At 74.7% G+C, this 55,740-nt stretch carries 60 protein-coding genes (1 of these 60 cut by a window edge); 31 read left to right on the forward strand and 29 right to left on the reverse strand.

The features are described 5' to 3' along the window. A protein-coding gene (hrpA, locus tag O2W15_RS08120) for an ATP-dependent RNA helicase HrpA (RefSeq protein ID WP_269179040.1) crosses the window boundary here: on the forward strand, positions 1-2,750 show its 3' portion. Its footprint begins 1,240 nt before the window's first position; the window shows 2,750 of its 3,990 coding nt (coding positions 1,241-3,990); its start codon lies beyond the left edge, outside the window; the stop codon is at positions 2,748-2,750. Between the two features lie 23 nt (positions 2,751-2,773). Here the strand turns inward: hrpA and O2W15_RS08125 are convergent, their stop codons facing one another. Then, positions 2,774-3,136, reverse strand: coding sequence for a hypothetical protein (locus O2W15_RS08125; protein WP_269179041.1), 363 nt, complete (start codon positions 3,134-3,136; stop codon positions 2,774-2,776). A gap of 183 nt (positions 3,137-3,319) precedes the next feature. Here O2W15_RS08125 and O2W15_RS08130 point away from each other — a divergent pair, with 183 nt between their 5' ends. Together O2W15_RS08130 and O2W15_RS08135 are read left to right on the forward strand one after the other, a co-directional pair. Further along, entirely contained in the window at positions 3,320-3,733 is a 414-nt protein-coding gene (locus O2W15_RS08130; RefSeq protein WP_269179042.1) for an ATP-binding protein, read from the forward strand. A 75-nt stretch (positions 3,734-3,808) separates the two neighbouring features. Beyond that, entirely contained in the window at positions 3,809-3,991 is a 183-nt protein-coding gene (locus O2W15_RS08135; protein WP_269162806.1) for a hypothetical protein, read from the forward strand. Here O2W15_RS08135 and O2W15_RS08140 read toward each other — a convergent pair. Both O2W15_RS08140 and O2W15_RS08145 read right to left on the reverse strand, forming a co-directional pair. Then, positions 3,988-5,208, reverse strand: a complete 1,221-nt coding sequence (locus O2W15_RS08140; RefSeq protein ID WP_269179043.1) for a CynX/NimT family MFS transporter — start codon at positions 5,206-5,208, stop codon at positions 3,988-3,990. The genes O2W15_RS08135 and O2W15_RS08140 overlap by 4 nt on opposite strands. 43 nt (positions 5,209-5,251) lie before the next feature. After that, entirely contained in the window at positions 5,252-6,568 is a 1,317-nt protein-coding gene (locus O2W15_RS08145; protein WP_269162808.1) for a sulfate adenylyltransferase subunit 1, read from the reverse strand. Positions 6,569-6,654: 86 nt separating this feature from the next. On the opposite strand from O2W15_RS08145, the gene O2W15_RS08150 reads away from it, so the two are divergent. Further along, a complete protein-coding gene (locus O2W15_RS08150; RefSeq protein WP_269162809.1) occupies positions 6,655-6,984 on the forward strand; it encodes a hypothetical protein in 330 nt (109 codons plus the stop codon). Here the strand turns inward: O2W15_RS08150 and cysD are convergent. The 5 genes from cysD to O2W15_RS08175 form a co-directional block, all read right to left on the reverse strand. Continuing rightward, the gene (gene cysD / locus O2W15_RS08155; RefSeq protein ID WP_269179044.1) at positions 6,975-7,883 is read right to left on the reverse strand and encodes a sulfate adenylyltransferase subunit CysD; all 909 of its coding nucleotides are present in this window, start codon (positions 7,881-7,883) and stop codon (positions 6,975-6,977) included. The genes O2W15_RS08150 and cysD overlap by 10 nt on opposite strands. A gap of 134 nt (positions 7,884-8,017) precedes the next feature. Then, entirely contained in the window at positions 8,018-8,737 is a 720-nt protein-coding gene (locus O2W15_RS08160) for a PaaI family thioesterase (protein ID WP_269162810.1), read from the reverse strand. 33 nt (positions 8,738-8,770) lie between these two features. Next, positions 8,771-10,321 (reverse strand): sensor histidine kinase, encoded by a 1,551-nt coding sequence (locus O2W15_RS08165; protein WP_269179045.1) that lies wholly within the window; start codon positions 10,319-10,321, stop codon positions 8,771-8,773. A gap of 23 nt (positions 10,322-10,344) precedes the next feature. After that, positions 10,345-11,085 (reverse strand): response regulator transcription factor, encoded by a 741-nt coding sequence (locus tag O2W15_RS08170; protein WP_269179046.1) that lies wholly within the window; start codon positions 11,083-11,085, stop codon positions 10,345-10,347. A 115-nt stretch (positions 11,086-11,200) separates the two neighbouring features. After that, positions 11,201-12,055, reverse strand: coding sequence for a siderophore-interacting protein (locus O2W15_RS08175; RefSeq protein WP_269179047.1), 855 nt, complete (start codon positions 12,053-12,055; stop codon positions 11,201-11,203). Positions 12,056-12,372: 317 nt separating this feature from the next. Here O2W15_RS08175 and O2W15_RS08180 point away from each other — a divergent pair, with 317 nt between their 5' ends. Together O2W15_RS08180 and O2W15_RS08185 are read left to right on the forward strand one after the other, a co-directional pair. Then, positions 12,373-12,582 carry a DUF2945 domain-containing protein gene (locus O2W15_RS08180; protein WP_269162814.1) on the forward strand — a complete coding sequence of 70 codons (210 nt, stop codon included), beginning with the start codon at positions 12,373-12,375 and terminating at the stop codon, positions 12,580-12,582. Positions 12,583-12,616: 34 nt separating this feature from the next. Continuing rightward, positions 12,617-13,042: a DUF2795 domain-containing protein gene (locus O2W15_RS08185; RefSeq protein WP_269162815.1), complete on the forward strand. Its 426-nt coding sequence runs from the start codon at positions 12,617-12,619 to the stop codon at positions 13,040-13,042. Between the two features lie 62 nt (positions 13,043-13,104). Here O2W15_RS08185 and O2W15_RS08190 read toward each other — a convergent pair whose 3' ends face one another. Further along, positions 13,105-14,247, reverse strand: coding sequence for a hypothetical protein (locus O2W15_RS08190; RefSeq protein ID WP_269179048.1), 1,143 nt, complete (start codon positions 14,245-14,247; stop codon positions 13,105-13,107). 883 nt (positions 14,248-15,130) lie between these two features. Here O2W15_RS08190 and O2W15_RS08195 point away from each other — a divergent pair. Further along, positions 15,131-16,792 (forward strand): LCP family protein, encoded by a 1,662-nt coding sequence (locus tag O2W15_RS08195; protein WP_269179049.1) that lies wholly within the window; start codon positions 15,131-15,133, stop codon positions 16,790-16,792. A 27-nt stretch (positions 16,793-16,819) separates the two neighbouring features. On the opposite strand, the gene pstB is transcribed toward O2W15_RS08195, so the two are convergent. From pstB to O2W15_RS08225, 6 genes are all read right to left on the reverse strand, one after another. Next, positions 16,820-17,599, reverse strand: coding sequence for a phosphate ABC transporter ATP-binding protein PstB (gene pstB, locus O2W15_RS08200; RefSeq protein WP_269162818.1), 780 nt, complete (start codon positions 17,597-17,599; stop codon positions 16,820-16,822). A gap of 23 nt (positions 17,600-17,622) precedes the next feature. Beyond that, a complete protein-coding gene (pstA, locus tag O2W15_RS08205; protein WP_269179050.1) occupies positions 17,623-18,711 on the reverse strand; it encodes a phosphate ABC transporter permease PstA in 1,089 nt (362 codons plus the stop codon). Continuing rightward, the gene (gene pstC / locus O2W15_RS08210; RefSeq protein ID WP_269162820.1) at positions 18,711-19,658 is read right to left on the reverse strand and encodes a phosphate ABC transporter permease subunit PstC; all 948 of its coding nucleotides are present in this window, start codon (positions 19,656-19,658) and stop codon (positions 18,711-18,713) included. Before pstC ends, pstA begins: the two co-directional genes overlap by 1 nt. 124 nt (positions 19,659-19,782) lie before the next feature. Further along, positions 19,783-20,895: a phosphate ABC transporter substrate-binding protein PstS gene (pstS, locus tag O2W15_RS08215; protein WP_269162821.1), complete on the reverse strand. Its 1,113-nt coding sequence runs from the start codon at positions 20,893-20,895 to the stop codon at positions 19,783-19,785. Positions 20,896-21,160: 265 nt separating this feature from the next. Next, on the reverse strand, positions 21,161-22,129 hold the full coding sequence (gene mshD / locus O2W15_RS08220) for a mycothiol synthase (protein ID WP_269179051.1): 969 nt from the start codon (positions 22,127-22,129) through the stop codon (positions 21,161-21,163). After that, complete coding sequence (locus tag O2W15_RS08225) at positions 22,113-22,850, reverse strand: winged helix-turn-helix transcriptional regulator (RefSeq protein ID WP_269162823.1); 738 nt, start codon at positions 22,848-22,850, stop codon at positions 22,113-22,115. Before O2W15_RS08225 ends, mshD begins: the two co-directional genes overlap by 17 nt. A gap of 182 nt (positions 22,851-23,032) precedes the next feature. Here O2W15_RS08225 and O2W15_RS08230 point away from each other — a divergent pair, with 182 nt between their 5' ends. From O2W15_RS08230 to O2W15_RS08250, 6 genes are all read left to right on the forward strand, one after another. Beyond that, on the forward strand, positions 23,033-23,854 hold the full coding sequence (locus O2W15_RS08230) for a hypothetical protein (protein WP_269162824.1): 822 nt from the start codon (positions 23,033-23,035) through the stop codon (positions 23,852-23,854). A gap of 21 nt (positions 23,855-23,875) precedes the next feature. Next, entirely contained in the window at positions 23,876-24,565 is a 690-nt protein-coding gene (locus O2W15_RS08235) for an LmeA family phospholipid-binding protein (protein WP_269179052.1), read from the forward strand. 59 nt (positions 24,566-24,624) lie between these two features. Continuing rightward, entirely contained in the window at positions 24,625-24,972 is a 348-nt protein-coding gene (locus tag O2W15_RS08240; protein ID WP_269179053.1) for a TlpA family protein disulfide reductase, read from the forward strand. Beyond that, on the forward strand, positions 24,969-25,064 hold the full coding sequence (locus O2W15_RS23970; RefSeq protein WP_442928848.1) for a putative leader peptide: 96 nt from the start codon (positions 24,969-24,971) through the stop codon (positions 25,062-25,064). Before O2W15_RS08240 ends, O2W15_RS23970 begins: the two co-directional genes overlap by 4 nt. A gap of 183 nt (positions 25,065-25,247) precedes the next feature. Continuing rightward, positions 25,248-26,075 (forward strand): sulfurtransferase, encoded by an 828-nt coding sequence (locus tag O2W15_RS08245; RefSeq protein WP_269179054.1) that lies wholly within the window; start codon positions 25,248-25,250, stop codon positions 26,073-26,075. A 6-nt stretch (positions 26,076-26,081) separates the two neighbouring features. Next, on the forward strand, positions 26,082-26,375 hold the full coding sequence (locus O2W15_RS08250) for a DUF1416 domain-containing protein (RefSeq protein WP_269179055.1): 294 nt from the start codon (positions 26,082-26,084) through the stop codon (positions 26,373-26,375). A gap of 58 nt (positions 26,376-26,433) precedes the next feature. Here O2W15_RS08250 and O2W15_RS08255 read toward each other — a convergent pair whose 3' ends face one another. Both O2W15_RS08255 and O2W15_RS08260 read right to left on the reverse strand, forming a co-directional pair. Continuing rightward, a complete protein-coding gene (locus O2W15_RS08255; protein ID WP_269179056.1) occupies positions 26,434-27,198 on the reverse strand; it encodes a DUF4184 family protein in 765 nt (254 codons plus the stop codon). A gap of 2 nt (positions 27,199-27,200) precedes the next feature. Continuing rightward, complete coding sequence (locus O2W15_RS08260; RefSeq protein WP_269179057.1) at positions 27,201-27,884, reverse strand: TetR/AcrR family transcriptional regulator; 684 nt, start codon at positions 27,882-27,884, stop codon at positions 27,201-27,203. 128 nt (positions 27,885-28,012) lie between these two features. On the opposite strand from O2W15_RS08260, the gene O2W15_RS08265 reads away from it, so the two are divergent. Next, on the forward strand, positions 28,013-28,984 hold the full coding sequence (locus O2W15_RS08265) for an NAD-dependent epimerase/dehydratase family protein (RefSeq protein ID WP_269179058.1): 972 nt from the start codon (positions 28,013-28,015) through the stop codon (positions 28,982-28,984). Here the strand turns inward: O2W15_RS08265 and O2W15_RS08270 are convergent. Together O2W15_RS08270 and O2W15_RS08275 are read right to left on the reverse strand one after the other, a co-directional pair. Continuing rightward, complete coding sequence (locus O2W15_RS08270) at positions 28,918-30,666, reverse strand: putative bifunctional diguanylate cyclase/phosphodiesterase (protein ID WP_269179059.1); 1,749 nt, start codon at positions 30,664-30,666, stop codon at positions 28,918-28,920. The genes O2W15_RS08265 and O2W15_RS08270 overlap by 67 nt on opposite strands. Positions 30,667-30,676: 10 nt before the next feature. Continuing rightward, on the reverse strand, positions 30,677-31,528 hold the full coding sequence (locus O2W15_RS08275; RefSeq protein ID WP_269179060.1) for an alpha/beta fold hydrolase: 852 nt from the start codon (positions 31,526-31,528) through the stop codon (positions 30,677-30,679). Between the two features lie 286 nt (positions 31,529-31,814). Between O2W15_RS08275 and O2W15_RS08280 the strand changes: the two genes are divergently transcribed. Further along, positions 31,815-32,387 (forward strand): FABP family protein, encoded by a 573-nt coding sequence (locus O2W15_RS08280; protein WP_269179061.1) that lies wholly within the window; start codon positions 31,815-31,817, stop codon positions 32,385-32,387. Between the two features lie 5 nt (positions 32,388-32,392). Then, positions 32,393-34,093, forward strand: a complete 1,701-nt coding sequence (locus tag O2W15_RS08285; protein WP_269179062.1) for a DUF885 domain-containing protein — start codon at positions 32,393-32,395, stop codon at positions 34,091-34,093. A gap of 34 nt (positions 34,094-34,127) precedes the next feature. On the opposite strand, the gene O2W15_RS08290 is transcribed toward O2W15_RS08285, so the two are convergent. The 3 genes from O2W15_RS08290 to O2W15_RS08300 form a co-directional block, all read right to left on the reverse strand. Continuing rightward, entirely contained in the window at positions 34,128-34,856 is a 729-nt protein-coding gene (locus tag O2W15_RS08290) for a hypothetical protein (RefSeq protein WP_269179063.1), read from the reverse strand. Between the two features lie 337 nt (positions 34,857-35,193). Beyond that, complete coding sequence (gene nhaA / locus O2W15_RS08295; RefSeq protein WP_269179064.1) at positions 35,194-36,591, reverse strand: Na+/H+ antiporter NhaA; 1,398 nt, start codon at positions 36,589-36,591, stop codon at positions 35,194-35,196. Between the two features lie 70 nt (positions 36,592-36,661). Then, positions 36,662-37,507 (reverse strand): aminotransferase class IV, encoded by an 846-nt coding sequence (locus O2W15_RS08300; RefSeq protein WP_269179065.1) that lies wholly within the window; start codon positions 37,505-37,507, stop codon positions 36,662-36,664. Between the two features lie 40 nt (positions 37,508-37,547). On the opposite strand from O2W15_RS08300, the gene O2W15_RS08305 reads away from it, so the two are divergent. From O2W15_RS08305 to O2W15_RS08340, 8 genes are all read left to right on the forward strand, one after another. Next, entirely contained in the window at positions 37,548-37,997 is a 450-nt protein-coding gene (locus O2W15_RS08305) for a Fur family transcriptional regulator (RefSeq protein WP_036336768.1), read from the forward strand. After that, the gene (gene ygfZ / locus O2W15_RS08310) at positions 37,994-39,106 is read left to right on the forward strand and encodes a CAF17-like 4Fe-4S cluster assembly/insertion protein YgfZ (protein ID WP_269179066.1); all 1,113 of its coding nucleotides are present in this window, start codon (positions 37,994-37,996) and stop codon (positions 39,104-39,106) included. The genes O2W15_RS08305 and ygfZ overlap by 4 nt, the downstream gene beginning before the upstream one ends. Then, the gene (locus tag O2W15_RS08315; protein ID WP_269179067.1) at positions 39,103-39,969 is read left to right on the forward strand and encodes a 3-keto-5-aminohexanoate cleavage protein; all 867 of its coding nucleotides are present in this window, start codon (positions 39,103-39,105) and stop codon (positions 39,967-39,969) included. The genes ygfZ and O2W15_RS08315 overlap by 4 nt, the downstream gene beginning before the upstream one ends. Then, entirely contained in the window at positions 39,966-40,529 is a 564-nt protein-coding gene (locus tag O2W15_RS08320; RefSeq protein ID WP_269162840.1) for an RsiG family protein, read from the forward strand. Before O2W15_RS08315 ends, O2W15_RS08320 begins: the two co-directional genes overlap by 4 nt. Further along, positions 40,529-41,530, forward strand: a complete 1,002-nt coding sequence (locus tag O2W15_RS08325; protein ID WP_269179068.1) for an asparaginase — start codon at positions 40,529-40,531, stop codon at positions 41,528-41,530. Before O2W15_RS08320 ends, O2W15_RS08325 begins: the two co-directional genes overlap by 1 nt. A gap of 43 nt (positions 41,531-41,573) precedes the next feature. Beyond that, the gene (locus O2W15_RS08330) at positions 41,574-42,074 is read left to right on the forward strand and encodes a helix-turn-helix domain-containing protein (RefSeq protein WP_269179069.1); all 501 of its coding nucleotides are present in this window, start codon (positions 41,574-41,576) and stop codon (positions 42,072-42,074) included. Continuing rightward, positions 42,071-42,994 (forward strand): hypothetical protein, encoded by a 924-nt coding sequence (locus tag O2W15_RS08335; protein ID WP_269179070.1) that lies wholly within the window; start codon positions 42,071-42,073, stop codon positions 42,992-42,994. The genes O2W15_RS08330 and O2W15_RS08335 overlap by 4 nt, the downstream gene beginning before the upstream one ends. A 139-nt stretch (positions 42,995-43,133) precedes the next feature. Further along, positions 43,134-43,421, forward strand: a complete 288-nt coding sequence (locus tag O2W15_RS08340; RefSeq protein WP_269162844.1) for a DUF2516 family protein — start codon at positions 43,134-43,136, stop codon at positions 43,419-43,421. A gap of 28 nt (positions 43,422-43,449) precedes the next feature. Here the strand turns inward: O2W15_RS08340 and O2W15_RS08345 are convergent, their stop codons facing one another. The 4 genes from O2W15_RS08345 to O2W15_RS08360 are packed head-to-tail and all read right to left on the reverse strand — an operon-like array spanning position 43,450 to position 46,215. Further along, positions 43,450-43,653, reverse strand: a complete 204-nt coding sequence (locus O2W15_RS08345) for a PspC domain-containing protein (RefSeq protein WP_269162845.1) — start codon at positions 43,651-43,653, stop codon at positions 43,450-43,452. A 47-nt stretch (positions 43,654-43,700) separates the two neighbouring features. After that, entirely contained in the window at positions 43,701-44,561 is an 861-nt protein-coding gene (locus tag O2W15_RS08350) for a spermidine synthase (protein WP_269179071.1), read from the reverse strand. 2 nt (positions 44,562-44,563) lie between these two features. Then, the gene (locus O2W15_RS08355; protein ID WP_269179072.1) at positions 44,564-45,343 is read right to left on the reverse strand and encodes a maleylpyruvate isomerase N-terminal domain-containing protein; all 780 of its coding nucleotides are present in this window, start codon (positions 45,341-45,343) and stop codon (positions 44,564-44,566) included. Between the two features lie 26 nt (positions 45,344-45,369). Next, positions 45,370-46,215, reverse strand: a complete 846-nt coding sequence (locus O2W15_RS08360) for a class I SAM-dependent methyltransferase (RefSeq protein WP_269162848.1) — start codon at positions 46,213-46,215, stop codon at positions 45,370-45,372. A gap of 40 nt (positions 46,216-46,255) precedes the next feature. Between O2W15_RS08360 and O2W15_RS08365 the strand changes: the two genes are divergently transcribed. After that, complete coding sequence (locus O2W15_RS08365) at positions 46,256-47,290, forward strand: UDP-N-acetylmuramate dehydrogenase (RefSeq protein ID WP_269179073.1); 1,035 nt, start codon at positions 46,256-46,258, stop codon at positions 47,288-47,290. After that, positions 47,287-47,562 (forward strand): hypothetical protein, encoded by a 276-nt coding sequence (locus O2W15_RS08370; RefSeq protein WP_269179074.1) that lies wholly within the window; start codon positions 47,287-47,289, stop codon positions 47,560-47,562. The genes O2W15_RS08365 and O2W15_RS08370 overlap by 4 nt, the downstream gene beginning before the upstream one ends. On the opposite strand, the gene O2W15_RS08375 is transcribed toward O2W15_RS08370, so the two are convergent. After that, the gene (locus O2W15_RS08375; protein ID WP_269179075.1) at positions 47,559-48,032 is read right to left on the reverse strand and encodes a GNAT family N-acetyltransferase; all 474 of its coding nucleotides are present in this window, start codon (positions 48,030-48,032) and stop codon (positions 47,559-47,561) included. The genes O2W15_RS08370 and O2W15_RS08375 overlap by 4 nt on opposite strands. Positions 48,033-48,163: 131 nt before the next feature. Further along, on the reverse strand, positions 48,164-48,949 hold the full coding sequence (locus tag O2W15_RS08380; protein WP_269162852.1) for an SDR family oxidoreductase: 786 nt from the start codon (positions 48,947-48,949) through the stop codon (positions 48,164-48,166). 111 nt (positions 48,950-49,060) lie between these two features. Here O2W15_RS08380 and mshA point away from each other — a divergent pair, with 111 nt between their 5' ends. The 5 genes from mshA to O2W15_RS08405 all read left to right on the forward strand — a co-directional run bounded on the left by mshA (position 49,061) and on the right by O2W15_RS08405 (position 54,820). Continuing rightward, positions 49,061-50,455, forward strand: coding sequence for a D-inositol-3-phosphate glycosyltransferase (mshA, locus tag O2W15_RS08385; protein WP_269179076.1), 1,395 nt, complete (start codon positions 49,061-49,063; stop codon positions 50,453-50,455). Beyond that, positions 50,452-50,976 carry a YbjN domain-containing protein gene (locus tag O2W15_RS08390; protein ID WP_269179077.1) on the forward strand — a complete coding sequence of 175 codons (525 nt, stop codon included), beginning with the start codon at positions 50,452-50,454 and terminating at the stop codon, positions 50,974-50,976. Before mshA ends, O2W15_RS08390 begins: the two co-directional genes overlap by 4 nt. Further along, positions 50,973-52,532: an MFS transporter gene (locus tag O2W15_RS08395; protein WP_269162855.1), complete on the forward strand. Its 1,560-nt coding sequence runs from the start codon at positions 50,973-50,975 to the stop codon at positions 52,530-52,532. The genes O2W15_RS08390 and O2W15_RS08395 overlap by 4 nt, the downstream gene beginning before the upstream one ends. Positions 52,533-52,743: 211 nt before the next feature. Next, entirely contained in the window at positions 52,744-54,003 is a 1,260-nt protein-coding gene (locus O2W15_RS08400) for an aminotransferase class I/II-fold pyridoxal phosphate-dependent enzyme (protein ID WP_269162856.1), read from the forward strand. 52 nt (positions 54,004-54,055) lie between these two features. After that, a complete protein-coding gene (locus tag O2W15_RS08405; RefSeq protein WP_269162857.1) occupies positions 54,056-54,820 on the forward strand; it encodes a phosphoglyceromutase in 765 nt (254 codons plus the stop codon). 60 nt (positions 54,821-54,880) lie between these two features. Here O2W15_RS08405 and phoU read toward each other — a convergent pair whose 3' ends face one another. After that, positions 54,881-55,549, reverse strand: a complete 669-nt coding sequence (gene phoU, locus O2W15_RS08410; RefSeq protein WP_269162858.1) for a phosphate signaling complex protein PhoU — start codon at positions 55,547-55,549, stop codon at positions 54,881-54,883. Positions 55,550-55,740: the final 191 nt, after the last annotated feature.

The raw sequence follows: 55,740 nt of genomic DNA on the forward strand, positions 1-55,740 counted from the left end.
CCGGCCGGTGCGGGCGCACCAGCGAGGGCATCGCGATCCGGCTGTACACGCAAGACGACTACGACGCCCGGCCGGAGTACACCGACCCGGAGATCCTGCGCACCAACCTCGCCTCGGTGCTGCTGCAGATGGCCTCGCTCGACCTGGGCGACGTCGCCGACTTCCCGTTCATCGACCCGCCGGACCGCCGGGCGGTCGCCGACGGTCTCGCCCTGCTGCAGGAGCTCGCCGCCCTGGACGGCGACGGGAAGCTCACCGAGACCGGGCGGGCGCTGGCCGCGCTGCCGCTGGACCCCCGGATCGCCCGGATGGTCGTGGAGGCGGACCGGCGCGGGGTGCTGGAGGAGGTGCTGGTCATCGCCGCCGGCCTCACCGTGCAGGACGTGCGGGAGCGCCCGGCCGAGCACCAGCAGGCCGCCGACGAGCTGCACAAGCGGTTCGCCGACGAGAACTCCGACTTCCTCGCCCTGCTGAACCTGTGGAGCTACCTGGCGGAGCGGGCCGAGGAGCTGTCGGGCAACCAGTTCCGGCGCACCGTGAAGAAGGAGTTCCTGCACTACCTGCGGATCCGGGAGTGGCAGGACCTGCACGGTCAGCTGCGCAGCACCGCTCGCCGGCTGGGCATGACCACCGGCTCGCTGGCCCCGGCCCCCGACGAGCGGGGCGTCACCGCCTCGTTGCTGGCCGGGCTGCTCTCCCAGGTCGGCATGCAGGCCGAGCCGGTCAAGGACCGCAGCGGCAAGCCCGGCCGGCCCGGCCGGGAGTACCTCGGCACCCGCAACACCCGGTTCGTGATCGCCCCGGGCACCCCGCTGGCCAAGAAGCCGCCGCGCTGGGTGGTCGCCGCGGAGCTGGTCGAGACCAGCCGGCTCTTCGCCCGCACCGTGGCCCGGGTGGAGCCGGAGGTGGTCGAGCGGCTGGCCGACCACCTGGTGAACCGGCAGTACAGCGAGCCGCGGTGGGACGCCAAGCGCGGCTCGGTCGTCGCCACCGAGCGGGTCACCCTCTACGGCCTGCCGCTGGTGGTGGGCCGGCGGGTGCAGTACGGCTCGATCGACCCGGTGGTCTCCCGCGAGCTGTTCATCCGGCACGCCCTGGTGCAGGGCGAGTGGACGACGCACCACCGGTTCTGGGCGGAGAACCAGGCCGCGATCGAGCGGGTCGCCGAGCTGGAGGAGCGGGCCCGCCGCCGGGACATCCGGGTGGACGACGAGACGGTGTTCGAGCTCTACGACGCCCGGGTGCCGGCCGACGTCGTCTCCACCCGGCACTTCGACCGCTGGTGGAAGGAGGCCCGGCGGACCCAGCCGGACCTGCTGACCTTCACCCCGGAGATGCTCACCAACGCCGCGGCCGCCGGGCAGGTGCAGGCCGAGGACTACCCGGACGAGGTGCGGCTGACCCAGGGGCTGACCCTGCCGCTGTCCTACGCGTTCGCCCCGGGAGCGGCCGAGGACGGCGTCACCGTCGACGTCCCGCTGGGCGTGCTGGACACCCTGGCCGCGACCTCCGGGGAGTCCCTGGCGTTCACCGTGCCCGGGCAGCGGGCGGCGCTGGTCACCGAGCTGCTGCGCTCCCTGCCCAAGCAGCTGCGCCGCGGGCTGGTGCCGATCCCCGACCGGGTGCGCGAGGTGCTGCCGCACATCGACCCCACCGAGCCGCTGTTGCCGGCGCTTGAGCGCGAGCTGCGCCGGGCCACCTCGGTCGTCATCCCGCCCGACGCCTGGCAGCCGGCCGAGGTGCCCGCCCACCTGCGGGCGACCTTTCGGGTGCTCGACGACCAGCAGCGTCCGCTGGCCCAAGGCAAGGACCTGACCGCGCTGCGCGCCGAGGTGGCACCGCACGCCCGGGCCAGCCTGGCGCGGGCGGCCTCCACCTACGAGCGCACCGGCCAGACCAGCTGGACCTTCGGGGACCTGCCGGCGACCGTGGAGGTGCAGCGCGGCGGTCACGTGGTCACCGCGTACCCCGCGCTGGTCGACGAGGGCGCGACGGTCGGCGTCCGGGTGGTGGCCACCCAGGCGGAGGCGACCCGGCTGGGCTGGCGCGGCGCGCGGCGGCTGCTGGTGCTGGTCGCCGGGGCACCGGTCAAGCAGGTGGTCAAGGGGCTGGGCCCACGCAGCCGGCTGGCACTGCAGTTCAACCCGGACGGCGAGATCCCCGACCTGGTGGCCGACTGCGTGGACGCGGCGGCCGACGAGCTCATCGCCGCGGGCGGCGGTCCACCGCGCACCGAGGCGGCGTTCACCGCGCTGGTCGCCTCGGCGCGGGAGCAGCTGCTGCCGCTGACCTCCGACGCCGTCCGCCGGGTGGAGGCGGTGCTGACCCAGGCCCGCGAGGTGGCCATCGCCATCGGTGCCGCGCCCGGACGCCGGGTGCCGGAGGCGGCGATCGCCGACCTGCGCGCCCAGATGGGCGGGCTGCTGCACCGCGGGTTCGTCGCCACCGCCGGCCGGCGCCGGCTGCCGGACCTCGTGCGGTACCTGACGGCGATGGCCCACCGGCTGGAGAAGCTGCCGGCCAACGCCGCCCGCGACGAACTGTGGACCGCGCAGGTCGCCGCGGTGACGGCCGAGTACGCGCAGCTGCGTGCGGCCGCACCGCCGACCGGGGCGCCGGACGACCCGGTCACCCGGGTGCGCTGGATGATCGAGGAGCTCCGGGTGGGGCTGTTCGCGCAGACCGTCGGCACCCCCCGGCCGATCTCCGAACAGCGGGTCTACAAGGCGATCGACGCGATCAGCGCCTGACGGCCCAGCCAGGGCCGCGCCGGTCAGGCGGGGTCGTTCGCCTCGCGGAGCAGGGCGGAGATCCGTTGGCGGGTCACGCCGAACATCGCGGCGATCCGGTTGATGCTCACGTCCTCGGCCTGCAGGGCGGCGGCCTGCTCGCGCCGCCAGGCATGCCCGGCGGTGGAGAGGGCGCCGAGCACGGTGCTGATCCGCTCCACGATCAGCGGGCGCGCCTCCGAGCCGACGACGTCCTGCCAGGGCAGGCCGGACGCCCGGGCCGCGAGCAGCGCCTCTGCCCGCGCCTTCGCCTGCTCCAGCTGGGCGGTGCAGGCGTCCAGCTCGGTGAGCAGGGTGCGCAGGGCGCGGGTGGCGTCGTCCTCGAACGGTCCATCGGTCTCGGTCACACCCTCACCCCCCCTCGGGCATCGGTACGAGCCGTTCGGCTCGAAAGTCCAGTTGCGCACTACTGAACTGAACAGATCTTGCATGCAATGACCATGACATGCAACGCGCATTGCGCATCGGCGCACTCGATGGGATGGTGGTGCCCATGCCGGTTGCGGACAACCGGAACTCAGGCTGCCGAGATGAGACCCGTGTCCTCCTTCACCGCGAGCGTCGACCTGCCGCTCCGGGCGAGCAGCGTCCCGCTGGCCCGGCGTCTCGTCCGTGACGTGATGCGCAGCTGGCGCGCACCGCAGGACCCGGAGGACGCGGAGCTGCTGGTCACCGAGCTGGTGGCCAACGTCGTGGACCACGCCGGCGGTCACGTGCTGACCCTGGAGCTGAGCCTGGCCGGTGCCTGGCTGCGGGTCGGGGTGCTGGACGGCTCCGCGGTGCTGCCGGTGGTCCGGGAGCTGTCGCTCACCGAGGAGCGGGGCCGGGGGATGCAGTTGGTCGATGCCATTGCGGACCGCTGGGGGTGCGAGGAGCACCGCGGCGGCAAGCGGGTGTGGTTCGAGCTGTCGCCCGCCGCCGTGGGCGAGCCCACCGGGCCCTGACCGGCGCTGGTTTGCCGTTCCGGCGGGACGGGGACGGTCCGGGGGACCGCGACCGTCAGACGAAGGAGTCGTCGCATGAGTGAGCCGACCAGCCACACCGAGCCCGCCGGACAGGGCCTGTCCGACGAGGAGATGGTGGAGACCGTCGCCGGGCAGACCGACAGCGCCTCCGAGAACGCCGACGAGGCCGGCAGGGACTGGAACGGCGAGGCCGCGAACGCCCCGCAGCCGGACGCCGCGACCGACCCGACGGCCTAGTCCGGCCGCGACGCCGTCCTCGGCTCTCCGGGGTCCAGGACGGCGTCGCGCGCGGCACCCCAGCCGGCCCAGACCATCGGGGTCAGCAGCGCGATCAGCAGCACCAGGGGCCAGGTCCACCCGGCCGTGGCGTCGTGCAGCGCCCCCAGCGCCACCGGCCCGGTCGAGGCGACCAGGTACCCCAGGCACTGGGCCACGCCACCCAGTTGGGCGGCCACCAGCGGGCTCGGGCTGCGCAGCACGATGAGCGTCAGCGCCAGGGCGAACCCGCCGCCCTGGGCCACGCCGAACACGGCCACCCAGACCAACGTGCCGCTGGCCGGGGCGAGCAGCAGCCCGCCCAGCCCGACGGCGTACGCGGCCAGCACGCCGGCCACCAGCGGCCGCTGGGTCGGCATCCGACCGGCCGCGGCCGGCACCAGCAGTGCCCCGAGGGCGCCGGTGACGTTGGTCGCCGCCAGCAGCAGCCCGGCTTCCCGCACCGGCACCCCGGCGTCGGCCAGCAGGGTGGGCAGCCAGGCGGCGAAGGAGTAGAACTGCACGCTCTGCAGGCCCAGGTAGGCGGTCACCTGCCGGGCCAGCGGCTGCCGCAGCAGCGACCACGAGCCGGCCTCCGGCGGCGCCGTCCGGGTGCCGCGCACCCCCGCCACCGGCAGCCAGAGCGCCAGGGCCGCGAGGGCCAGCACCAGCCAGGAGGCGAGCGCCACCCGCCACTCCACCCCGAGCGCCGCACCGATCGGCACGGTGAGCCCCGCGGCGGCGGCCGCGCCGACGTTCAGCGACGCGGAGTAGGCGCCCATCACCGCGCCGGGCCGGGTGAACTCCCGTTTGACGTAGGCCGGCATCAGCACGTTCGCGATGGCGATCGCCGCGCCGGCCACCAGGGTGCCGGCGTACAGGAGCGCGACCGGGGGCAGCACCCGCAGGGCGATGCCACCGGCCAGCAGCACCAGCGAGGCTGCCACCGCCGTCTCCAGCCCGATCCGGCGGGCCAGCCGTGGGGCGAGCGGGGCGAAGGCGCCGAAGCAGAGCACCGGGAGCGCGGTCAGCAGGCCGGCCAGCGCGCTGCTGAGGCCGGTGTCCGCACGCAGGGCGCCCAGCAGTGGCGCCACCGCGACGACGGCCGGCCGCTGGTTCAGCGCCACGGCGACGATCGCCGCGACCAGCAGCAGCACCGCGCCCCGCGAGCGGACCCGCGGTGCGGCGACGTCGGTCACCGCCGCACGACCCCGCCCCGGGGAGGACGGGGTCCTGCGGCCATCAGCCTGCGGGGGTGAGCATCCCGGCGCCGACGGTGGCGTTGGTCGCCTCGTCGATCAGGATGAAGCGGCCGGTCACCCGGTTGCGGTGGTAGTCGTCGACGAACAGCGGCTGGGTGGTGCGCAGCCGCACCCGGCCGATGTCGTTGAGGCCCAGCCCGGTCGCGTCGGTCTCCCGGTGCAGCGTGTTGACGTCCAGCCGGTACTGCAGCTCCTTGACCATCGCGCGCACCGTGCGGGTGGTGTGCTTGACGGCCAGCCGCATCCGCGGGGTCAACGGGGCATCGGCCATCCAGCAGACCAGCGCGTCGAGGTCCTGGGTGACCTGCGGGGCGTTGTGCGGGCGGCAGATCATGTCGCCGCGGGAGACGTCGAGGTCGTCGGCCAGCCGCACGGTCACCGACATGGGCGGGAAGGCCGCCTCCACCGGGCCGTTCGGCCCGTCGATCGCGGTGATCGTGGTGGTCAGCCCGCTGGGCAGCACCTGAACCTCGTCGCCGGGGCGCAGCACGCCGGCCCCGACCCGGCCGGCGTAGCCGCGGTAGTCGTGGAAGGCGTCGGACTGCGGCCGGACCACGTACTGGACCGGGAACCGGGTGTCGACGAGGTTCCGGTCGCTGGCCACGTGCACGTGCTCCAGGTGGTGCAGCAGCGAGGTGCCCTCGTACCAGGGCATGTGCGTGGACCGGGTCACCACGTTGTCGCCCTGCAGCGCGGAGATCGGGACGACCGTCAGGTCGGGGACCTCGAGCTTGGTGGCGAAGGCGGTGAACTCGTCGCGGATGCCCTCGAAGACGTCCTCCGACCAGTCGACCAGGTCCATCTTGTTCACCGCGACCACCAGGTGCGGCACTCGCAGCAGGGAGGCCAGGAAGGCGTGCCGGCGGCTCTGCTCGACCATGCCCTTGCGGGCGTCGACCAGCACGATCGCCAGGTCCGCGGTCGAGGCGCCGGTGACCATGTTGCGGGTGTACTGCACGTGCCCGGGGGTGTCGGCGAGGATGAACGTGCGCCGCGGGGTGCTGAAGTAGCGGTAGGCGACGTCGATCGTGATGCCCTGCTCGCGCTCGGCGCGCAGCCCGTCGGTGAGCAGCGCCAGGTCGACGTAGTCGCCCCGGCTGGCCCGCTCGATCGCGGCGTACTGGTCTTCGAACACGGCCTTGCTGTCGTACAGCAACCGGCCGATCAGCGTGCTCTTGCCGTCGTCGACGGAGCCGGCGGTGGCGATGCGCAGGATGTCCTTGCGGGCGTGCGCGATCTCCGCGGCCGCCTCGGCGGCGGCGGAGTGGACGTCGATGGGTGCCTCGGCGGAGGTCATCGGGCGGCCTCTTCCCTGTCTCGTCGGAGGTCTCGCTGGCGGGCGGCTCCGCGGAGGCGGACGCTGGGCCCCACGTCCACGGAGAGGTGACGGTGTTCGTCTTCGCTGCCGCAGTGCCCGCGCTGATGGTCGTGCTGCTGGGTTACGTCGTCGGCTACGTCGTCACCGAGTGGGCCAGCGGTCTGATCGGCGCGGCGTTCGGGGCGCCACTGGGCCCGGGCGTGCCCGAGGTGGTGGGCTGGCTGACCGGGCTGGTGCTGCTGGGCGTCGTCGTCCGGGTGCTGGTCGACCGCCGCCGGCGCATGCGGCGCTCGCTGCGCCGGGCCCGCGTCCAGGGGCAGCAGGCCGAGGTCGAGCGGCTGGAGGCCGCGCTGGCCGCGCGTGCTCGCCGCCATCAGGACCGCCATCAGAAGTAGCCCTCCTTCTTGCGGTCCTCCATGGCGGCGTCGCTGACCTTGTCGTCACCGCGGGTGGCGCCGCGCTCGGTCAGCCGGGTCACCGCGATCTCGGCGATGACCTCCTCGATGCTGGTGGCCGTCGAGCGGACGGCCGCGGTCAGGTTCGCATCGCCGACGGTGCGGTACCGGACGCTCTCGCGCAGCACCTGCTCGCCGTCCCGGGGCGTGATGAACTCGTTGACCGCGTAGAGCATCCCCTGGCGGTCGACGACGTCCCGTTCCCGCGCCAGGTACAGCGGCGGGATCCCGATCTCCTCCTGGAGGACGTAACCCCAGATGTCCAGCTCGGTCCAGTTCGACAGCGGGAACACCCGGATCGACTCACCGAGGTGGGTGCGGCCGTTGTAGAGGTCCCAGAGCTCGGGGCGCTGGTTCTTCGGGTCCCACTGGCCGAACTCGTCGCGGAAGGAGAACATCCGCTCCTTGGCCCGGGCCTTGTCCTCGTCGCGCCGTGCGCCGCCGAAGAGGGCGGTGAAGCCGTGCTGCTCCACGGCGTCCAGCAGCACCGGGGTCTGGATCCGGTTGCGCGACCCGTTGGGCTCCTGGCGCACCGTGCCGGCGGCGATGGCGTCGGGCACCGAGGCGACCACCAGCTCCACGCCCAGCTCGGCGACCCGCTTGTCCCGGAACTCCAGGACCTCGGGGAAGTTCAGCCCGGTGTCGATGTGCATCACCGGGAAGGGGATGCGGGCCGGAGCGAACGCCTTGCGGGCGAGCTCGAGCATGACGATCGAGTCCTTGCCGCCGGAGAACAGCAGGACCGGCCGCTCGGACTCGGCTGCCACCTCGCGGATCACGTGGACGGACTCGGCCTCCAGCGTCTGCAGCTGGGTGAGCCGGTGGTCGGCGATGGACACGCTGTCGAGCTCCCGGGGACGACGGCAGACGTCGCCGGCCGGCGACGCGATCAGTGGGGCAACCCCATCGACGTGGTGGGGATTCCCGGCACCAGTGTCCGGCATGGCGCACCCGGGCCCGGCGGCCGGTCGGCTCAGCCGGTGGTGCCGGGCTGCTCGACGACCGCGGTCGCGTCCCCGGGGCGGCCGGGTGGGGTCGACCGGCCGGAGGCATCGGTGATGGCGGAGAAGTAGGCAGCGGCCTGCTCCGGCCGGGGCGTCACGAACACACCGCGCGCCTCCACCAGCGGCTGGTCCGGGGCCGCGGCCAGCGCGATCGTCCCGGAGACCGTGGTCCGGCGGCCGGCGCTCTCCCGGACCGCCGCCCGCAGCACCAGCGCCGTCTCCAGGGGCACCGGACGGCGGTAGTCCAGCTCCAGCCGCGCCGTCATGCCCCAGAGCCCGGCCGCGATCGCCGCGGAGCCGAGCAGCTGGTCCATCATCAGCGCGCTGATCCCGCCGTGCACGTAGCTCGGCGGGCCCTCGTAGGCCAGCCCCAGCGCCACCTCGGTGACGACGCCGTCGTCCTCGCGCCGGATGACCAGGGGCGGGGCCAGCGGGTTCCCGACGCCGCTGACCGGGTTGAAGACCCGGCGCGCCTGCCCCGGGTCGTCGAGCGCCGGCAGCTGGTCCCGGCTGCGTCGGGCGGCCGACAGCCGGGCGGTGACCTGCCGGACGGCGACGGCCGCCGACCGCAGCTCGGCAGCCGGCACCGTCGTCGTCACCGCGGTGCCGACCAGCTCGCGCAGGGCGCTGCCCAGGTCGGTGACGGCCGCCAGCAGCTCGGCCTCGGTCGCAGTCCCCTCGATCGTCACCCGTGGATCAGACCAGGCGGCCCGACGGCCGGGTCAGGAGGGGCCGGGCGCCTGGTCCGCAGGCGGGGCGGGCGGACCGGACCGGGGCAGGTGGACGGCGAAGGTGGCGCCCTCGCCGGGGGCGGTGCGCAGCTCGACCCGGCCGCCGTGCGCCTCGACCAGCGCGGCGACGATGGACAGCCCGAGGCCGGTGCCCCCTGCGGCCCGGGTCCGCGAGGCGTCGGCGCGGTAGAACCGCTCGAACACCCGGTCGGCGTCGGCCCGGGCCAGGCCGGGGCCCTCGTCGGTGACCGCGAGGACGAGCCAGCCGGGCTCCGCCTGGTCCTCGGCCACCCGGATGGTCACCCGGGTGTCGGCGGGGGTGTGGGTCAGCGCGTTGGTGACCAGGTTCCCGATCACCTGGCGCAACCGCGCCTCGTCGCCGCGCACGACGGGGACGTCGGTGAGCGAGGGGTCCAGCTGCAGGCTGAGCGAGCGGTCGGGGGCGACGGCGCGGGCGTCGTGCACGGCGTCGCCGGCCAGCTCGGCCAGGTCGACGGGGCCCAGTGCCAGCGGCCGCTGCTGGTCCAGCCGGGCCAGCTGCAGCAGGTCCTCGACGAGCAGCCCCATCCGGGTCGCCTCGGACTCGATCCGCTGCATGAGCCGGCCGGTGTCCTCCGGGCCGTGGACCGCGCCCTGCCGGTGCAGCTCGGCGAAGCCGCGGATGGAGGTGAGCGGGGTGCGCAGCTCGTGGCTGGCGTCCGCGACGAACCGGCGCATCCGGGCCTCGGAGGCGACGGCGTGCTCCTCGGAGGCCTGCTGGGCGCGGAAGGAGCTCTCGATCCGGCCGAGCATGCCGTTCAGCGCCTGCGACAGCCGGCCGACCTCGGTCCGGTCGTCGCCGTCGGGCACGCGGCGGGACAGGTCGCCGGCGGCGATCGCCTGGGCCGTGTGCTCGACCTCGACGAGGGGCCGCAGGCTGTTGCGCACCACCAGGTAGCCGGCGACACCCAGTACCGCGAGGACCAGCAGGCCGACCACCAGCTCGATCCGCACCAGCCAGCCGAGGGTCTCCTCGTCCTCGGCGAGGTCGAGCCCCACCAGGAGGACGACCTCGTCGCTGAACGGGGTGCCGGGCACCCGGATCGCGCCCACCCGCCAACTGGTCTGCCCGTCCGCCGAGCGGGCGGTGAAGACCTGGGGCCCGTCGACGGACGCCGGGTCCAGGCCGCTGACGTCGGGCAGGTCGCCGTCGTCCCGGGGGCCCGTAGCCACCGCCAGGGTGCTGTCCTCGGCGCCGACGTCGACGCAGGCGAGGTACTGGTTGTTCGGGAAACGCATCTCCCCGGAGGAGCAGACCCGGGGGACCACGTACGGCTGCGCCGCCAGCGCGTCCAGCGACCGGGTCAGCTGGGCGTCCTGCTGTTCGACCAGGTAGTCGCGCAGCAGGGAGGTCGCGGCGAAGCCGGTGGCGGCCAGTGCCGCCGCGACCAGGGCCACCATCAGCGCCACGAGGGTGACCCGCAGCGGGATCCGGGGCGCGGAACCCCGGACCGGGTGCTCCGCCGGCGCACCTGCGGACGGAGGGGTCGTGGTCGGGTCCACCGGCGTCCTGGGGGCGGTGGCGGTCACGAGCCGCGGGGCAGGCGCAGCGAGTAGCCCACGCCGCGCAACGTGTGCAGCAGCCGCGGTTCGGTGGTGTCGATCTTGCGACGCAGGTAGGAGATGTAGGACTCGACCACGTTGGCCTCGCCGTTGAAGTCGTAGTTCCACACGTGGTCGAGGATCTGCGCCTTCGACAGCACCCGGCCGGCGTTGGTCATCAGGTAGCGGAGCAGCTTGAACTCCGTCGGCGACAGGCTGACCAGCTTGCCGGCCTTGAGGACCTCGTGCGACTCCTCGTCGAGCTCGATGTCGGCGAAGGTCAGCCGCGGTGCCTCGGTGGCCTGCTGCACGCTCTGGGTGCGGCGCAGCACCGCCCGGATGCGGGCCAGCACCTCGTCGAGGCTGAACGGCTTGGTGACGTAGTCGTCCCCGCCCAGGGTCAGTCCGGTGACCTTGTCGTCGGCGGCGTCCCGGGCGGTCAGGAACAGCACGGGGGTGTGCGACCCGTTCTGGCGCAGCCGGCGGACGACGCCGAAGCCGTCCAGCCCGGGCATCATCACGTCGAGCACGAGCAGGTCGGGGCGGAACTGCTCCGCGACGGACAGGGCCTGCTGCCCGTCTGGCGCGGTCGCCACCTCGAAGCCGGCGTACCGGAGGCTGGCCGACAGCAGTTCACGGATGTTCGGCTCGTCGTCGACGACCAGGAGCCGGGCCTCGGGCCGCTGGGCGCCGGGAGCCGGTGAGCGGGAGCTGGTGGTGGACACGTCTCCCCCCGATGGACCCTGCGGCAGCGTCGTCATCGCTCCAGCATGCCGCTGGCGACTGCGGCTGTCCTGGACGCCACCTGTGAGGAGCCTGGGTGTCCGGGCTGCGAGGGGGTCACCCGGCCGGGGACATCGCCCGGCCGGCGCGCCAGTAGCCGATGGCGTGGTGCTGGCTCCGGCGCAGCCCCCAGCGGCCCCGCAGGTCGGCGCGCACCGCACGGACGACGGCCGACTCGGCGCCCACCCAGGCGAAGAGGTCCTCACCCGGCGGGCGGTGCAGCGCGGCCACCGCGTCGACCAGCAGGGTGCTCGCCTCCGGCGCCGTCCCGGTCCGGTGCAGCCAGCGCAGCTCGACCCCGGCCGGGGCGGCCAGCGGCTGCTCCTCCTGCGGGCCGGCCACCTCGAGCAGGGCGACGCCGCGGGTGTCCGGGGCGGCCGCCGCCAGGATCCGGCTGATCGCCGGGAGCGCGGTCTCGTCGCCGGCCAGCAACAACCAGCCGGCGGGGGAGGCGCCCAGGGGTGCGGCGCTGGCCAGGCCCAGCACGGCGCCGGGCGTGGCGGCCGCCGCCCAGGAGGCGGCCGGGCCGTCGCCGTGCAGCACGAAGTCGACGTCGACCTCCCCGGCGCCCGGGTCCTGCCGGCGCGCGGTGTAGCTGCGCAGGGCGACGCCGTGGCTGCCCTGCGGCCAGACGATGCGGCCGTCGCGGGCCACCTGCGGCCAGCGGGGGGAGCGGTCGTCGGCGCGGGGGACCAGCAGGGACATCGTGGGTCCGCAGGCGGCGACCACGGCGGCGGGCGCGGTGAGGGTGACCCGGCGGACCGCGGGCGTCACGTCCCGCACGGCGGTCACGCTGAGCACGTCGACCGGGCGGACGGCGGGGTCGGCCGCCCCGGCGCCGGGCGCGGCTGCCGTGCGGGCCGGTTCCTGGATCGGGGCCTCGTCGATCGGTGCCTCGTCCTCGGTCGCCACGAGGACCGACCCTAACGGGGCCGGCCCGGCCGGCCCCGGGGGAATGGGGCCAGCCGGGCCGGCGATCGTGGACGAGGACCTCACCCAGCGTGACCAGTTGATCGCACTGATCAGGGAAGACGCTGTGTGCGTCCCGTCGAGTGAGCACGCTACGTGACGATCCTGCCGCCGGCACCACCGACCGCGCAGAGACCCCCCGAACGGGTGACCGCCGTCGGGTGGCGGAGAGCCGGTCGACGCGCACCGGCGCCCGATGTGTGCGCCCGTGCCGCCACGGGCAGGCACACCGGACCGACGGTGCGAGAGGGGGGCCTGACATGGCGGAGGAGTTCTCGAAGGGCGACCACGTGAGCTGGAAGAGCCACGGCGGCACGGCCGAGGGCACGGTGAAGCGCAAGATCACCGAGGACACCGAGGCTGCCGGGCGAACGGTGCGCGCCAGCCCCGACGACCCGCAGTACGAGGTCGAGAGCGAGAAGAGCGGGGGCACCGCCGTGCACAAGCCCAGCGCACTGGAGAAGGACTGAGCGGCGCGGCGACGCCCGCACGGAGGAGGAGAACGTGAGCGAGTCAGACGGCGGCTTCACCGGGAGCCGGAGCACCAAGCACAACCCGCGCATCGACGAGGAGCTCGAGCACGAGGTGCAGGGGATGATGAAGGGGGAGCGGGCCACCCGTTCCGAGGAGTGGCGCGAGGTGGAGCCGGTCGGGGAGGACCAGCCCGACATCGACGCCGACCCGGCCGGCACGTTGGTCGGCGGGGTCCCGCAGGGCATGGACGCGAACGCGGTCGTGGCCCGGGCGGAGCTGTCCCGCTGGCTGGACCGCGCGGACTTCCCGAGCACCGGCTCGGAGCTGGTCGAGGCCGCCCGTGACCACCGGGCCCCGGACGTGGTCGCCGAGGAGCTGTCCCGGCTGCCCGAGGGCCAGGTCTTCGAGCGCATCGGGGACGTCGTCCGGGCGCTGGGCTACCCGACCGAGACCTGAGCCCTCGATCTGACCGACCAGCGACCGGCGTCGTCCCCGGGGGGCGGCGCCGGTCGGTGCGTTCAGGAGGAGCTGTCGGCCTCGGCGTCGGCCGCCTCCTCCTCGGCGATCTCCTCCGCGCCACGGCGACGGAACAGCCGCGACCCCGGGAACCCCTTCACCACCTGGCGCATGTCCTGCACGGTCTCCACCAGGGTGTGCACGTCCGGTGCGACGTCGCTCAGCGTCAGCAGCACGGGGAGCAGGTCCTCGTCGAGGTGCACCACCAGGTCGGGGAGCCGGTCGACCAGCGTGATGATCGCGGTGACCTCGTCGGTGTGCAGCTCCTCGGCGAACCGGGTCAGCACCGGGGCCAGCGTCCGCAACGCGGGGCGGTAGTCCTCCAGCAGCGGGGAGATCGTCGCGAGCAGCGCCTCCGCGCGGGCCAGCGTGCCGTCGGCGGCGCCGGCCGTGCCCGCGACCGCGGTGAGGAGCTCATCGGCGGCATCGGTGGACCGGCCGATCCGGGCGACGGACTCGTCGGCGGCGTCGTTGGTGACCCCGATCCGGGCGACGGACCGGTCGGCGGCGTCGTTGGTCACGCCGATCCGGGCGACGGACTCGTCCGCGGCGTCGTTCGTGACCCCGATCCGGGCGACGGCGGCGTCCGCGGCGTCGTTGGTCACCCCGATCCGTGCGACGGACTCGTCCGCGGCGTCGTTGGTGACCCCGATCCGTGCGACGGACCGGTCGGCGGCGTCGTTGGTCACGCCGATCCTGGCCACCGCGGCGTCGGCGGCGTCGTTGGTGACGCCGATCCGGGCGACGGCGGCGTCGGCGGCGTCGTTGGTGACGCCGATCCGGGCGACGGCGGCGTCGGCGGCGTCGTTCGTGACGCCGATCCGGGCGACGGCGGCGTCGGCGGCGTCGTTGGTCACCCCGATCCGGGCGACGGCGGCGTCGGCGGCGTCGTTCGTGACGCCGATCCGTGCGACGGCCTCGTCGGCGTGGGCGCGGGTGACGTCGATGCCGGCGACCGCCACCTCGGCCCGGTCGGCGATGCGTTCCATCCGGTCGACGAGCACCCCGACGCGCTTCAGCAGCTGTTCACCCTCGTTGAGGGCCCCCACCACCCGAGGCAGCAGGGCGAGGGCCTCGGCGACGCCGTCACGGAGGCCCCCGGCGGCGTTCAGCACGTCCGACGGGCCGGGAAAGGGCAACTTCACGGGCCAGACGCTACGGTCCGGCGGGTCGATCTGCCGGTCGAGAGCCCCGTCCTGCGCGACGGGATCCGTCCGCCGCCCGCGCGTCCGGCCGGCCTGGTGGCCTACCGCCCGTATCGTGGAACGGTCGCGCTGGCGGCGGTCTCCGGCCGTCCCAGGGCGCAGGACGACCGCGCAGCGAGCGACTGCGGACAACGACGATGGGATGTCGACGCCGGTGGCGGATCAGCCGACGCGGGACGGGGCCGACGACGGTCCCCGGCGCGGCGACCGACCGACCGGCGCCGTCCCTCCTGTCCCGGGGGGCGAGCCAGGTGGTCCCGGCGCGAACGGCCCGGCCGCGCCGCTGACCGTCGCCGAGCTGCTCGCCCGCTCGGGCACCGGGGTCCGCCGGCGACGGGCGGAGCGACGCGAGGCCGGTGAGGCCACCGGCCGTCAGCAGCCGGTCGAGGACGCCGGCACCCCGCTGTGGCAGCCGGGTTCTGCCAGGAGTGACGGTCCCGGCCGGCCGGCGATCTCCGACGAGCTCGCTCCCCGGGGTGCGTGGCGGGACCGTCCGCAGCCGTCCGCCGTGCCCTCCCCGCCGGTGCTCCCGACCGGTTGGCAGCCGGCGATGCCCGGACCGGCCTCGGATCCGGAGCCCGCCACGCCGGCCGAGGAGCCGGCTGTCCGGCCCGCCCGCCCGCCGGTCGCCCCACCCGGATCCCGCGCGCCCGCGCCTCCCGCCGTGCCGCGGGCCACGCCGACGGCAGACCGTCGTCCCCCGTTCCCCGCCTCGACGCCGGTCGGGTCGTCGTCACGTCCCCCCGGCGTCCCGCCGGACCCGGCGCCACCGGCCGGCCGCAGCCAGGCCGCGACGCCCCCGGCAGCGCCACCGTTCGCGCCGGTGCCCCTGCGGCCGGTCCCCCGGGCGGCGCACGGAGCCGCTCCGGCCCCGCCCCCGGCAGCGGCCCCGCCGACTCCGCAGCCCCCGGCGGCGGTCCCGCCGCCCCCGCGGCCGGTGCACCCGCCGTCGGTCACCCCCTCCGCGCCACCGCAGTACTCGGTGCCGGTGCCCGGCGTGCGCCGGAGCCTGCCGGTGCCGCCGATCCCCGGTCGGGACGTGCCCGTCGTCCCCGGGGGCGCCACGGTCGCCGATCTGCCGGCGCCGCGTCCACCGGCCGGTCCGGTCCGTCGTCGGTTGACCCGGGTCGCCTTCGCGCTGGTGGCCCTGCTCGGCCTGGTGGCCGTCTTCTACGTCGGCCTCTACTTCTACGTCGACCGTGGGATCGACCGGGTCGACGCACTGGTCACCGACGGCCCCGAGGTGCTCGCCCCGCAGCTGCAGGAGACCTCGTCGACCTACCTGCTGGTCGGCACCGGTGTGCCCGGGCGCAGTGGGCTGCCTGGGGTCAGCCCCGTGGTCGTGCACGTCTCCGGCGACGGTGAGCAGGCCGTCCTGGTCAGCCTGCCTCCCACGGCGCTGACCGACACCCCCGTCTGCCGGACGGCGGACGGCGAGCTGCGCCAGCCCGTGACCGAGCCGTTCGCCGCCGCACTGCTCGACGGCGGGCCCTCGTGCCTGGTCCGGTCGGTGCAGCAGCTGACCGGCCTGCGGGTCGACCACTACGTGTCCGTCGACCTCGCCCGGCTGCCCGGCATGGTGGAGGCGCTCGGCGGGGTCCCGGTCTGCCCGGGGACGGGTGGCCTCCAGCTGGCCGGCGCGGAGGTGACCGGCTACCTGCAGCCCGCCGCCACCGGGACCGACGTCACCGGTGCCGCGGTGGCCGAGCGCGAGCAGCGGGTGCTGGTCTCGGCACTCGACTCCGCCCTGGCGGACAGCACACTGGTCGACCCGCTGACCCTGACCCGCTTCCTCTCCCGGGCCGGCGATGCGTTCACCGTGGACGCCGGGACGACGCTCGGGGACCTGCGGTCCTTCGGGGCCACCCTGGGCGAGCTGTCCGGGAGCGCGATCGAGCGCACCGGGCTCCCGGTCGCCGAGGTGGGCCACGTGCCCAACGGCAGCGACCAGGCGGTGGTGGTCGTCGACGCGACCGCGACCCGGCAGCTGTTCGACTCGGTCATCGACGCGGGCCGGCTGCCCGCCCCGGCCGCGGAGGACGTCGCCGACGCGGCGCCGACCGACCCCGCCCTCACCGAGCCGGCGGCCGGCGACCCGGTCCCCGAGGGGACGACGGTCTCCGTGGCGCCGGCCGGGGTGACGGTGGACGTGCTGGACGGCTCCGGAGCCGGGCGCACCGGCGAGGTGGCCGACGGCCTGGCCGCCGCGGGGTTCCGGGTCGGTGCCCGGGGCATCGAACCGGCCACCGTGGACCGCACCGTGGTCCGGTACGGCCCGGCGGCGCTGGAGCCCGCGCGCACCGTGGCGGCGGCCGTGCCCGGTGCCGTGCTGGTGGAGACGGACCTGGTCGGCTCGGCGGTGCAGCTGGTCGTCGGGCCGGCGTACACCGGTCTGGCTCCCGTCGACATCGGCACCCCGGTGCCCACGACAGCGGCCCCGGACCCCGCTGTCGCGGAGGCCGAGGCCGCATCGTCCTGCAGCTGAGCGGCGGGAGAGCCGCTCAGCGGAGCATCACCCGAACCGGCCGGAGATGTAGTCCTCCGTCGCCTTCTCGTCGGGGTTGCTGAAGATCTTCTCGGTGGGGTTGTACTCGATCAGCCGGCCGGGCTGGCCGACCCCGTTGAGGTTGAAGAACCCGGTGGTCTCGCTGACCCGCGCGGCCTGCTGCATGTTGTGGGTGACGATGACGATGGTGAACTGCTCCTTGAGCTCCATCATCAGGTCCTCCACGGCCAGCGTGGAGATCGGGTCGAGCGCGGAGCACGGCTCGTCCATCAGCAGCACCTCGGGCTGGACGGCGATGGCCCGGGCGATGCACAGCCGCTGCTGCTGACCGCCGGAGAGCCCCGAGCCCGGGCGGTTCAGCCGGTCCTTGACCTCGTTCCAGAGGTTCGCGCCCTTGAGAGAGCGCTCGACCAGGCCGTCCATGTCGCTCTTGCTGGTCTTCTTGGCGTTCAGCCGCAGGCCCGCCGCGACGTTGTCGTAGATCGACATCGTCGGGAACGGGTTCGGCCGCTGGAAGACCATGCCGATCTGCCGGCGGACGTCGACCGGGTCGACGTCGGAGCCGTAGAGGTCCTGCCCCTCGATGACGACCTTGCCCTCGACGCGGGCGCCGGGGATCACCTCGTGCATCCGGTTGAGGGCCCGCAGGAAGGTGGACTTCCCGCAACCCGAGGGACCGATCAGCGCCGTGATGCTCCGCGGCTCGATGGAGAGGTTGACCCCTTCCACGGCCTTGAAGTTGCCGTAGTAGATGTCCAGGTCCGAGACGTCGATGCGCTTGGCCACGTGGTGTTCCTCCGGGTTCCGGGTCAGCGACTGGTCTTGGGGGCGAAGAGACGGCTGATCAGGCGGGCGACCACGTTGAGGCCCATGACCAGCATGATGAGGACCAGGGCCGCTGTCCAGGCCCGGTCGATCGCGTCCTGTGGTGGCACTCCCGGCTGGGTGAGCTGGTAGTACGCGTACACCGGCAGGGTCGCCATCCGCCCGTCGAACGCGTTGAAGTTCAGGGCGTTGGTGATGCCGACGGTGATCAGCAGCGGTGCGGTCTCACCGACCACGCGGGCGATGGCCAGCGTGACACCGGTGGCCAGGCCGGCGATCGCGGTCGGGATGACCACCTTGAGGATCGTGCGCCACTTGGGCACGCCCAGGGCGTAGGCGGCCTCGCGGAGCTCGTTCGGGACGAGCTTGAGCACCTCCTCCGCCGAGCGCACGACCACCGGGATCATCAGCACCGACAGCGCCACCGCGCCCATGATCCCCAGCCGCACGCCCGGGCCGAAGATCAGCACGAACAGTGCGTAGGCGAACAGGCCGGCGACGATCGAGGGGATGCCGGTCATCACGTCGATGAAGAAGGTGATCGACCGCTTGAGCCGGCCGGTGCCGTACTCGACCAGGTAGATCGCGGTCATCAGGCCGATCGGCACGGAGATGATCGTGGTCAGCAAGGTGATGATCAGCGTGCCCATGAGCGCGTGGTACGCGCCCCCACCCGAGCCGATGACGCCCTGCAGCGAAGCGGTGAAGAACTCGGCGTCGAAGCGCTCCGCACCGCGACGGACCACCTCGTAGACCAGCGAGACCAGCGGCACCATGGCGATGCCGAAGGCGCTGACCACCAGGCAGGTGATCAGCCGGTCGACCGCCTTGCGCGGCCCCTCGGTCACCCGGGACAGCAGGTAGGTGCCCAGCGTGCCCAGCACCACCGTGTAGATGACGAACAGCACGATGTTCCAGCTGGTCAGCAGGCCGATCGCCAGCGCGAGGACGGCGGCGGCACCGAACACCGCCCACGGCACCCACGGCGCCTGCTTCTCGTGGCCGCCCAGGGCGCCCTGGGGCGGCGCAGAGGTCTCCGGCGCGGCGCTGGATTGCTGGGTGGAGGTGCTCATCAGTTGGCTCCGGAGAAGTCGGACCGGCGGTTGACGACCCAGCGGGCGAGCATGTTGACCAGGAGGGTGATCACGAACAGCGCGAGCCCGCTGGCGATCAGGGTGTTGACGGCGAGTCCGGTCGACTCCGGGAACTCCAGCGCGATGTTCGCTGCGATCGTCTGCGGGTTGGCGCTGGTGATCAGCGCCCAGGTGATCCCGGCGGCCGAGCCGGACAGGATGATCGCCACGGCCATGGTCTCGCCGAGGGCGCGCCCCAGGCCGAGCATCGAGCCGCCGATGACACCGGACTTGCCGTAGGGGATGACGGCCATCTTGATCATCTCCCAGCGGGTGGCGCCCAGGGCGAGGGCGGCCTCGGTGTGCAGCGTCGGCACCTGGCTGAACACCTCGCGGGAGATGGCGCTGACGATCGGCAGGATCATCACGCCGAGCACCAGCCCGATGGTCAGCATGGTCCGGCCGCTCGAGGAGACCGGCCCGGCGAAGAACGGGATGAACCCGAGGTTCTCCTCCAGCCAGCGGTAGAAGGGCACCAGCTTCGGGGCGAGCCAGAAGATGCCCCAGAAGCCGTAGACGATGCTCGGGATCGCGGCCAGCAGGTCGACCACGTAGCCCAGCCCGGCGGCCAGCTTGCGCGGCGCGTAGAAGGTGATGAACAGCGCGATCGCCACCGCCAGCGGGGTGGCGACCAGCAGGGCGATCACCGCGGAGAGCAGGGTGCCGAAGATCAGGGGCCCGATGTAGGAGGCGAGGCCACCGTCACCGGCGATCTCGTCCGGGGAGGCCGTCAGCGCCGGGACCGACTCGCTGATCAGGAAGAGGGCCACCCCGGCGAGGATGACCAGGATGAGGATTCCCGCGCCCTTGGCGGTGCCGGCGAAGATGCGGTCACCGGGCCGGCTCTTGGGCTGCTGGGCGGGTGGTGCGCTGGTGGTGGAGGTCACCGATCGCTCCGGGGGGCTCGTACCGCTGGATGCTGGGAGGCGTGCAGTGGGTCATGCACCACGGCGGCCCGGGGTGTCCGGGTGGACACTCCGGGCCGCCGCAGCGCGCTGCTGACCGGCTCGATCAGCCGGCAGCCGTGATGGCGTCGATCGCACCCTGCGCCTGCTCGCGCAGGTTGTCCGAGATGGGCGCGCTGCCCGCGGCCTCGGCCGCGGCCTGCTGGCCCTCCTCGCTGACCACGTAGCTCATGAAGTCCGCGACCAGGTCGGCGGTCTCCTGGTCCTCGTACTCGACGCAGCCGACGTGGTAGCTGATCAGCACGATCGGGTAGTTGCCCGACTCGGTGGTGTCGCGGGCGAGCTCGATGGCGAAGTCGTACTCGCCGCGTCCCTCCAGCGTCTCCGAGTTCTCCACGACGGCGGCGGCGGCCTCGGCGGTGGGCTCGACGAACTCCTCGCCGACGCCGATGTTGGCGACACCCAGGTCGCCGGCCTGGCTCAGGTCGGCGTAGCCGATGCTGCCGTTGCCGGCCCCGACCGCGCTGACCACGCCGGAGGTGCCCTGGGCGGCCTCGCCACCGGAGACCGGCCAGTCGCCACTGGCCTCGTGCGGCCAGGCGTCGCCGGCTGCGGCGACCAGGTACTCGGTGAAGTTCTCCGTGGTGCCGGACTCGTCACTCCGGTTGACCGGGGTGATGGGGAGGTCCGGCAGGGTGGCGTCCGGGTTGTCCGCCGCGATCGCCGGGTCGTTCCAGTTGGTGATCTGCTGGTTGAAGATGCCGGCGAGGACCTCGGGGGAGAGGTTCAGCTCGTCGACGCCCTCGACGTTGTAGACCACGGCGATCGGCGCGATGTAGTTGGCCAGCTCGAAGATGCCGGACTCGCCGCAGCGCTCCTCGGCCTGCGCGAGCTCCTCCTCGTCGAGCGCGGCGTCCGAGCCGGCGAAGTCGGTGCCGCCGGCGAGGAACTGCTCACGGCCACCGCCGGAGCCGATCGGGTCGTAGTTGACCGTCACATCGGGCTGGACGCTGGAGTAGCCGGCGGTCCAGCCCTGCATGGCCGCCTGCTGGCTGCTGGCGCCGGCGCCGACGAGGGTGCCGCTGAGCTCCCCGCCGCTGTCGCCCCCGGAAGTGCCCGTGCCGCTCTCCTCGTTCGAGGCGCCGCACGCGGCGAGAGCGAGGGTGGCGGCGAGCGCTGCGGACACTGCCGCGGTGCGCGTCGTGGTGCTGAGCTTCAACTCAGTGGCCTTTCGACTGGTGTGTGCCCGGACGTCGGAGCCGGGCAGGGAAGATCGAACGCCGAGGACGCTAAGCAGCCCAGATGGACGGATCCAGGTGCGTCGATGAACGCGGGGTGAACGCGGACTGAGACTTGGCCCACGAAACGACAGACGCTGTACGTCCAACGGGTGAACCGCCGCGTGGCGGGGCGCCGACGGGCGGATCGGGCCGCTCAGCGGGCACGGCGGCGAAGGCGTTCAGCGGGCACGGCGGCGAAGGCGCTCAGCGCCGGGGTGCGCGCCGCCAGGAGACGTCGACGGCGTGCCGGGTGAACCCGCTCCGCTCGTAGAGCGCGACGGCGGTGGTGTTCTCCTCCTCGACGTAGAGGAGCACGGCGGACAGCCCACGGGCGCGCAGGTGCGCCAGCCCCACGTCGGTCAGGGCCCGGCCCAGCCGCATGCCCTGCGCGTCCGGGTCGATGCCGAGCACGTAGACCTCGCCGATCGGCTCGTCGCCGGCGTCGCCGGCCGGGTGCACCTTGGTCCAGTGGAAGCCCAGCAGGTCCTGCCCGCCCGGCGTCTCCCGCCAGGCGAGGAAGAACCCGGCCGGGTCGAACCAGGCCTCGGCCTCGCGCAGGGCCAGGTCGCCGCGGGTCCACCGGCCCTGCTCCGGGTGGGAGGCGAAGGCGCGGGCGTTCACCCGCAGCCAGGCGTCCTCGTCGGTGCCCGGCCGGAACGTCGCGACGGACACCCCGTCGGGCAGCGCCGGCCGGGGGTCGGGGTCGACCCCGTCCAGCGGTCGGCGCATCTGCAGCAGCACGCGCGCCCGGTCGTAGCCGCGGCGGCGGGCGAGCTCGGCCGAGCCGGGCAGCTCACCGTGAGCCCACACGCGCAGCGGCCGGTCGGCAGCGAGCTCCTCGAGCCGGGCGACCAGGGCGGTTCCCACGCCGCCACGGCGACTGGCCGGGGCCACGACGAGCTCGGCCTCGGCCTCCGGGTCGCCGGGCGGCAGCTCCAGCCGGGCGTAGCCGAGCAGCGTGCCGGCGTCGTCCCGCACGATGAGGTCGGCGCCACCGACCGGGCCGCCGTGCTGCAGTCGCAGCTCGGACTCCTCGGAGACCGGCCGGACACCGTCGGCGGCCAGTGCGGCCTCCAGCAGGGCCCGCACCTCGCCCACGGCGGCGGTGGGGAGCCGCTCGGAGACCTCGACCTGCACCGGGCTCAGCGGAGCGGGCTCAGGAGAGCGGGACACCGGTCTCGATCGCCGCCACGTTGGCCGCCGCGGTCGCGTCGGCGACCTGCTGGTCGAGCTTGTAGCCGACGTTGCGCACGGTGCCGATCAGCGCCTCGTGCTCGGCGCCGAGCTTGGCGCGCAGCCGGCGGACGTGCACGTCGACGGTGCGGGTGCCGCCGAAGTAGTCGTAGCCCCAGATCTCCTGCAGCAGCTGGGCGCGGGAGAAGACCCGGCCCGGGTGCTGGGCGAGGTACTTGAGGAGCTCGAACTCCTTGTACGTGAGGTCCAGGGGGCGGCCGCGGAGCTTCGCCGAGTAGCTGTGCTCGTCGATGACCAGCTCGCCGGCCTTCGTCACGCCGCCTTCCGCGCCGTCGGCGGGGGTCGCGGCGGCCAGCCGGCGGGCGGCGGCCCACTTCAGCCGGGCGTCGACCTCGGCCGGGCCGGCGGTGTCGAGCACGACGTCGTCGACGCCCCAGTCGGCCGACAGCGCGACGAGGCCGCCCTCGGCCAGCACCGCGACCAGGGAGGCGGCGACACCCGTCGAGGCGAGCAGCGAGCACAGGGTCCGGGCGGAGACGAGGTCGTGCCGGGCGTCGACGAGGACGACGTCCCCGGCGTCACCGTCGAGCAGGCTGGACAGCTCGGGGGGCACGATGCGCACCTGGTGGGCCAACAGCCCGAGCGCAGGGAGGACCTCCGTGGTGGCCTGACGGGCCGAGGTCATGAGCACGAGTCGCATGTCGTCTCCTCACTGGGCGGACCCAGGCCGTCGACTGCGCTGTCGAGGTGAGGCTGCAGGATAGCGGACGTGCGCCGCCGCCCCGGCGAGGTCGTGACCCACCGCACGGTCCGGTCGCGCGCCGGCGACACGACGACGCCGGCGTGCCCGGCGGTCCGGGCACCCTCTGCGAGGATCGCGGGGTGACGCAGGCCGCTCCGGACACGCAGCTGTCCCCGCGCGCCCACCACCTCCCGGCCGCCGGCCTGGTCGTCGTGGTGACCGCGGTGGCCGTCTGGTTGCCCGCTGCGCTCGGTGACACGGGGCGGGTCGCCTCGGTGGCGCTGCTCCAGGCGGGCCTGGTCGCCGGCTGGGTGGTCGCCACCGGCATCCGTGGCTCCGCGGGGTCCCTCGCCCTGGGTGGCGCCGCGGCGATCGCGGCCGACGCGGCGATGCTCCTCCCGGGCCGCCCGCAGCTGGACTGGCTGCTGGCGGTGCTCGGCCTGGGGTTCCTGGCCGCCGTCGTCCACCAGATGACCCGCCCGGCACCCCGCCGGTACCTCGTCGCGTCCCTGGCCGGCGTCGTCCTGCTGCTGTGCTCGGTCTGTGCGCTGGCGGTGCTGCTGGGGGTCGCCCGGCTCGAGGGCGGGGCACGGGCGCTGGAGACGGCGGTGCTGGTGGTCGGTGCCGCACTGCTGGTCGGTCACCTGGTCGACCTCGTGCTGCCCCGCCCGGAGATCACCCCCGACGTGCCCCGGGGCCTGCTCGGCGTCGTCCTCGCCGTGCTGGCCGCCACGGGGGTGGCTCTGCTGGGCCGCGAGGGCGACGCACTGGTCGACGCCCTGTCGGCGGCCATCTACGGCGCGGCACTGGGTGGGGCGGCCGCGCTGACTGCGCTGGGCGCCTCCTACGTCGTGGCCGAGCGCGGCGGGTGGAGCTGGGCGCTGCCGGTCGTGCAGGCGGTGCTCCCGCTGGCCGCCGTCGCACCGGTGGCCTACGCCCTCGCCTCGTACGGCGCCGGCTGAGCGGCAGGGGAGACTCGACACGTGAAGGCACTGCTGATCGTCCTGCTGCTCGCCCTCGGCCTGCTGTTCCTGGTCGACCGGGTCGGCGTCTCCGTCGCCGAGGGGCAGGTCGCCGAGCAGGTGGCCGAGCGCGGTGGGCTGGCCGGTACGCCGGAGGTCGACATCACCGGGTTCCCGTTCCTCACCCAGGCGCTGGCCGGTCGTTACGACGAGGTGCGGATCAGCTTGACCGCCGAGCAGCTCGGCGAGCCGGCCGGCACCCGCGCCGACGTGCAGCTGTACGGGGTGCAGGTGTCGTTGTCCGACGTGATCTCCGGTTCGGTCCAGGCGATCCCGGTCGAGCAGGTCGACGGGACGGCGACGCTCTCCTACGAACTGCTCGCCCGGGAGCTCGGCGGCGACACCCGGCTGGCCCCGGAGGGCGACCGGCTGCGGATCGACCGCACGATCGACCTGGCCGGGATCGAGGTCCCGGTCATCGCCCGGGGCAACGTCACCCTCGACGGACAGGACCTGGTGGTCGACGTCGAGGACGCATCGGCAGCGGGCGTCGACGTCCCCGGCTTCGTGCTGGACCGGGCCGTCGACGTGCTCGACTTCCGGTACCCGGTGCCGGAGCTGCCCTTCGGCCTGGAGCTGACCAGCGTCGACCCCGGGGAGGACGGCGTCCTCGTGGTGGTGGCGGCGACCGACACGGTGCTGCAGGGCTGATCGGCGCTGCCGGGCGGATCCGCCGGAATGTGACCGGCGGGGCGCCCGTTGCCCCTCAGGTGACCACGACGACCAGCACCGCCGGCGCCACGGCCGCCCTCGCCGGGCTGGGCGTGCGTCCGGCGGAGGCGGAGCTGACCGTCGTCCAGTTCTCCACCGCCTTCTGTGGGCCGTGCCGGGCCACCCGTGCCCGGCTGCAGCGCCTGGAGGCGACGCATCCGGGGCTGTCGTACGTGCACGTGGACGCCGAGAGCCACCTGGACGAGGTCCGGGCGCTCGACGTGCGGGTCACGCCGACGCTGATCTGGCTGGACGGCGCCGGGGCGGTGGTGGCCCGCAACACCGGCGCGCCGGGGCCGGCTGAGCTGGCCGCCCTGGTGGCCGCTCATGTGAGGCCGGGGCGATGATCCGCTACCCTCGCGCCGTGGGCCCCCTGCTGACCTCGCGCCGCACAGTCGACCTGTGCCGCGTCGCCAGCTCCCGCTGTCCGGCCTGCTGAGGCCGCACCCCCGCGCCGGAGACCCCGTCCCGCGCCGCTCTCCGCACGCCCTGGCCGCCCCCCGCCGGATGTGCGCTCCGGTGGACACCGGCTCCGCGGTCCCGCACGGGATCGGCACCCGTTCCAGATCCGCACCGCACGACGTCCGCACCATCCGCCCCACCTGATGGAGGAACCACACTCATGAGCCGTAGCGACGTGCTCGTCACCGCCGACTGGGCCCAGGAGCACCTGGGCGACCCCGGACTCGTCTTCGTCGAGGTCGACGAGGACACCAGCGCCTACGACGGCGGCCACCTCGAAGGCGCTGTCAAGCTGGACTGGAAGACCGACCTGCAGGACCCGCTGCGCCGTGACTTCGTCGGCCGCGAGGCGTTCGAGGCGCTGCTCTCCTCGCGCGGCATCGGCAACGACGACACCGTGGTGCTGTACGGCGGCAACAACAACTGGTTCGCCGCCTACGCCTACTGGTACTTCAAGCTCTACGGGCACCGCGACGTGAAGCTGATCGACGGTGGGCGCAAGAAGTGGGAGCTCGACGGCCGCCCGCTGTCCAAGGACGCCGTGGAGCGCCCGGCCACCACCTACCGCGCCAGCGAGCCCGACCTGTCGATCCGCGCCTTCCGCGACGAGGTCGTGTCCTCGATCGGCAACAAGAACATCATCGACGTCCGCTCGCCCGACGAGTTCTCCGGCAAGATCCTCGCCCCGGCGCACCTGCCGCAGGAGCAGGCGCAGAAGGGCGGGCACGTGCCCACGGCGATGAACATCCCGTGGAGCAAGGCGGCCAACGAGGACGGCACGTTCAAGAGCGACGAGGACCTGGCCAAGCTCTACGCCGAGCAGGGCTACGACGAGACCAAGCCGACGATCGCGTACTGCCGCATCGGCGAGCGCTCCAGCCACACCTGGTTCGTGCTGCGCGAGCTGCTCGGCAAGTCCGACGTCAAGAACTACGACGGCTCCTGGGTCGAGTACGGCTCGCTGGTCGGCGTCCCGATCGAGAAGTGAGCTGACATGTGCGGAGCCCCCAAGCAGGGCGGCAGCCTGGCCGGTGTCGACCTGAGCACCCAGACCGTCATCCAGGGATCGGTGTGGCACGACGGCACCCCGGTCGCCGGCGCGTACGTGCGGCTGCTGGACGCCACCGACGAGTTCACCGCCGAGGTGGTGACCAGCCCGGAGGGTGAGTTCCGGTTCTTCGCCGCACCGGGCCGCTGGACGCTGCGCACCCTGGCGCCGGTCGGCCGCGCCGAGCGGGCGGTCGACGCCGAGGTCGGGCTGAACGAGACCACGCTCGCCATCGCGTGAGGACCTGCTTCCTCCCCACCCTTCGCGAGCTCAGGGCGGGCCCCTGGAAGCAGGCCGGTCAGTGCCCGCTCCGGCTCCGGCCGGGGCGGGCGCTGTCGTCTGCGAGCCGGCGCACCCACCACACGGCGGCCAGGGCCAGCGCGGTCCCGGCGGCCACCCCGCCGCCGCGGAAGGCGGCCTCGACCGCGGCCGAGCGCAGGTCGGCCGCGCCGGGGACGGCGGTCAGCCCGCCGACGACACCGGCTCCCGCCACCACCAGCCAGGGCGCCCACCAGGCCGGCCGGTGCGGCGCCGGGACGGCGGGAGTGCGTCGCCACCACCACACGAGCCAGGCCAGCAGGACCAGGAGCCCGAGCAGCCCGCTGCCCTCCTGGGCCCACCGGTGCCCGGGCAGGCCCGCCCACGGCTCGCGCAGCAGCGTGACGTGCTCGGTTCCCCAGCGGCCGGGGTGGGTGAACTCGTCCCAGAGCACGTGCGTCGCGGCCCCGACGAGGAACCCCGCCACCGCCAGCGCCGCCTGTCCCGGCGTGCGCAGTCGCCGGCGCAGACCCAGCCGCGCACCGTCCAGCCGGCCCCGGAGGTCTGCCGGGGTGGCGTGCAGCGCCGGCGCCGCCAGCAGCCCGTGCCAGAGCGCCCACAGCAGCGCACCCAGCAGCAGGTCCACGGTCACCACGGCGAGCGCGGTGTGCGTGCGGAACCCGGGGTGTGCAGGCAGGTAGTACGGCAGGTCGGGGGCGAGACTGCCGGCCACCAGCGCCGAGGCGGGCAGTGGCGTGCGCAGGAACGGCAGGACGGCGGCGGGGTGACTGCCGGTGAAGGGCACGCTCAGGCGTCCCGCAGGCCGACGAGCCCGGCGAGGTCGCGCATCGCGTCGTCGAAGAAGGCGTCCGGGTCGGCGGATGCGCCGGTGAAGTGGCCGAAGAGCTCGAAGCTGATCGTGCCGAAGACGCTGCTCCACGCCAGCAGGGCCCGGGCCCGCACGGCGTCGTCCAGCGTCGGGTGCTCCCCGCCCAGCACCGGGATGGCGTCGGGGCTCACGACGCCGGTCGCCCGGCCGGTCGCGGGCGGGAGCAGCCCGGCGCGGGCGGCGTCGCCGAGGACCCGGCCCAGCACGGCGCCGACCCGGATGGCCGCCGGCACGGTGTCCCGGGGCGCCCGGTAGCCGGGCACCGGTGACCCGTAGAGCAGCGCGTACTCGTGCGGGTGGTCCAGGGCCCAGCGACGCACGGCCCGGCAGACACCGAGCCACCGGGTCACCGGCCGCGCCGCCGGGTCGTCGGCCCGTTCGGCGACCTCTCCCAGGGCGTCGTACCCGTCGATGATCAGCCGGGTCAGCAGGTCGTCGCGGCTGGGGAAGTAGCGGTACACGGCGGAGGAGGCCATGCCCAGCTCCCGGGCGACGGCCCGGAGCGAGAGGCCGGCAGCGCCGACGGTGGCGAGCTGAGCGCGGGCCAGCGCGGTGATCTCGCCGGTCAGCTCGGCGCGGGCGCGGTCACGGGCGGTCGGCACCGGTCCAGGGTCGCCGACGAGAGCGCTGCACGCAATCAAGAGCGGTGCTCTTGACAGGAGTGGGGGCCGGGAGGACGGTCGACGGCATCACCGAGAGCACTGCTCTCGAACGACGACCGGAGGACGACATGGGGAGACACGTGGTGCTCGGCAAGGGCCCGGTGGGGACGGCGACCGCCCAGCTGCTGGCCGAGCGGGGGCACGAGGTGGTGGTGCTCTCCCGCAGCGGCGGCACGAGCACCGGCGACGTGCAGCACCGGGCCGTGGACGCCGCCGACGGAGCTGCGCTCTCCGCGGCGGTCGGTGCGGCCGACGCGCTGTACAACGCGGTCAACCCGCCGCGCTACGACCGGTGGACCCGCGACTGGCCGCCGATCGCCGCGGCGGTGCGCTGCGCGGCCGAGGACGCCGGCGTGCTGGTCGTCATGGGCAGTCTCTACGGGTACGGCCGCCCCGGCGGGCCGATGACCGCCGACACCCCGCTCGCGGCGACCGACGTCAAGGGCCGGCTCAAGGCGTCGATGTGGGCCGACGCGCTCGCCGCGCGGGCCGCGGGCCGGTTGCGGGTCACCGAGGCACGGGCGTCGGACTTCGTCGGACCGACGGTGCCGCCCCCGCAGTCGCACGTCGTCCGCCAGCTGGCCACGCTGCGCGCCGGCCGGCGGGCCTGGGTGATCGGCGACCCCGACGCCCGGCACAGCTGGACCTACGTCCCCGACGTCGCGGCCACGCTGGTCACCCTCGGCACCGACGCGCGGGCGGAGGGGCGGGCGTGGATGGTCCCCAGCGGGGAGCCGCGCAGCCAGCGGGAGGTGCTCACCGACGTGGCCGCCGCGATGGGCAGCCGGCCGGCGCGGGTCAGCGGCATCCCGTGGCCGGTGCTGCGCGCGCTGGGGGCCGCGGACTCCCAGATGCGCGAGCTCGTCGCGATCCGGCACCAGTGGGACGCCGACTTCGTCCTGGACAGCAGCGAGACCACCGCCGTCCTCGGGCTGGAGGCCACCCCCTGGGCGGAGGTGGTGCAGGCGACCGCTCAGGCGGGGACGTCGGCCGGCTCGGTGAGCAGCGCCGAGGGCGGGACCGGTCGACTGAAGAAGTAGCCCTGGGCCTGGTCGGCGCCCAGCGCGCGGAGGGCGTCGCGTTCGGCGGCGGTCTCCACCCCCTCGGCGACGGCGACCAGGCCCATCGCGTGGGCGAGGTGCACGCAGCTGGCGACGATCGCGTGGTCGCCGGCGTCGGTGGTCATCCCGGTGACGAACGACCGGTCGATCTTCAGCTCGTCGACGGGGAACCGCTTGAGGTAGGTGAAGCTGGAGAAGCCGGTGCCGAAGTCGTCCACGGCCAGCAGGACGCCGAGCGCCTTGAGCGCCTGGAGCGAGCGGAGGGCGGCGTCGGGGTCGCTCATCAGCGCCGTCTCGGTGATCTCCAGGACCAGCCGGGAGGCCGGCAGCCCGGCGCGGGCCAGGGTGCGGGCGACCAGCGGCACCAGGTCGGGGTCGGCGAGCTGGCGTGCGGAGAGGTTGACCGCCGTCTGCAGCCCCGCCGGCCCGCCCGACGCGTCCCAGCGGACGGCCTGCTCCACGGCCTCGGTCAGCACCCAGGCGCCCAGTTCGCGGATGACGCCGGACTGCTCGGCGGCGTCGATGAACGCGGCGGGCTGGAGCAGCCCTCGGGTCGGGTGCTGCCAGCGGACCAGCGCCTCGACACCGCTCAGCTGCCCGGTCGGCAGGTGCCGGCGGGGCTGGTAGTACACGCGCAGCTCACCCTGGCGGATGCCGTTGCGGAGCTGCTCCAGCAGCAGGAGCCGGTCGGCGCCCGGGTCGCTGTCCCCGGGGCGGTGGGCGGTCCAGCGGCCGCTGCCCTGGGCCTTGGCCCGGTACATGGCGTGGTCGGCGCGGCGGAGCAGGAGCTCGGCGAGCTCGGTCGTGTCCGCCCCGGCCACCGGCACCTCGGCCGAGCAGATCCCGACGCTCGCGGTGACGACGACCTCCACGCCGTGCAGCACGACCGGTTCGGCGAGCAGGTCGATCAGCCGCTCGGCGACCCGGGCGGCGCCGGCGGCGGTGACGTCGTCCAGGACGACGAACTCGTCGCCGGCGAAGCGGGCGACGTCCGCGCCGGCGCGGACGGCGGAGCTGATCCGCTGCCCGACCACCTGCAACAGCTCGTCACCGCTGGCGTGCCCGAGGGCGTCGTTGACCGTCTTGAAGCCGTCGAGGTCGACGAACAGCACGGTCGGCACCGAGTCGTCACCCCGCTCGGTGCGGGCCGCCCCGAGCCGGCCGTGCAGCGCCCGCAGCAGGCCCGGCCGGTTGAGCATCCCGGTGAGCTCGTCGTGGTGGACGAGTTCGGCGAGCTCTGCCTCGGCCTGGGTGATCCGCGCCTCGGACTCCTCGGCCCGCCGCCGCGCGGCCAGCAGCTCCTCCTCGTAGCGGCGGCGCTGCTGGGCGTCGACCAGCGCGACCCGGGTCTCCGGGCCGTCCGCACCCTCCACGCGGGTGGCGCTCAGCAGGGCCGGGTGGCGCGACCCGTCGGGCCCGACGACCTGGACGGAGGCCTCGGCGATCCGGCCGCTGACCATCAGCTGAGGGAGGGAGTGCGTCGTGTACAGGACCCGGTCGCCGATCGGCAGCAGCGTCGGGAACGGGGTGCCCAGCAGGTCCGCCGCGGTGTGTCCGGTCCAGTCGGTGAAGGTCGCGTTGACCGCGGTGATCAGGCCGTCGTCGTCCAGCAGCAGGTGTCCGTTCGGGGCGTGCTCCCACAGCTCCGCGTAGTCCCTCATGGTCGGTCCCTCAGCGCCGGGGCAGCAGGTGGGCGCGGATGGCCGCGGCCGTCTCCTCGGGCGCGCTGATGTGCGGGCAGTGCCCGATGGCCTCGAGCTGCACGAGCGTCGAGCCGGTCAGCCGGGCGTGCAGGTGGTCACCGACCGAGGAGGGCACCAGGGCGTCGGCGCGGCTCTGCACGATCACCGAGGGGGTGGTGACCCGGGGCAGCAGCGGGCGGAAGTCCGTGGTGAACATGATGACCAGCAGCTGGCGGGCGACGTCGGGGTCGACCCGGCAGAAGCTGGCGGTGAGCCGGGCGCCGTTGTCCGGGGCGTCCGGGGTGCCCATGATCACCGGGGCCATCGCCTCGGCCCAGGTGAAGTAGTTGCTGTCCAGCGCGCCGGCGACCTCGGCCATGTCGGCCGTGGAGAAGCCGCCGTCGTAGCCGTCGGCCGGGTCCTGCAGGAAGTACGGGGACGCGGCCACCAGCACGAGCTGCCGGAAGCGTCCGGGCTCCTGGACCGCGGCGAGCAGGGCCATCATCGTGCTGACGCTGTGCGCGACGAGCGTGACGTCGTGCAGGTCGAGCTCCCGGCAGATGGCCAGGATGTCCTCGGCGTGCGCGTCCAGGGTCGCGTAGTGGACCGGGTCGTAGGCCGCGACGTCGGACCGGCCGTAGCCCATCAGGTCGTAGCGGACGACGCGGTGGTCGGCGCTGACGTGCGGCAGGACGCCGTCCCACATGCCCTGGTCGCAGCCGAAGCCGTGTGCCAGCAGCAGCACCGGTCCGTCCGGGTCGCCGGTGCTGGTCACGTGCAGCCGCTCTGCCACCGGTCCGGTCAGGGCCTCGGTCGGCCGGAGGGCCGCGTCCATCGACATGTTCTCCACCTCGGGGTGCTCGGATCCACGGGTTCGAGATCCGTCGTGCACTTCCTACGTCGGCCGGTGCGCGCCGACGCTTGAGCGGAGTCGGCGGCTGCCGCCGGAGATCGCCCGGCCGGGTGAGGCCGCCCCGCTCCCGGTGGGCGCAGGGTGTCCGGATTACCGTGACGGGCATGGGTCTGTTCTCCGCCTGGGTGCTCATCACCCTCGTCGCGCTCGTCGCGCTGGGCTTCGCCGCCTGGGCGTGGCGGGTCGCCCGCACCGAGCGTCCGGGGCGCGCACGATGAGCGCCGCCGTCCCGCCCGGCCTGCCGACCGGGCCGGTCGCCGGTCCGACCGAGCTGCCGGTCCCGGACACCGTCGACGTCCGCGAGGGGCCCGAGGTGGCCCACGAGCTGCTGTCGGTGCTGCCGCTGCTGGGCGAGTGGCACGGGGAGGGGCAGGCCGCCGGCACCGGGGGCGACCACCGCTTCGGGCAGTGGGTCCGCTTCGCCCACGACGGGCGCGGCTTCCTCAGCTACGAGTCGCGCACCTGGCGGCTGACCGCCGACGGCCAGGTCGACGGCCCGGACCAGCGGGAGTCCGGCTTCTGGCGGCCCCGCGGCGAGGAGGAGGTGGAGCTGCTGGTCAGCTCGCCGGCCGGCCTCGTGGAGATCTACGTCGGCACGGCCCGGACGACGACCAGCTGGGAGCTGGACAGCGACGTGCTGGCCCGCACGCCCGACCACCCCGACACCAGCCGGGCCAAGCGGCTCTACGGCATCGTCGACGGCGCCCTGCTCTACGCCGTCGACCGGGCGGCGGGCGACCAGCCGCTGCGCCCCACAATGTCCGCCCGCCTGGAGAGGATCCGCTGAACCCCGTGACGCAGCCAGCCACCACCCCCCGTCAGGTCGCCGACCGCTACGTCGACGCGGTCTGCGACCTGGACCCCATCGTCGCCACCCAGCTGGGCACCCGCCCCGGTGACGACCGGCTGCCGGACACCAGCCCGGCCGGGCTGGCCGCCGAGGCCGAGCTGATCCGGGCCACGCTCGCCGAGCTGGACCGCGTGCTGGCGGCGGACCCGTCCCTGGACGACGACCCGGTCGAGCGCCGCTGCGCGCGGCTGCTGCGGGAGCGGCTCACGGCTGCGCTGGACCTGCACGAGGCCGGCGAGGACCTGCGGGCGGTGTCCAACCTCTTCTCCCCGGTGCACGCCATCCGGCAGGTCTTCTCGATGATGCCGACCAGGACCCCGGAGGACTGGGCGGTGCTGGCCCGCCGGCTCGCCCGGGTGCCGGCGGCCTACCGCGGCTACCGCGAGTCGCTGACCGCCGGGGCCGCGCAGGGCCTGTTCGCCGCGCCCCGCCAGGTGCACACCGTCGTCGGGCAGCTCGACGAGTGGCTGGCCGGCCCCTACTTCGCCGGTCTGGTCGCCGCCGGCCCGGATGAGGTGCGCGCCGAGCTGGACGCCGCGGCTGCTGCCGCCGACGCCGCGGTCGCCGCCGTCCGCGACTTCCTCCGCGACGAGTACGCCCCGCAGGCCGAGGGCACCCCCGACGCGGTCGGCCGCGAGCGGTACGCCCGGTTCGCCCGCTCGTGGAACGGCTCGGACCTCGGCACCGGCACCGGGCTGGTGGAGGCCTACGCCTGGGGCTGGGCCGAGCACCAGCGGATCCTGGCCGAGCAGCGCCTCGAGGCCGAGAAGGTGCTCCCGGGGGCCACCCCGATGGAGGCGATGCGCTGGCTGACCGAGCACGGCGAGGCCGTCCAGGGCGTGGAGCCGGTCCGGCAGCGGCTGCAGGCGATGATGGACACCGCGATCGAGGCCCTCGACGGGGTGCACTTCGACATCGCCGGCCCGGTGCGCCAGGTGGAGGCGATGATCGCCCCGCCGGGCAGCGCCGCGGCGCCGTACTACACCCGGCCGACCCAGGACTTCTCCCGTCCCGGCCGCACGTGGCTGCCGACGCTGGGCCGGGAGCGCTTCCCGCTGTGGGACCTGGTCTCGACCTGGTACCACGAGGGCGTCCCCGGTCATCACCTGCAGCTGGCCCAGTGGGCGTACGTCTCCGGTGAGCTGTCGTCCTACCAGACCTCGCTGGGGTCGGTCGGGGCCAACGTCGAGGGCTGGGCGCTCTACGCCGAGCGGTTGATGGACGAGCTGGGCTTCCTGACCGACCCCGGCGCCCGGCTGGGCTACCTGGACGCGCAGCAGATGCGCGCCGTCCGGGTGGTGGTCGACATCGGCATGCACCTGGAGCTGCCGATCCCCGACGACGCCGAGGGCGCCGTTGCGGCGCACCGGGGCGAGCCGTGGACGCCGGAGCTGGCGCGCGCCTTCTTCGGGGAGAACTGCGGCCGGGACGCCGACTTCCTGGACAGCGAGCTCGTGCGGTACCTCGGCATGCCCGGGCAGGCGATCAGCTACAAGCTGGGGGAGCGGGCCTGGCTGGCCGGCCGGGAGGCGGCCCAGCAGGCGCGGGGCGCCGACTTCGACCTGAAGGCCTGGCACATGGCCGCGCTCTCCCAGGGCAGCCTCGGCCTCGACGACCTGGCCGCCGAAATCGCCCAACTCTGACCCGCTGGGCGACAGAAATGGCCATTTCTGTCGCCTAGCAGTCGGGGGCGTCGGGTGGGGTGGGGTTGACCTGGTCGGCGTCCCAGGTGGTGCGCTGGCCGGGAGCCGCGGGGACGACCTCCAGGCCGTCGACGGCGAAGAGCTCGGCGATGCAGGCGGCGCTGCCCCCGACGTAGGTGCTGACCAGGTCGATGTCGGTCACCACGCACCAGGCGCGGTCGGCCGGCCACCACAGGTTGGCGCTCTGCTCGAACGGCTCGGCGGCCATGTTCTGTGCGGCCAGCTCGACCGGACCGTTGATCAGCCAGTACTCGCGGTCGGGCAGGCTCAGCGTCGGGTGGTCGGTGATGACGGCGCCGCCCTGGGCCACGGCGAACCAGCAGACGTCGGGGGTCGTCGTCCAGCGGGACAGCACCGCGACCAGGCGTTCGGCGACCGGGGCGGGGAGGTGGCCGCGGGCAGGGGCGCCGTGCCACAGCGGCGACTGGTCGTCGTTCTCGAAGTACTCCATCGCGCCGGTGACCGAGCCCCACTGCATCAGCGGGTGCACGGTGGTGCCGTTGGCGGCCGCGACGGAGGCCCAGGGGACCTCGACGTCGTCGTCCCCCACGTACCGCACGGCGGGGTGGAAGACCCGGGCGATGGCCTCGAAGGAGGAGGGGACCAGCGCGGCCACGGTTGCCGGCGCGGCGGACGCGGCGGACTCGGCGAGCCAGATGCCGGCCGAGGTGTCCAGGGCGACGGAGCGACCGGTGAACTGCACGCCCGACCCCTCCCCCCAGACAACGGACAACCCCCGGGCTGCTCCGTGGCGCTGTACCCACCGTGGTGGGGAGCGACTCACGGGCCGACTGGACAACGTCGGCAGCCCGGGGGTCGGGTGACTGTCCGGTTCTCGCCTGCCGCCATCGACGGACGGGCGGGAGTGCCGTCGCTCAGGTGCTGTGGGTCTTCCACAGGTTCTGAACGGGCGGCCCATCTGGACGGCGGCTAGCGGACAGCCACCTCACGTGTCCTGTAAGTCATCAACTTCGGGACCACCTCCTCTCTCGTGTGCCACGACGGTACGACGCGGACGAGGGCTCGGCAACGACCTTTTCTCAGGTGTCGGACGACGGGCCGGCGGTGCGCCCGGGCGGGGGCGTGCCCTTCCAGTCCGGGTCGTGGGTCGCCTTGTCGTCGACGGTGCGGACCTGCCGGCCGTCCTCGGTCTGGTAGACGTCGGGCACGCCGTCGGCGTTGAGGTCCTCCGTCTCCTCCAGGGCGATCCGGCGGTAGCGGCGGTCGCGCGACTTGAGCAGGATCGAGGCCAGTGCGGCCGCCGTCAGGGTGCCGACCAGGACGCCGACCTTCACGTGCTCGTCGCGCAGCGAGCCCTCGCCGTAGGCGAGTGCGCCGATGAGGAGGGAGACGGTGAACCCGATCCCGGCGAGCATGGACAGGCCGATGACGTCGGGCCAGCCCAGCGACTCGTCCAGCTCGGCGCGGGTGAAGCGGGACACCAGCCAGGTGGCGCCGGTGATGCCGAGCGTCTTGCCGGCCACCAGGCCCACGACGATGCCGATGGCGACCGGGTCCGACAGCGACTCGACCAGACCGGAGAAGCCGCCGATGGTGACGCCGGCGGCGAAGAAGGCGAACACCGGGACGGCGAACCCGGCGGAGATCGGGCGGATCCGGTGCTCGAGGTGCTCGGCCAGGCCGGGGCCCGCGTCCGGGCCGCCGGCGGCCTGGCTGCGGACGACCGGCACGGTGAAGGCGAGCAGCACCCCGGCGACGGTGGCGTGCACCCCGGACTCGTGCATCAGCACCCAGGTGATGACCGCGAGCGGGATGAGCAGCCACCAGGAACGGATCCGCTTCTGCACCAGGAACCCGAAGACGGCGAGCGGGACCAGCGACAGCAGCAGCGGCGTGACCGCCAGGTCGGAGGTGTAGAAGATCGCGATCACCGTGATGGCGAGCAGGTCGTCGACCACGGCCAGGGTCAGCAGGAAGGTGCGCAGCGCGGTGGGCAGGTGGGTGCTGATCACCGCGAGGACGGCGAGGGCGAAGGCGATGTCGGTGGCCGTCGGGATGGCCCAGCCGCGCAGTGCGCCGTCGCCGGTGCCCAGGTTCACCAGCACGAAAAGGACGGCGGGGACCACCATGCCGCCGACGGCCGCGGCGACCGGCAGGGCCGCCCGCCGAGGGTCACGGAGGTCGCCGGCGACGAACTCCCGCTTGAGCTCGAGCCCGACCACGAAGAAGAAGATCGCGAGCAGCCCGTCGGCCGCCCAGGTGCCGAGGGTGAGGTCCAGGTGCAGCGACTCGGGGCCCACCCGGGTGTCGCGCAGCGCCTCGTAGGACTCCGCCCAGGGCGAGTTCGCCCAGACCAGGGCGATCACGGTGCCCACCAGCAGGAGCGCCCCGCCGATGGTCTCCTTGCGGAGGATCGCGGCGATCCGCGTGGCCTCCGGGTAGGACCCCCGGCTGAACAAGCGGGTGGGTGTGGTCACGTGGCGGCTCCGTTGTGCAGGGTCGGGAAGAGAGTTGCCGACCAGACTTCCCGGCGCACCTCGGAAGAGATTACCGGGCCAGCAGCTCGCGCACCCGCCGGGACGACCCGGCATCTCCCCGGGGCACCCCGTCCAGCCGGGTGACCGTGGCGGCGCCCCGGATGCCGGACAGCAACCAGACCGCGTCGGCGGCCTGCAGGTCCTCGACCGAACCGGCGGTCACGGCGGTCGGCCACCCGGCGGCCTCGGCCCGCTCGAACAGCCGGGCCTGGGTGGTCCCGGCCAGGATGCCGGTCTCCACCGGCGGGGTGTGCAGCCGGCCGCCGGCGGCCCAGACGACGGTCGAGGTCGGGCCCTCCAGCAGCCGGCCCTCCACGGAGGTGAGGACGACGTCGTCCGCGCCGACCGCGTGCGCGTGCCGCAGGGCGGCCATGTTCATCGCGTAGGAGAGCGTCTTGGCCCCGCCCAGCAGCCACGGGGCGGTGGCGCGGGCGTCGGCGGGTACGCCCAGGGAGAGGCTGACGACCGCGATGCCCTCCTCGCGCTGTCGCAGCGTCTCCGCCGGCACCGGGGCCAGCAGGGCCAGCAGCGTCGGTGGGGTGCCGTCCCCGAGGCCGCGGGTGAGCAGGACCCGGCAGGCCCCCTCGACGTCGGCCGGCCAGTCGGCGACCCCGGCCGCCACCACGGCCCGGACGGCGTCGTCCCCGGGGTGGGCGAGCTCCATGATCGACGCCGAGCGGCGCAACCGGGTCAGGTGGGCGTCCAGGTGCGGGGTCGTCCCGCCGGTGACCAGCACCGACTCGAAGACGCCGTCGCCCCGCCCCAGCCCCAGGTCGAACCCGGTCACCACCGGTTCGTCCGGGGCCACCACCGTCGCCGCGCCGTCCCGCCAGACCACGACCCGCGCGTTCGTCACGGCGTCCACCCTGCCGTACCGGCGAACTAGGCTCGGCACCGTGTCCGGACCGGAGAGCGCGCCGCCGTTGGCCGCCGAGCTGCGGGCTCGCGGTCTGCGGCTGACCAGCCAGCGACAGCGGGTGCTCGCGGCCGTCGCCGCGCTGGAGCACGGCACCCCGGAGGAGATCGGCGCCCGGCTGCGAGCCGAGGCCGGCCCGGACGGCGCCGCCCCGGACACCTCGACGGTCTACCGCACCTTGGAGCTGCTCGAGCGGCTCGGCCTCGTCTGGCACACCCACCTGGGCAAGGGCGCACCGATCTACCACGCCGCCCAGCACCCGCACCTGCACGTCGTGTGCCAGTCGTGCGGCGAGATCCACTCGGTCGACCCGGAGCTGCTCGACAGTGCGGCGGAACGTCTGAGCGCTCAGCTGGGTTTCACCCTGGACGTGGGCCACGTGGCGCTGTCCGGCACCTGTCGAGCCTGCGCGGAGAAGGAGAACGCATGAGCTCCCGCCTGTTGCAGCGCCCCGGTGCCGTCGCCCTCGACCTCGAGGGGGGTGGCTCGGTCGCGGCCCACTACGGCGAGCCCCTGCCCGAGCAGCGCCGGCTGGCCGAGGGAGCGGGTCTGGTCGACCGCAGTGACCGGGACGTCGTCGCCGTCCCCGGCCCCGACCGGCTGAGCTGGCTGCACGACCTCACCTCGCAGCACCTGCGCGCGATGCCCGACGGCACCGGCACCGAGGCGCTGTTCCTGGACCCGAACGGCCGGGTCGAGCACCACGCCGTGCTGGCCGAGCTGGCCGGCACCACCTGGGTCGACGTCGAACCGGGCACCGGTGCGGCGCTGACCGCCTGGCTGCAGAAGATGCGGTTCATGCTGCGGGTCGAGCCGGAGCTGCGCACCGAGGGCTGGGCCCTGCTCAGCCTGGTCGGGCCGCAGGGCGACGCGGTGCTCACCGCAGCCGGCTGGCCGGTGCCGTCCGAGGTGCACGAGGTGGCGCCGTTGGCGGACGGCGGCTGGGTGCGCCGGATGCCGGCGATCGGCGACGGGACGGCGGCGGTCGTCGACCTGCTGGTGTCGCGGGCCGAGGTGGCCGCCCGGGCCGACGCCCTGCTGGCCGCCGGTGCGGTGCTCGCCGGCCTGGACGCCTACGAGGCGCTGCGGGTCGAGGCCCGCCGTCCGCGCGCCGGGATCGACTCCGACTCCCGCACCATCCCGAACGAGCTGGTCTGGCTGGACACCGCCGTCCACCTGGAGAAGGGCTGCTACCGCGGCCAGGAGACGGTCGCCCGGGTGCACAACCTCGGCCGCCCGCCGCGCCGCCAGGTGCTGCTGCACCTGGACGGGATGAGCGAGGTGCTCCCCGCGCCGGGCGCCCCGGTCACCGCCGGCACGCGCGAGGTCGGCCGGGTGGGCAGCGTGGTCCGCCACCACGAGCTGGGCGTGATCGGGCTGGCGCTGGTCAAGCAGTCAGTGGCGCCCGACGCCGACCTGCGGGTCGGGGAGGCCGTCGCCGTCATCGACCCCGACGACGCCCCGGCGGCACTCGACGACACCCGGGCGGCGGCCCGCGACCGCGTGCGCGCGGTCCGGTCTGCGACGATCGGCCGGTGAGCACTCCGGTCGGCGTCCAGGGCACCCTGCTGACCCTGGCACCGACCGGCGCCGAGTCGGCCAAGGCCGACGTCCCGGCGCTGCCGGTCACCGTCGACGAGGTGGTCGGCGCCGCCCGCGACTGCCGGGCCGTCGGCGCCGCCGTGCTGCACCTGCACGTGCGCGGCACCGACACCCGGCCGACGCTGGACCTGCCCCGGGTCCGCGAGGTCGTCGCCGCCGTCCGGGAGAGCACCGACCTGGTCGTGCAGCTCTCCACCGGCGGCGCGGTCACCGACCCGGCCGAGGCGCGACTGGCGGTGCTGGACGCCGAGCCGGACGCCGCCTCGCTCTCCCTGGGCACGGTCAACTTCGGCCGGGACGTCTTCTACAACCCCTGGGACCTCATCGTCGAGCTGCACACCCAGATGCAGCAGCGCGGGATCGTGCCCGAGTACGAGGTGTTCGACCTGGGCCAGCTGACGACCCTCTCCCGGTTGCTCGACCGGCACGGGCCGCCCGCCGGCGGGCACGTGCACGTCGACCTGGTGATGGGGGTGCCCGGCGGCATGCCCGGGACGACGGCGGCGCTGGCCGCCTGCCTGCCGTTCCTCCCGCCGGGGGCCACCTTCGCCGCCACCGGCGTGGGCCGCACCTCGCTGCCGGTGATGCTGGCCGCGCTGTCGGCCGGCGGCCACCTGCGGGTCGGCATGGAGGACACGCTGACCTATGCCCCCGGCGAGCCGGTGCGCGACAACGCCCAGCTGGTCGCCCGCGCGGCCGGGCTCGCCCGGATCGCCCAGCGCCCGCCGCTCACCCCGACCGAGGCCCGGCAGCTGCTGGGCATCACGCGCGTCCCCACCACTGCGGAGGTCTCCCGATGACTGTCCCCTCTCCCGCCGGCGGCGCCGGCGTCGACGAGCTGCTCGACCCGTCCTTCCTGGACGGGGTCGACGAGCTGCCGATGACCGAGGTCCGCGCGCTGCGGCACCGCGCCGAGCAGGAGGAGGTCAACCTCTCCTACACCCGGCGGCTGCTCCAGGGCCGGCTGGACATCGTCCGGCGCGAGCTGCAGCGCCGGGCCGAGCACGACGGTCGCTCCCTGGTCGACCTGCTGCCGGAGATCCTGTCGGAGAAGGGCCGCGGCCCCGCGCACGGGCTCGGCCGGCACCAGACCGTCCAGCCGACGTCCCCGGAGCAGTTCGAGACCTGGGTGAACGGGCTGGCGCCGGGGGTGGACCTGTCCGACGTCCCGTCCCTGCCCGACGACCAGCTGGAGCAGGCCGCCCGGGCGCTGGGCGAGGGGGAGCGGACGCTGTCCGAGCGGCGCCGCGGCGTGCAGCAGGTGATGGACACCGTCGCCGGTGAGCTGGCCCGCCGCTACCGCGAGGGCCTGGCCGACGTGGCGCAGCTGCTGGCCGACGAGTCCCGGCACCGCGCCTGATGGGTGACCGCCTGAGCCAGTGGGCCGACGAGCCCGTCCTGGTCGAGGTGTGGCGCGCCGGCCTCGGGGTCGACGTGCTCGAGTCGGTGCACCGTGGCGCGCTGGTCGTGCTCGGTGCCGACGGCGCACCGCTGCTGGAGGTCGGTGACGTCGCCCGGCCGGTGCTGCCGCGCTCGTCGAACAAGCCGGTGCAGGCCACCACGTACCTGCAGGCGGGCTGGCAGCCGCGGGACGACCGGGAGCTGGCCATCGCGGCCGCCTCCCACAGCGGTGAGGACGAGCACCGCGCGCTGGCCGGCGAGCTGCTCGCCGCCGCCGGGCTGGGCCCGGACGACCTGGGCTGCCCGCCGGCGCTGCCGCAGCACGAGCGGACCCGCGCGGAGTGGCTGGTGGCCGGCAGGGCGCCGGAGCGGCTGGCGATGAACTGCTCGGGCAAGCACGCAGCGATGCTGGCCGCCTGTGCCGCGGCCGGCTGGCCGACCGCGGGGTACCTGGAGCGCGAGCACCCGCTGCAGCAGGCGATCGAGGCCCGGCTGGGTGAGGCCGCAGGGGAGCCGGTCGCGGCCGTCGTGGTCGACGGGTGCGGTGCGCCGCAGCACGCGATCTCGTTGACCGGGCTGGCCCGCGGCGTCCTGTCGCTGGTGCAGGCCGAGCCCGGGACGCCGGGGCGTCGGGTCGCCGACGCGATGCGCGCGCACCCCTGGCTGGTGGCCGGCACCGGCCGGGAGGACACCGAGCTGATGCAGGCGGTGGACGGTCTGCTGGTGAAGGGCGGGGCCGACGGCGTGCACGTCGCGGCGTTGCCGGGGGCCGGGGCGGTCGCGTTGAAGCTGGACGACGGCGGGGACCGCGGCCGGGCGCCGGCGCTGGCTGCGGGGCTGCGGCGGCTGGGGGTGCCGGCGGAGACGCTGGCCCGGTGGCTGGTCACACCCGTGACCGGCGGCGAGGGCGTGGTGGGCGAGGTCCGGGCGGCCGCGGTCCTCAGTGGCGCGAGCCGCTAGCAGCCTGCTTGCAGGAGCTAGCGCATTGGGTTAGCGTGGGGCTGTGCAGCGACCCACGGAGTTCGTCCGGGAGCAGGTGACCGCGGTCCGCGAGAGCGTGGCGACCGCGGCCGCCGAGGCCTCGACGGTGAACACCACCGTCAGCTCCTCGGTGGGTGAGTTCATCCGCACCCAGCGCAACGCCGCCGAGGTGTCGCTGCGCGAGCTGTCCCGCCGGGCCGGTGTCAGCAACCCCTACCTGTCCCAGGTCGAGCGCGGGCTGCGCAAGCCCTCCGCCGAGATCCTGGCGCAGATCGCCCGCGGCCTGAAGATCTCCGCGGAGACGCTCTACGAGCAGGCCGGGATTCTCGACCGGCGGTCCGGCACGGCCGGCACCGTGGCCGCCCTGCGCGCCGACGAGGCGCTCTCCGAGCGGCACAAGGCCGTGCTCCTGGAGCTGTACGAGACCTACACCCGGGAGCACGCCGCGCAGCTGGCCCGCGAGCAGGCGGCCGCTCCCACCACCACCGCACCCACCCCCACTCCCCAGGAGGAGACGGCATGAGCCGCACCGACACCCTGAAGCACCAGCACCAGTCCCTCGTCAAGCAGGGCGAGACCTTCGTCCGCACCGGCCTGCTGGCCGCCCTCGGCGCCGGCGACGTCGCGGTCGACCGTGCCCGCACCGTCGTGGGCACCTTCCGCACCCGCGCCGAGGCACTGCCCGGCGAGGCCCAGGTGCAGGCCGACCTGGCCGGCAAGGAGGCCCGCAGCCGCGTCGAGGCCGCCCGCGCCCGCGCCGCCCAGGCGGCGGCCGAGGCCCGGGTCCGCGCCGAGCAGGCCCGCGGGGTCGCCACCACCGTCCGCCCGGACACCGTGCTCGGCACCGTCACCGGCCTCGTGGGGAGCGCCCGCACCCAGGCGCTCGGCGCGATCGAGGAGCTGGCCGGTCGCGGCGAGAAGGTCGTCGACGACCTCCGCACCCAGCCGGCGTTCCGCAAGGTCGTGGCCCGTACCGAGCGGGCCGTCGACGCGGTCGAGGACACCGTCGAGGACGTGCTCGAGGAGACCGGCGAGACGATCGGCAAGGCCTCCGACGAGGTCACCTCGGTCGCGCAGAAGGCCAAGTCGCGCACCGACAAGGCCGTCGACGCCGTCGAGGACACCGTCGAGGACGTGCTCGAGGAGACCGGCGAGACGATCGGCAAGGCCTCCGACGAGGTCACCTCGGTCGCGCAGAAGGCCAAGTCGCGCACCGACAAGGCCGTCGACGCCGCGCAGCAGGAGACCCAGGAGGTCGCCGACTCGGCCAAGCGCAGCGCCCAGGAGACCACCGCCCCGGCGAAGAAGGCCCCGGCCAAGAAGGCGGCCGCCAAGCGCACCACCAAGGCCACCCCGGCGACCGTCGCCCCGGTGATGTCCGAGGGCACCACGGTGCCCGACCCGCTGGCCGTCCCGGCGAAGAGCACCGACGCCACCAGCTGACACAGAGCTGAGCACAGCGCCCCGGCGCCCGCACTGCGGGTGCCGGGGCGCAGTGCTGTCACCGGCGAGGGGTCAGGGCCGGCAGGTGCCGCGAGGGTCGAGGCGCCGCCGCGGGGCTCGGCGCGCCTATCCTTCTGACATGGCTGGCATCGACGGGCTCATCAACCTCGTCGTCTTCTACGCGACCCTCGCCCTCGCGGTGTGGGCCTTCATCGACGCGATCATCCGACCGGCCGCCGCGTTCGTCGCGGCGGGGAAGCTGAGCAAGCCCGGCTGGATGGCGATCACCGGCATCGCGACGCTGGTGCTCCTCTGGCAGGGGCCGCTGAGCTTCCTCGGCCTGCCGGCCGTGATCGCCGCGGTCGTCTACCTGGTGGACGTGCGGCCTGCGGTGCGCGAGCTGCCCCGGGGCAACTCGAACTGGTGAGCTCTCACCGCCCCAGGACGGGGCGGGGTCAGTACCGGTCGTCGCGGGGCATGACCACCCACAGTGCGAGGTAGGCGATGAACTGCGGGCCCGGGAGCACGCAGGAGACGACGAACGCCACTCGAAGACCGGTGCGGGACAGGCCGAAACGGCGGGCCAGACCGGAGCACACCCCCGCGATGACCTTGTGCCGGGTGTCGCGGGTGAGCCGTCGGGATGCGGGAGCATTCATGGGCCGACCCTAGGCCGGGGGCCGGGCAGGTGCACACCCCCAGGTGCTCAGTCGAAGATGCCGGCCGGCGGCGGGGGCGAGGGCTCGGCCACGGCGTCGCTCACCGGCACGGCCTGCCCCACGAAGCGGTCCAGCTCCGCGCCGCTGACCACCCGGGAGGGCATCGGGTCACCGGCGCACCGGCGGGTGAGCCCGGCGATCGGCAGCTCGGCTGCGGACGCGACCGCCACGGTGTTGCCGAACCGGCGCCCGCGCAGCGTGCCGGGCTCGGCGAGCAGGGCGACGTGGCCGAAGACGGCCCGCAGGGTCGCCGCCTGGGCGCGGGCGAAGCGCAGCGGCGGGCCGTCGGAGACGTTCCAGGCCGTGGTGCCGCCGGGGCGCAGCACCCGGGCCACGTCGGTGGCGAACTCCACCGTGGTCAGGTGGGCGGGGGTCCGGGCCCCGGCGAAGACGTCGACCAGGACGACGTCGGCGCTGGCGTCGGGCAGCGCGGCCAGCCCGGCCCGGGCGTCGATCCCCCGGACCCGGACGCGGGCGTTCCGGGGCAGCGGCAGCTCGCGGCGCACCAGCTCGGTGAGCGCCTCGTCGAGCTCCATCACCCGCTGCGCGGACCCGGGGCGGGTCACCGCCACGTAGCGGGGCAGCGTCAGCGCACCCCCGCCCAGGTGCACCACGTCCAGCGGCCGGCCGGGTTCGGCGACCAGGTCGAGCACGTGCCCCATCCGCCGCACGTACTCGAACTCCAGGTAGGTGGGGTCGGTCAGGTCGACGTGCGACTGCGGGGTGCCGTTGACCAGCAGCTGCCAGGAGCCGTCCCGGTCGGCGTCGGCCAGCAGCTCCGCCGTCCCGCCGCCCACCTCGGTGGCGCCCGGGAGTGGCGTGAGGTGCCCGCGGTCGCGTCGGCCCACGGTCAGCGGCCCCGCAGCAGGGCCTCGGCGGCCCGGTCACCGTGCACGGTCACCTCGGCCGGACGTCCCCACAGGTGCAGGAGCAGCCGGGCCGCCGTCCCGGACAGCTGGGCGTCGGCGTCCGCGGTGGCGCCGTCGGTGCACCGGACGGCGCCGTCGGCGACCTCCACGGTCCAGCCGCGCTCGAGGTCGGTCGCGGTGACGCCGACCGACGTCCGGGCGGTGAGCAGCGGGGCGGTGTGCTGCCAGCGGGGGAGCACGACGGCCAGCAGCTCGTCGACGCCGTCACCGGCCAGCACCGGGTCGACGGGAGCGTGGTCCAGGGACGCGGCCGCCTCCAGGTCCTGCCGGTGGACGGTGTGCTCGTGCGCCTGCCGCCGGGCCCAGTCGCGGGCGGTGCGGCCGGCGGCCGGGCTCATGTGCCAGGCGGGCGCATCGGGGTCGGTGGTGCGCAGCGTGGCGACCAGCTCGGTGAGGCCCAGGGCGTACCAGCCGTGCAGGTCGTCGTGCGGCGGGGCGATGCCGTCGTAGGAGCCCGGTGGGCGGGTGTGACCGGCCCGCAGGATCCCGGTGACCCAGCGGTGCACCGCACCGAGGTGGGCGATCAGGTCGCGGGCCGTCCAGCCGGCCACCCAGGGCACCTCGGTCTGCAGCCCACCGGTGGCCGGGGTGCGCCCGGCGTCCAGCTCCTGGGCGAGCACCCCGATCCGCTCGCCGTCTCCCACGACGGCGGTGATGCACCGGTCGTGCAGCTCGTCGGGGGTGAGGAGGGGTGCGGGCACCTCGTCATCGTGCCGCACGGCGCGGGTCAGGTCGGCGCGACCGCCGACCAGCGGACGCTGACCTCGCCGTGCTTCCACCGCCGGGTGGGTCCGACCAGCGGCCAGCCGGCGTCGGCGAGGGACTCGACCGCGGCGGCCCAGCGCTGCCGTGGGCCGAACGTCGACAGCCCGGCCGCGGAGGCCCAGGCGGTGTCGAAGGCGGTGAGGAAGGCGTGCACCGGCTGCCCGGGCACGTTGTGGTGGATCAGCGCCTTGGGCAGCCGCTCGGCCAGGTCGGAGGGGCGCTCCAGGTCCGACACCCGGGCGGCCAGGGTCAGGGTGAGCGGGCCGTCCTCGTCCAGGGCCACCCAGGTCGCCCGTCGTCCCCACTCGTCGCAGGTGCCCTCGACCAGCAGCCCCCCGGGTGCGAGCGCGGCGCGCATCGTGTCCCAGGCCCGGCCGGCGGACTCCTCGTCGTACTGGCGCAGCACGTTGAACGCCCGCACCAGCACCGGGCGCAGGCCGGCCAGCTCGAAGCCGCCGAGCCGGAAGTCCACCCGCGGCGGGTCGCGGTCGTCGGCCACCGCGGCCACCCGCTCGGGGTCGATCTCCAGGCCGACCACCTCGAGCCGGTCGACCTCCGGGGCGAGCCGGTCGACCAGCTCCAGCGTGGTGACCGCCGACGCCCCGTAGCCGAGGTCGACGACCAGCGGCCGGGCGGCGTCGCGCAGCCGGGCCACCTGGGTGGCCACCAGCCAGCGGTCGACCCGACGGAGCCGGTTGGCGTTCGTGGTGCCCCGGGTCGGCAGCCCGAGGGCGCGGGCGCGGCCCGCCGCCAGCCGGGGGGCCTTGCGGACGGGCGGCAGCGACGCACGTTGGGTGTGGTCGCTCACGGTGCACGAGGTTAGTCGTGGCGCCGATTACCGTGGTGGCGTGCAGGTACGCCATGACGCCCAGCTGGCGGACCTGACGACCCTCGGGGTCGGCGGTCCGATCGAGCGGTTGGTCGAGGTCACCGGCCGCGACGAGCTGGTCGCCGCCGTCCGGGACGCCGACGACGCCGGCCGCCCGCTGCTGGTGCTCGGCGGCGGCTCGAACATCGTGGCCCCGGACACCGGCTGGCCCGGCGACGTGGTGCTGGTGCGCACCCGGGGCATCTCCCGCACCGACACCGCCGACGGCGTCGAGCTCGAGGTCGAGGCCGGTGAGCCCTGGGACGACCTGGTCGCGCACACCGTGGCCCAGCAGCTGGCCGGGATGGAGGCGCTGTCCGGCATCCCCGGCTCGACCGGCGCCACCCCGGTGCAGAACGTCGGCGCCTACGGCCAGGAGGTCGCGGCGCTGATCACCTCGGTGCGGGTGTACGACCGGTCCGCCGGGGCCGAGCGGGTGTTCCTCCCCGCCGAGCTGGGCTTCGCCTACCGGGACAGCCGGCTCAAGTCCCAGCCCGGCGCGTACGTCGTCCTCTCGGTGACCTTCCTGCTGCGGGCCTCGGAGCAGTCGAGCCCGGTCAGCTACGCGGAGCTGGCCAAGGCGCTGGGCGTCGAGCTGGGGGAGACCGCGCCGCTGGCCGCGGTGCGGGACGCCGTGCTGGGCCTGCGCCGCGGCAAGGGGATGGTCTGGGACCCGGCCGACCCCGACTCGCGCAGCGCCGGGTCGTTCTTCACCAACCCGGTCGTGCCGGTCGGCACCGCGGTGCCCGAGTGCCCGTCCTGGCCGGCCGGGATCGGTGCCGACGGGGCCGCGCAGGTGAAGCTGAGCGCGGCCTGGCTGGTGCAGCACTCCGGCTACGGGAGGGGCACCCGCGCCGGGAAGGTCGGGACGTCGTCGCGGCACAGCCTGGCGCTGACCACCGAGCCCGGCGCCACCGCCACCGAGCTGATGGCCTTCGCCGACCGGGTGGTCGCTGCGGTGCGGGAGCAGTTCGGCGTCACCCTGGTGCCCGAGCCGACCGCGGTGCGCCCGTGAACCCGGCCGAGTCGCTGCAGCTGGGCGCTCTCTACGACGCGCTGCGCACCCCGGCCCCCATGCCTGCCGACCCCACCCAGCTCACCAGCTGGATGGCGCGCGTGGAGGCCGACGCCGCGCTGACCGGGCTGATCTCCCGGGTGTTGAACTCCGGCAGCGCCACCGAGGCCGAGGTGACGGACGCGCAGGCGCTGTTCGAGAAGAGCGGCACCGCCGCCGACCCGGCGCGGGTGGCCCGCGCCTACGACGTCCTGCACCGCAACGCGGACTAGGACAGTGCCCGGGAGAGCGTGACCTGCTCCTCGGCGTAGCCGAGCCGGGCGTACAGCTCCCGCGCCGAGTGGTTGGCGCTGCCGGTGTCGAGGGTGACCCGGTGCAGCCCGCGGGAGCGCGCCCATGCCTCGACCGCAGCGACCAGCAGGGTGCCGACGCCGCGGCGGCGGGCGCCGGGCGCGACCACCAGCTCACCCAGGTAGACCTCGCGCTCGCCGCTGAAGTGCCGCCGCGCGCTCGCCCCGGCGAACCCGAGCACGCCCTCCTCGGCGCTGGTGGCGACCAGCAGCAGGTGGTCGTCATCGGCGGCGGCCCGGCAGGCGTCGACCACCCAGCTCGCCGCCGCGGCGGCCGCGCCGTCCGCGGGTCGCCACGTCGCGATCCCGGCAGTGAGCTCGCCGGCCAGCGCCTGCACCGCGTCGTGGTCGGCGGGGACGGCCGGGCGGATCGTCAGTGGGAGACCCTGCACGGGCAGATCATGTCGGACGGGGACGTCTCGATGAAGGGGATCGGCTGCCGACGTCGAGATCCGGCTGGGTGCTGGGTCGGTGGGCCCGGAGACAGCGCTCAGCCGGATCTCGACGTCGTCCGGGGCGGTTCTCAGTCGGACTCGCGGTGCACCTTGTGCTGGGCGGCCTGCGCGCGGGGCCGGACGACGAGCAGGTCGACGTTCACGTGGTGCGGCCGGGTGACCGCCCAGGCGATGCAGTCGGCGACGTCGGCGGCGACCAGCGGCTCGCGCACCCCGCGGTAGACGGTGTCGGCCTTCTCCTGCGACTTCGTGCGGTTGAGCGAGAACTCCTCGGTCTTGACCATCCCGGGCGCGATCTCGACCACCCGCACCGGCTCGGCCACGAGCTCCAGTCGCAGCGTCTCGGCCAGCGTGTGCACGCCGTGCTTGGCCGCGGTGTAGCTCGCCCCGCCCTCGTAGCTGACCAGCCCGGCGGTCGAGCCGACGAACACCAGGTCGCCGGCGCCCGAGGCCCGCAGAGCCGGCAGCAGTGCCTTGGTCACCCGCACCGTCCCCAGCACGTTGACGTCGTAGGTGCGCTCCCAGGAGTCCAGGTCGGCGTCGGCGACCGGGTTGCTGTCGAAGGCGCCGCCGGCGTTGTTCACCAACACGTCGACCCGGTCGAGCCCGTCGGCGAGGGCGGCGACGGAGGTGGGATCGGTCACGTCCAGCTGCACCGCCCGGCCGCCGATCCGCTCCGCCAGCTCGGTCAGCCGGTCGATGCGGCGGGCGGCCAGCACGACGGAGAAGCCGTCAGCCGCCAGCCGTTCGGCGGTCGCGGCGCCGATGCCGCTGGAGGCGCCGGTGACGACGGCGACGCGGCCCGACCCGGCGGAGGGGGCGCTGGAGGACGACGGGGCGACGGGGCTGGACATGTGCCCATCCTGGCGCTGTTGCACACTGAGAGCACGACAGGGGTGCCCGCCCGGGTGCCGTACGACCACTCAGGCCGGCACCAGGCCCGACGTCCGAGCGGGAGGAGTTCCGTGCCCGCTCGCCGCTCTCCGCGCCAGCCCACGCCGTGGCGGGCCGGCGCCGTGCCCGAGCCCGCCGCGCCGGTGCTGCCGCGCCGGGTCGCGACCCTGTCGGTGCACACCAGCCCGCTGGAGCAGCCGGGCGCCGGTGACGCCGGGGGCATGAACGTCTACGTGGTCGAGGTGTCCCGCCGGCTGGCCGACCGCGGGATCGCCGTCGACGTGTTCACCCGGGCCACCTCCAGCGAGCAGCCGCCGGTGGTCGAGATGAGCCCGGGCGTGACCGTGCGGCACGTGAGCGCCGGCCCCTTCGAGGGCCTGGGCAAGCAGGAGCTGCCCGCGCAGATGTGCGCCTTCACCGCCGCGGTGCTGCGCGAGGAGGCCCAGCACGAGCCGGGGCACTTCGACGTCGTCCACTCCCACTACTGGCTGTCCGGCCAGGTCGGCTGGCTGGCCCGCGACCGCTGGGGCGTGCCGCTGGTGCACTCGGCGCACACGCTGGCGAAGGTGAAGAACGCCGCGCTGGCCGAGGGCGACGAGCCCGAACCGCGCACCCGGGTGATCGGGGAGCAGCAGGTCGTCGCGGAGGCCGACCGGCTGGTGGCCAACACCGCCGAGGAGGCCCGGCAGCTGGTCGACTTCTACGACGCCGACCCCCGCCGCACGCTGGTCGTCCCGCCCGGCGTCGACCTGGACGTCTTCCGGCCCGGTGACCGCCGCGGCGCCCGGGCGCGGATCGGGGTGGCCCCGGACGCCGTCGTCCTGCTGTTCGTCGGCCGGATCCAGCCGCTCAAGGCCCCGGAGATGCTGCTGCACGCCGCGGCCCGGATGCTCGCCGCCGACCCGGCCCTGCGCGAGCGGCTCGAGGTGCTGGTCGTCGGTGCGCCCAGCGGGTCGGGGCTGGCCGAGCCGCAGCGGCTGCAGGAGCTGGCGGTCTCCCTGGGCGTCTCCGACGTGGTCCGCTTCCTGCCGCCGCAGGCGCCCGCGCAGCTCGCCGACCACTACCGGGCCGCCGACGTCGCCGTCGTCCCCAGCCACAACGAGTCCTTCGGCCTGGTCGCGCTGGAGGCCCAGGCCTGCGGCACCCCGGTGGTCGCCGCGGCGGTCGGCGGGCTGCCCACCGCCGTCGACGACGGGGTCTCCGGGCTGCTGGTCGCCGGCCGCGACCCGGAGGCCTACGCCGCGGCCATCCGCCGGGTGCTGGCCCGCCGTGAGCTGCTCGCTGCCGGCGCCCGGCGGCACGCCGCCGCGTTCAGCTGGGACCGCACCACCGACTCGCTGGTCGACGCCTACGCCGCGGCGATGAGTGAGATGGGCCGGCGCCGGGTGCGCAGGGCACACCGGGCCGCCGAGGCCGTGCGGGTGCTGACCGGCGGGAACAGCCTCGGGGGTCGGGCCCGGCGATGAGCGAGCGCAGCATCCCCGAACTCGACGCGGTCGTCGAGGAGACGCTGCGCGCGGCCGAGCTGGAGCACGAACACCCGGGGTCGGGTCGCTTCGTCGTCACCCTGCCCGGCACGAAGAAGCTCAAGACGGTCGTCGGGCTGACCATCGGCGCACACGCCCTCACCATCGAGGCGTTCGTCTGCCGGCAGCCCGACGAGAACCGGGAGCAGGTGTGGGCCTGGCTGCTGCAGCACAACGCGCGCAGCTACGGGGTCAGCTACTCGATCGACAGCGTCGGTGACGTCTACCTGACCGGCCGGCTCCCGCACGCGGTGATCACCCCCGAGGAGATCGACCGGCTGCTCGGCTCGGTGCTCACCTACGCCGACGACCACTTCAACACCCTGCTGGAGATCGGCTTCGGTACCTCGATCCGCCGCGAGTGGGACTGGCGGGTCAAGCGCGGGGAGTCGCTGCGCAACCTGGAGGCCTTCGCCGCCTTCGCCGACCCCGCCCGGCGGCCCCGGGACCCGCAGGGGTGAGCACCACCGAACGCCCGGCGCCGGCGACCGACCAGCTGCCGCCGGGCTACGAGCGCCGCTGGTGGGTGCTCGGCACGATGATCGTCTGCCTGCTCATGGTCATCATGGGCAACACGATCCTGAACGTCGCGCTGCCCACCCTGCAGCGGGAGCTGGACGCCACCCAGGGTGAGCTGCAGTGGGCGATCGACTCCTACATCCTGGTGTTCGCCGGGCTGCTGTTCAGCTGGGGTGTCATCGGCGACCGGATCGGCCGGCGCAAGGTGCTGCTGGCCGGGCTGACGATCTTCGCGCTCGGGTCGGTGCTGGCCGCCTTCAGCGACTCGGCGCTCGAGCTGATCGGCTGGCGGGCGCTGATGGGCGTCGGCGGCGCGGCGATCCAGCCGGCCACCCTGGCCGTGATCACCAACGTCTTCCCCTCCGGTGAGCGGGGCCGGGCGATCGGCCTGTGGGCCGGTGCCTCCGGGCTCGCCGTCGCCGGTGGGCCGCTGGCCGGTGGCCTGGTGCTGGAGCACTTCTGGTGGGGTGCGGTCTTCCTGCTCGGCGTCCCGGTCGCGGCGGTCGGTGCGGTCGGCGTCCTGACCGTCGTCCCCGAGTCCAAGGACCCCGACCCGGGCCGGCTCGACGTCCCCGGCGTGCTGCTGTCCATCGCCGCACTGGTCGGGGTGGTCTACGGGATCATCCGCGGCGGCAGCGAGGGCTGGAGCGAGCCGCAGACCTGGGGACCGCTGGCCGCCGGCGTCGTCCTGCTGGTCGTCTTCATCTGGTGGCAGCGGCGCACGGCGCACCCGGCGCTGGACGTCTCGCTGTTCCGCAACCCGGCCTTCTCCGCGGCGGCCGGCGCCCTCGCGCTCAACTTCTTCGCCCTGCAGGGGGCGACGTTCTACCTCGTCTACTACCTGCAGGGCGTGCGCGGGTACTCCCCGCTGGAGAGCGGGGCCTCGCTGGTGCCGGTCGCCCTGGGCATCGCGCTGACCGCGCCGCGCACCTCGCGGCTGGCCGAACGGTTCGGGGCCAAGGCGGTCTGCGCCACCGGCTTCACGCTGATCGCGCTCTCCTTCGCCGGCATCCAACTGCTGGACGCCGATGCACCGGTCTGGCTGGTGCTCGCCGACCTCGCGCTGCAGGGCATCGGCATGGGGGCGGTGATGGCCCCGGCGACCGAGTCGATCATGTCCGTCGTCCCGCGGGAGAAGGCCGGTGCCGGGGCGGCCGTGAACAACGCGGTGCGCCAGGTCGGCGGCGCGCTCGGCGTGGCGATCCTCGGCTCGGTGCTGGCCACCTCCTACGCCAACCGGCTCGGGGACGACGTCCTGGCGCTGCCTGCCGGGGCGCGGGACCAGGCGGGGGAGTCGATCGTGGCGACGCTCGCCGCGGTGGAGGACGCCGAGGCGACCGGCGGGGAGGCCGCCGCAGCTGCCGCGGCCGTCGTCGACCCGGCCCGGGAGGCGTTCGTCGGTGCCATGCACCTGACCGCCGTCGGCACCGCGGGCGCCGCGGTGGTCGCCGCGATCGTCGTCCTGGTCTGGCTCCCCGGCCGGCGCCGGACCAGCTGAGCCGTCCGCCCCCTCGCGTGACCGGGTGTCACCCGCCCGGGCCCTGCCGGCTGCCCCGACCCGACACGCTCCGTCGAGGAGTGACCCGTCCCACGCCTGCTCGGGTGACCCTCGACCGGACTGAGCGGTATCCGTTGACCACGGAGCGTGTTGGCCGCCAAGGTCAGGGGTGAACGGCTGCGATCCCCGCGCCGACTGCGAGGAGCTGCCCGTGTTCGACGCTGCCCGGTCCGTCCCCACCCGCCGCGACCCCTTCGCCCCGCTGCTGGAGAGCACCCGCGCGGAGATGATGCGGCGGCACGTGCGGGAGGGGATGGCCACGCACTCGGTGCCCACCGCCGGGGCACCCGAGCCGCTCACGGTGTTCGACGACGGCCGCACCCGGATCAACCTGGGCACGAACAACTACCTCGGCCTGGCCGGTGACCCCCAGGTGGTCGAGGCCGCGGTCGCCGCCCTGCGGCAGTACGGCACCAGTGCGGCCGGCAGCCGCATCCTCAACGGCACCACCCGCCTGCACCTGACCCTGGAGCGGGAGCTCGCCGAGCACCACGGCACCGAGGACGCGGTGCTGACCTCCGCCGGGGTCAACGCCAACGCCGCCATCCTCTCCACCATCGGCGCGCCCGGCGACGCGCTGCTCGTCGACGCCCACGCCCACGCCAGCCTGCACGCCGCGGCGGCCGCCAGCCGGGGCACCGTGCTCCGCTTCACCCACAACTCGGTGGCCTCGCTGGAGCGGCGGCTGGGGCGCCTGGACCCCGAGGCCGGGGCGGTCGTGGTCGTCGACGGCGTCTACTCGATGAGCGGGGAGTCGGCGCCGCTGGCGGCGATCGCCGGCCTCTGCGGGCGGTTCTCCGCCCGCCTGGTGGTCGACGAGGCGCACGGGCTCGGGGTGCTGGGGGCCAACGGCCGGGGCGCCGCCGAGGCGGCCGGTGTCCTGGACCGGGTCGACGCGGTCACCGTGGCGTTCAGCAAGTCGCTGGCCAGCGTCGGCGGCGCGGTGCTCACCTCGCGCGCGGTCGCCGACGGCATCCGCGCCTCGGCGATGCCCTACATCTTCAGCGCCGCGAACGCCCCGGCAGCGGTCGCCGCCGCGCTCGCCGCGCTCCGCGTGCTGCGCCGGGAGCCGGAGCGGATGCAGCGCCTGCGGGACAACGGGGACCTGCTGCGCCGGGTGCTCACCGAGTGCGGTGCCCCGCCCCTGCCCGGCAAGGGCGCCGTCATCGCCGTCCGCACCGGCGAGGACGAGGCCACCCGCAGCGCCTGGGCCGCCGCCCACGAGGCCGGGGTCTACACCAACGCGGTCAGTTACCCGGCCGTCCCGCGCGGACAGGGCGTGCTGCGCCTGGCGGTCATGGCCACACACACCGAGGAGCAGCTGCGCCGGGCCGGGGAGCTGGTGGCCGCCGCCGTCCGCGGGGTGCGCTCCCCGGAGCCGACCGGCGCGATGGCCGGCGCGATGGCGTGAGGCCGCCGGGCTGCCGTGCACGGGCCGGGTGGCGGTCGGGCAGGATGGCCGCGTGAGCGACACGACGAGCACCGGGACCCTCATCCTGCTCCGCCACGGCGAGAGCGAGTGGAACAAGGCCAACCTGTTCACCGGCTGGGTGGACGTCGAGCTGTCGGAGAAGGGGCGTGCCGAGGCCGCCCGCGGCGGGCACCTGCTCGCCGAGCAGGGGCTGCTGCCCGACGTCCTGCACACCTCGCTGCTCAAGCGGGCCATCACCACCGCGGAGCTGGCGCTGGCCGCGGCGGACCGGCAGTGGATCCCGGTCCGCCGCTCCTGGCGGCTCAACGAGCGGCACTACGGGGCGCTGCAGGGCAAGGACAAGGCAGCCACGCTCGCCGAGTACGGCGAGGAGCAGTTCATGACCTGGCGGCGCAGCTACGCCACGCCGCCGCCGCCGATCGAGGCCGGCAGCGAGTACAGCCAGGACGGCGACCCCCGCTACCGGTTCCTCCCCTCGGAGGCCCGCCCGGCCACCGAGTGCCTGGCCGACGTCGTCGTCCGGATGCTGCCGTACTGGTACGACGCGATCGTGCCGGACCTGCGCAGCGGTCAGACCGTCCTGGTGGCCGCGCACGGCAACAGCCTGCGCGCCCTGGTGAAGCACCTGGACGACATGGGTGAGGACGAGGTCGTCGGGCTGAACATCCCCACCGGCGTCCCGCTGCGCTACGACCTGGACGCCGACCTGCGGCCGGTCACGCCCGGCGGCCAGTACCTCGACCCCGATGCAGCCGCCGCCGCGATCGAGGCGGTCAAGAACCAGGGCAAGAAGTAGCAGACGAGGAGGGGCCCGGGCACATCGCGCCCGGGCCCCTCCTCGTTCGCTGGGTGGTGCTCAGCGAGGGTCGGTGACCGCCAGGGTCGGCTTCTCGCCGGTGACCAGGAAGACCACCCGGCGGGCGACGCTGACCGCGTGGTCGGCGAAGCGCTCGTAGTAGCGGCCCAGCAGGGTGACGTCGATGGCCGACTCCATGCCGTGCACCCAGGTCGGGGCGAGGAGCTCACGGAACAGCTGCTTGTGCAGCTGGTCCATCAGGTCGTCCTCCGCCTCGAGCTCGACGGCCGCCTCGACGTCCCGCTTGGCGATCACCGTGCCGGCCTTGGTCACCAGGCTCTCCGCGATGTGCCCGGCCTCCAGGAAGACCGGCCGGACCTCCTGCGGCACCGCGTGCTCCGGGAAGCGCATCCGGGCCACCTTGGCGATGTGCTCGGCGAGGTCGCCCATCCGCTCGAGGTCGCCGACGATCCGCATGGCCGTGGTGATGGTGCGCAGGTCGGTGGCGACCGGCTGCTGGCGGGCCAGCAGGGTGAAGCAGCGTTCCTCGATGCTCTCGCGGACGGCGTCGATGCGCTCGTCGCCGGCGATCACCAGGTCGGCGAGGGCGACATCGGCGTCCAGCAGGGCGGTCGTGGCCGTGCTCATCGCCGAGCCGACCGAGTTCGACATCTCCACCAGACAGGCGTTGATGTCGTCCAGTTCCTCGCGGTAGCTCTCTCGCAACACGGTTCCTCCTCGTCCCGTCGCCGCGCGCAGGCGGCACCCGGGGGACGGCGACCCGGGACGACGCGATCCCCCCCGCGTGTGCGCCGCCGGCGGATTCGTCGGTCGCGACACGTGTGTGTTCGAGGGTAGAGACCCGGTTCCACGCCTGAGGAGGCCGCCAGGTGAACGGCCAGGGGCCCGACGGTGAACTC

The organism is Modestobacter sp. VKM Ac-2979, from assembly GCF_026967995.1.
In the GTDB taxonomy this organism is placed as follows: domain Bacteria; phylum Actinomycetota; class Actinomycetes; order Mycobacteriales; family Geodermatophilaceae; genus Modestobacter.

What these genes read in the sequence shown, in the direction of transcription:
- O2W15_RS08250 (WP_269179055.1), top strand. Translation starts at nt 26,082, where the DNA reads ATGTGCGGAGCCCCCAAGCAGGGCGGCAGCCTGGCCGGTGTCGACCTG.
- O2W15_RS08335 (WP_269179070.1), top strand. Translation starts at nt 42,071, where the DNA reads ATGAGCCGCACCGACACCCTGAAGCACCAGCACCAGTCCCTCGTCAAG.
- O2W15_RS08130 (WP_269179042.1), top strand. Translation starts at nt 3,320, where the DNA reads ATGAGACCCGTGTCCTCCTTCACCGCGAGCGTCGACCTGCCGCTCCGG.
- O2W15_RS08320 (WP_269162840.1), top strand. Translation starts at nt 39,966, where the DNA reads ATGACTGTCCCCTCTCCCGCCGGCGGCGCCGGCGTCGACGAGCTGCTC.
- ygfZ (WP_269179066.1), top strand. Translation starts at nt 37,994, where the DNA reads ATGAGCTCCCGCCTGTTGCAGCGCCCCGGTGCCGTCGCCCTCGACCTC.
- O2W15_RS08270 (WP_269179059.1), bottom strand. Translation starts at nt 30,666, where the DNA reads ATGAGGGACTACGCGGAGCTGTGGGAGCACGCCCCGAACGGACACCTG.
- O2W15_RS08275 (WP_269179060.1), bottom strand. Translation starts at nt 31,528, where the DNA reads ATGTCGATGGACGCGGCCCTCCGGCCGACCGAGGCCCTGACCGGACCG.
- pstA (WP_269179050.1), bottom strand. Translation starts at nt 18,711, where the DNA reads ATGAGCACCTCCACCCAGCAATCCAGCGCCGCGCCGGAGACCTCTGCG.
- O2W15_RS08380 (WP_269162852.1), bottom strand. Translation starts at nt 48,949, where the DNA reads ATGTCCAGCCCCGTCGCCCCGTCGTCCTCCAGCGCCCCCTCCGCCGGG.
- O2W15_RS08180 (WP_269162814.1), top strand. Translation starts at nt 12,373, where the DNA reads ATGGCGGAGGAGTTCTCGAAGGGCGACCACGTGAGCTGGAAGAGCCAC.
- O2W15_RS08325 (WP_269179068.1), top strand. Translation starts at nt 40,529, where the DNA reads ATGGGTGACCGCCTGAGCCAGTGGGCCGACGAGCCCGTCCTGGTCGAG.
- O2W15_RS08135 (WP_269162806.1), top strand. Translation starts at nt 3,809, where the DNA reads ATGAGTGAGCCGACCAGCCACACCGAGCCCGCCGGACAGGGCCTGTCC.
- O2W15_RS23970 (WP_442928848.1), top strand. Translation starts at nt 24,969, where the DNA reads ATGATCCGCTACCCTCGCGCCGTGGGCCCCCTGCTGACCTCGCGCCGC.
- O2W15_RS08245 (WP_269179054.1), top strand. Translation starts at nt 25,248, where the DNA reads ATGAGCCGTAGCGACGTGCTCGTCACCGCCGACTGGGCCCAGGAGCAC.
- O2W15_RS08340 (WP_269162844.1), top strand. Translation starts at nt 43,134, where the DNA reads ATGGCTGGCATCGACGGGCTCATCAACCTCGTCGTCTTCTACGCGACC.
- O2W15_RS08390 (WP_269179077.1), top strand. Translation starts at nt 50,452, where the DNA reads ATGAGCGAGCGCAGCATCCCCGAACTCGACGCGGTCGTCGAGGAGACG.
- O2W15_RS08225 (WP_269162823.1), bottom strand. Translation starts at nt 22,850, where the DNA reads ATGCGACTCGTGCTCATGACCTCGGCCCGTCAGGCCACCACGGAGGTC.
- O2W15_RS08280 (WP_269179061.1), top strand. Translation starts at nt 31,815, where the DNA reads ATGAGCGCCGCCGTCCCGCCCGGCCTGCCGACCGGGCCGGTCGCCGGT.
- O2W15_RS08265 (WP_269179058.1), top strand. Translation starts at nt 28,013, where the DNA reads ATGGGGAGACACGTGGTGCTCGGCAAGGGCCCGGTGGGGACGGCGACC.
- O2W15_RS08345 (WP_269162845.1), bottom strand. Translation starts at nt 43,653, where the DNA reads ATGAATGCTCCCGCATCCCGACGGCTCACCCGCGACACCCGGCACAAG.
- O2W15_RS08145 (WP_269162808.1), bottom strand. Translation starts at nt 6,568, where the DNA reads ATGACCTCCGCCGAGGCACCCATCGACGTCCACTCCGCCGCCGCCGAG.